This is a genomic window from Embleya scabrispora DSM 41855 (genome assembly GCF_000372745.1).
Lineage (GTDB): Bacteria > Actinomycetota > Actinomycetes > Streptomycetales > Streptomycetaceae > Embleya > Embleya scabrispora.
On the sequence record NZ_KB889681.1, the window covers coordinates 57,672 to 106,381 of the forward strand.

At 71.9% G+C, this 48,710-nt stretch carries 44 protein-coding genes and 1 pseudogene (1 of these 45 only partly in view); 34 read left to right on the forward strand and 11 right to left on the reverse strand.

What is annotated here, in order from left to right:
- The 11 genes from A3IC_RS57300 to aroC form a co-directional block, all read left to right on the forward strand.
- Positions 1-572: the final stretch of an aldehyde dehydrogenase family protein gene (locus tag A3IC_RS57300; protein WP_020553732.1), read on the forward strand. The gene continues 943 nt to the left of window position 1, outside the view; the window shows 572 of its 1,515 coding nt (coding positions 944-1,515); its start codon lies off the left edge, out of view; the stop codon is at positions 570-572.
- Between the two features lie 103 nt (positions 573-675).
- Positions 676-1,161 (forward strand): VOC family protein, encoded by a 486-nt coding sequence (locus A3IC_RS0129780; protein ID WP_026218896.1) that lies wholly within the window; start codon positions 676-678, stop codon positions 1,159-1,161.
- On the forward strand, positions 1,161-1,892 hold the full coding sequence (locus A3IC_RS57305) for a FadR/GntR family transcriptional regulator (RefSeq protein WP_020553734.1): 732 nt from the start codon (positions 1,161-1,163) through the stop codon (positions 1,890-1,892). Before A3IC_RS0129780 ends, A3IC_RS57305 begins: the two co-directional genes overlap by 1 nt.
- A 70-nt stretch (positions 1,893-1,962) precedes the next feature.
- On the forward strand, positions 1,963-2,328 hold the full coding sequence (locus A3IC_RS0129790) for a cupin domain-containing protein (RefSeq protein WP_020553735.1): 366 nt from the start codon (positions 1,963-1,965) through the stop codon (positions 2,326-2,328).
- Positions 2,329-2,639: 311 nt separating this feature from the next.
- Positions 2,640-3,719, forward strand: a complete 1,080-nt coding sequence (locus A3IC_RS0129795) for a BMP family ABC transporter substrate-binding protein (RefSeq protein WP_106669045.1) — start codon at positions 2,640-2,642, stop codon at positions 3,717-3,719.
- 7 nt (positions 3,720-3,726) lie between these two features.
- Positions 3,727-5,391: an ABC transporter ATP-binding protein gene (locus A3IC_RS0129800; protein WP_020553737.1), complete on the forward strand. Its 1,665-nt coding sequence runs from the start codon at positions 3,727-3,729 to the stop codon at positions 5,389-5,391.
- Entirely contained in the window at positions 5,388-6,512 is a 1,125-nt protein-coding gene (locus A3IC_RS0129805) for an ABC transporter permease (protein ID WP_020553738.1), read from the forward strand. Before A3IC_RS0129800 ends, A3IC_RS0129805 begins: the two co-directional genes overlap by 4 nt.
- Before the next feature lie 15 nt (positions 6,513-6,527).
- Positions 6,528-7,436, forward strand: coding sequence for an ABC transporter permease (locus A3IC_RS0129810; RefSeq protein WP_020553739.1), 909 nt, complete (start codon positions 6,528-6,530; stop codon positions 7,434-7,436).
- Positions 7,433-8,476, forward strand: coding sequence for a zinc-binding dehydrogenase (locus A3IC_RS0129815; protein WP_020553740.1), 1,044 nt, complete (start codon positions 7,433-7,435; stop codon positions 8,474-8,476). The genes A3IC_RS0129810 and A3IC_RS0129815 overlap by 4 nt, the downstream gene beginning before the upstream one ends.
- Entirely contained in the window at positions 8,473-9,243 is a 771-nt protein-coding gene (locus A3IC_RS0129820) for a sulfite exporter TauE/SafE family protein (protein ID WP_020553741.1), read from the forward strand. Before A3IC_RS0129815 ends, A3IC_RS0129820 begins: the two co-directional genes overlap by 4 nt.
- 754 nt (positions 9,244-9,997) lie before the next feature.
- On the forward strand, positions 9,998-11,230 hold the full coding sequence (gene aroC / locus A3IC_RS0129825; RefSeq protein WP_020553742.1) for a chorismate synthase: 1,233 nt from the start codon (positions 9,998-10,000) through the stop codon (positions 11,228-11,230).
- 72 nt (positions 11,231-11,302) lie between these two features.
- On the opposite strand, the gene A3IC_RS0129830 is transcribed toward aroC, so the two are convergent.
- Complete coding sequence (locus A3IC_RS0129830; protein ID WP_052173871.1) at positions 11,303-12,493, reverse strand: M20 family metallopeptidase; 1,191 nt, start codon at positions 12,491-12,493, stop codon at positions 11,303-11,305.
- Positions 12,494-12,586: 93 nt separating this feature from the next.
- On the opposite strand from A3IC_RS0129830, the gene A3IC_RS62835 reads away from it, so the two are divergent.
- The 4 genes from A3IC_RS62835 to A3IC_RS0129850 all read left to right on the forward strand — a co-directional run bounded on the left by A3IC_RS62835 (position 12,587) and on the right by A3IC_RS0129850 (position 16,653).
- Complete coding sequence (locus tag A3IC_RS62835) at positions 12,587-13,747, forward strand: PucR family transcriptional regulator (protein WP_020553744.1); 1,161 nt, start codon at positions 12,587-12,589, stop codon at positions 13,745-13,747.
- A 358-nt stretch (positions 13,748-14,105) separates the two neighbouring features.
- Complete coding sequence (locus A3IC_RS0129840; RefSeq protein ID WP_020553745.1) at positions 14,106-15,140, forward strand: methyltransferase; 1,035 nt, start codon at positions 14,106-14,108, stop codon at positions 15,138-15,140.
- 264 nt (positions 15,141-15,404) lie between these two features.
- On the forward strand, positions 15,405-15,836 hold the full coding sequence (locus tag A3IC_RS0129845; protein WP_040877371.1) for a hypothetical protein: 432 nt from the start codon (positions 15,405-15,407) through the stop codon (positions 15,834-15,836).
- A gap of 139 nt (positions 15,837-15,975) precedes the next feature.
- Positions 15,976-16,653 carry a class F sortase gene (locus A3IC_RS0129850; protein ID WP_020553747.1) on the forward strand — a complete coding sequence of 226 codons (678 nt, stop codon included), beginning with the start codon at positions 15,976-15,978 and terminating at the stop codon, positions 16,651-16,653.
- Positions 16,654-16,738: 85 nt separating this feature from the next.
- Here A3IC_RS0129850 and A3IC_RS0129855 read toward each other — a convergent pair whose 3' ends face one another.
- Entirely contained in the window at positions 16,739-18,424 is a 1,686-nt protein-coding gene (locus A3IC_RS0129855; protein ID WP_052173872.1) for an FAD-dependent oxidoreductase, read from the reverse strand.
- Between the two features lie 357 nt (positions 18,425-18,781).
- Here A3IC_RS0129855 and A3IC_RS0129860 point away from each other — a divergent pair, with 357 nt between their 5' ends.
- From A3IC_RS0129860 to A3IC_RS0129910, 11 genes are all read left to right on the forward strand, one after another.
- Positions 18,782-20,035, forward strand: a complete 1,254-nt coding sequence (locus tag A3IC_RS0129860) for a SchA/CurD-like domain-containing protein (RefSeq protein WP_020553749.1) — start codon at positions 18,782-18,784, stop codon at positions 20,033-20,035.
- A 53-nt stretch (positions 20,036-20,088) separates the two neighbouring features.
- The gene (locus A3IC_RS0129865; RefSeq protein ID WP_020553750.1) at positions 20,089-20,505 is read left to right on the forward strand and encodes a cupin domain-containing protein; all 417 of its coding nucleotides are present in this window, start codon (positions 20,089-20,091) and stop codon (positions 20,503-20,505) included.
- Positions 20,502-21,770: a beta-ketoacyl-[acyl-carrier-protein] synthase family protein gene (locus A3IC_RS0129870; RefSeq protein WP_026218898.1), complete on the forward strand. Its 1,269-nt coding sequence runs from the start codon at positions 20,502-20,504 to the stop codon at positions 21,768-21,770. The genes A3IC_RS0129865 and A3IC_RS0129870 overlap by 4 nt, the downstream gene beginning before the upstream one ends.
- On the forward strand, positions 21,767-23,014 hold the full coding sequence (locus tag A3IC_RS0129875) for a beta-ketoacyl synthase N-terminal-like domain-containing protein (RefSeq protein WP_020553752.1): 1,248 nt from the start codon (positions 21,767-21,769) through the stop codon (positions 23,012-23,014). The genes A3IC_RS0129870 and A3IC_RS0129875 overlap by 4 nt, the downstream gene beginning before the upstream one ends.
- Positions 23,015-23,063: 49 nt before the next feature.
- Positions 23,064-23,318: an acyl carrier protein gene (locus tag A3IC_RS0129880; protein ID WP_020553753.1), complete on the forward strand. Its 255-nt coding sequence runs from the start codon at positions 23,064-23,066 to the stop codon at positions 23,316-23,318.
- Between the two features lies 1 nt (position 23,319).
- A complete protein-coding gene (locus tag A3IC_RS0129885; RefSeq protein ID WP_020553754.1) occupies positions 23,320-23,802 on the forward strand; it encodes an SRPBCC family protein in 483 nt (160 codons plus the stop codon).
- A 106-nt stretch (positions 23,803-23,908) separates the two neighbouring features.
- Positions 23,909-24,241, forward strand: coding sequence for a TcmI family type II polyketide cyclase (locus tag A3IC_RS0129890; protein WP_020553755.1), 333 nt, complete (start codon positions 23,909-23,911; stop codon positions 24,239-24,241).
- 136 nt (positions 24,242-24,377) lie between these two features.
- The gene (locus tag A3IC_RS0129895) at positions 24,378-26,177 is read left to right on the forward strand and encodes an acetyl-CoA carboxylase carboxyl transferase subunit (protein ID WP_020553756.1); all 1,800 of its coding nucleotides are present in this window, start codon (positions 24,378-24,380) and stop codon (positions 26,175-26,177) included.
- Positions 26,174-26,851, forward strand: coding sequence for an acetyl-CoA carboxylase biotin carboxyl carrier protein (gene accB / locus A3IC_RS62840; protein ID WP_020553757.1), 678 nt, complete (start codon positions 26,174-26,176; stop codon positions 26,849-26,851). The genes A3IC_RS0129895 and accB overlap by 4 nt, the downstream gene beginning before the upstream one ends.
- Before the next feature lie 21 nt (positions 26,852-26,872).
- On the forward strand, positions 26,873-28,264 hold the full coding sequence (locus tag A3IC_RS57320; RefSeq protein WP_020553758.1) for an acetyl-CoA carboxylase biotin carboxylase subunit: 1,392 nt from the start codon (positions 26,873-26,875) through the stop codon (positions 28,262-28,264).
- A 58-nt stretch (positions 28,265-28,322) separates the two neighbouring features.
- A complete protein-coding gene (locus tag A3IC_RS0129910; RefSeq protein WP_020553759.1) occupies positions 28,323-29,360 on the forward strand; it encodes a right-handed parallel beta-helix repeat-containing protein in 1,038 nt (345 codons plus the stop codon).
- A gap of 45 nt (positions 29,361-29,405) precedes the next feature.
- On the opposite strand, the gene A3IC_RS0129915 is transcribed toward A3IC_RS0129910, so the two are convergent.
- A complete protein-coding gene (locus A3IC_RS0129915) occupies positions 29,406-30,875 on the reverse strand; it encodes a multicopper oxidase family protein (RefSeq protein WP_020553760.1) in 1,470 nt (489 codons plus the stop codon).
- Positions 30,876-31,117: 242 nt separating this feature from the next.
- Between A3IC_RS0129915 and A3IC_RS0129920 the strand changes: the two genes are divergently transcribed.
- A complete protein-coding gene (locus A3IC_RS0129920) occupies positions 31,118-31,489 on the forward strand; it encodes a chaplin (RefSeq protein ID WP_020553761.1) in 372 nt (123 codons plus the stop codon).
- Between the two features lie 149 nt (positions 31,490-31,638).
- On the opposite strand, the gene A3IC_RS0129925 is transcribed toward A3IC_RS0129920, so the two are convergent.
- Positions 31,639-32,412, reverse strand: coding sequence for an SAM-dependent methyltransferase (locus tag A3IC_RS0129925; protein ID WP_425387366.1), 774 nt, complete (start codon positions 32,410-32,412; stop codon positions 31,639-31,641).
- 595 nt (positions 32,413-33,007) lie between these two features.
- Between A3IC_RS0129925 and A3IC_RS0129935 the strand changes: the two are divergent.
- A pseudogene (locus A3IC_RS0129935) lies at positions 33,008-33,394 on the forward strand (DnaJ family domain-containing protein); the annotation flags it as partial.
- A gap of 290 nt (positions 33,395-33,684) precedes the next feature.
- Here the strand turns inward: A3IC_RS0129935 and A3IC_RS62845 are convergent.
- Positions 33,685-34,482, reverse strand: a complete 798-nt coding sequence (locus A3IC_RS62845; RefSeq protein ID WP_158696149.1) for a hypothetical protein — start codon at positions 34,480-34,482, stop codon at positions 33,685-33,687.
- Positions 34,483-35,125: 643 nt separating this feature from the next.
- Between A3IC_RS62845 and A3IC_RS0129950 the strand changes: the two genes are divergently transcribed.
- Genes A3IC_RS0129950 through A3IC_RS0129960 form a run of 3 tightly spaced genes read left to right on the forward strand, consistent with a single transcriptional unit; the run spans position 35,126 to position 37,199 of the window.
- Entirely contained in the window at positions 35,126-35,356 is a 231-nt protein-coding gene (locus A3IC_RS0129950; protein ID WP_040877372.1) for a hypothetical protein, read from the forward strand.
- On the forward strand, positions 35,353-36,336 hold the full coding sequence (locus A3IC_RS0129955) for a S66 peptidase family protein (RefSeq protein WP_020553766.1): 984 nt from the start codon (positions 35,353-35,355) through the stop codon (positions 36,334-36,336). Before A3IC_RS0129950 ends, A3IC_RS0129955 begins: the two co-directional genes overlap by 4 nt.
- On the forward strand, positions 36,333-37,199 hold the full coding sequence (locus A3IC_RS0129960; protein ID WP_063744898.1) for an aminodeoxychorismate lyase: 867 nt from the start codon (positions 36,333-36,335) through the stop codon (positions 37,197-37,199). Before A3IC_RS0129955 ends, A3IC_RS0129960 begins: the two co-directional genes overlap by 4 nt.
- Positions 37,200-37,326: 127 nt before the next feature.
- Here the strand turns inward: A3IC_RS0129960 and A3IC_RS0129965 are convergent, their stop codons facing one another.
- The gene (locus A3IC_RS0129965) at positions 37,327-38,730 is read right to left on the reverse strand and encodes a salicylate synthase (RefSeq protein WP_020553768.1); all 1,404 of its coding nucleotides are present in this window, start codon (positions 38,728-38,730) and stop codon (positions 37,327-37,329) included.
- Positions 38,731-39,035: 305 nt separating this feature from the next.
- Here A3IC_RS0129965 and A3IC_RS0129970 point away from each other — a divergent pair, with 305 nt between their 5' ends.
- Together A3IC_RS0129970 and A3IC_RS0129975 are read left to right on the forward strand one after the other, a co-directional pair.
- Positions 39,036-40,679 (forward strand): (2,3-dihydroxybenzoyl)adenylate synthase, encoded by a 1,644-nt coding sequence (locus A3IC_RS0129970; RefSeq protein ID WP_020553769.1) that lies wholly within the window; start codon positions 39,036-39,038, stop codon positions 40,677-40,679.
- Between the two features lie 155 nt (positions 40,680-40,834).
- Positions 40,835-41,620 (forward strand): VOC family protein, encoded by a 786-nt coding sequence (locus A3IC_RS0129975; RefSeq protein ID WP_020553770.1) that lies wholly within the window; start codon positions 40,835-40,837, stop codon positions 41,618-41,620.
- Between the two features lie 125 nt (positions 41,621-41,745).
- On the opposite strand, the gene A3IC_RS0129980 is transcribed toward A3IC_RS0129975, so the two are convergent.
- The 4 genes from A3IC_RS0129980 to A3IC_RS0129995 form a co-directional block, all read right to left on the reverse strand.
- Positions 41,746-44,091 (reverse strand): heavy metal translocating P-type ATPase, encoded by a 2,346-nt coding sequence (locus A3IC_RS0129980; protein ID WP_052173876.1) that lies wholly within the window; start codon positions 44,089-44,091, stop codon positions 41,746-41,748.
- Positions 44,092-44,212: 121 nt separating this feature from the next.
- Complete coding sequence (locus A3IC_RS0129985; RefSeq protein ID WP_020553772.1) at positions 44,213-45,202, reverse strand: hypothetical protein; 990 nt, start codon at positions 45,200-45,202, stop codon at positions 44,213-44,215.
- A gap of 81 nt (positions 45,203-45,283) precedes the next feature.
- The gene (locus A3IC_RS0129990; protein WP_020553773.1) at positions 45,284-45,550 is read right to left on the reverse strand and encodes a heavy-metal-associated domain-containing protein; all 267 of its coding nucleotides are present in this window, start codon (positions 45,548-45,550) and stop codon (positions 45,284-45,286) included.
- Positions 45,551-45,818: 268 nt separating this feature from the next.
- Positions 45,819-46,385, reverse strand: a complete 567-nt coding sequence (locus tag A3IC_RS0129995) for a DoxX family protein (RefSeq protein WP_020553774.1) — start codon at positions 46,383-46,385, stop codon at positions 45,819-45,821.
- 179 nt (positions 46,386-46,564) lie between these two features.
- Between A3IC_RS0129995 and A3IC_RS0130000 the strand changes: the two genes are divergently transcribed.
- A complete protein-coding gene (locus A3IC_RS0130000; RefSeq protein ID WP_020553775.1) occupies positions 46,565-47,032 on the forward strand; it encodes a MarR family winged helix-turn-helix transcriptional regulator in 468 nt (155 codons plus the stop codon).
- Between the two features lie 95 nt (positions 47,033-47,127).
- Here the strand turns inward: A3IC_RS0130000 and A3IC_RS0130005 are convergent.
- Positions 47,128-48,710: M28 family peptidase (locus A3IC_RS0130005; RefSeq protein ID WP_020553776.1), on the reverse strand; the 1,583-nt coding region annotated here is incomplete at its 5' end.

Sequence of the window (48,710 nt, forward strand, 5' to 3'; positions counted from 1 at the left end):
TGCTGGTCGAGGAGTCGGTGTACGACCAGGTGGTGGAGGCGGTCGCGGCCGCGGCGGCCACGCTGCCGGTGGGCGACGCGCTGCACCCGGACACCTTCATCGGGCCCTTGATCAACGAGCGGCACGCGGACCGGGTCCGCGGTTTCGTGAGCCGGGCACTGGACGCCGGTGACGCCTCCGTGGTGGGCAAACCGGGTCTTCCCGACGGACTCCTGCCGACCTACGTCGCGCCGACCGTGCTCGGCCGGGTGCGGCGCGGTTGCGAGGTGGAGCAGCAGGAGGTGTTCGGGCCGGTGCTGGCCGCGATGCCCTTCCGCGACGAGGCCGAGGCGCTCGCGTTGGCGAACGGGACGCAGTACGGCCTCAACGGTACGGTGTTCACCCGCGACATCGAGCGCGCCTTCCGCTTCTCGGACGCGCTGGACTGCGGCGAGGTCAACGTGAACTGCCATTTCGCGCCGGACATGAACGGCGGGCGCGGCGAGCCGCGTCGGGCCAGTGGGTTCGCCAGGACCGGCGTGGACGCGTACACCCGTACCAAGGCGGTGAACGTCCAGGTGCACAGCGGGTGAAGCGTGGGGTTGTGCTGGGGGACCAATGACCACACCTGACCGAGCTTCATACCTTCTGATTGTCAGACCAACAGCCTGACCCACACCCTGAGGAGGCCCGATCGTGGCCGTTACCGGGATGAACCACGCGGTGCTGTACGTGCGCGACGCACACCGGACCGCCCGGTTCTACAACGAGGTGCTGGACTTCATCACCGTCATCGACGGCCCGCCCGGCAGCTACGTCTTCATGCGGGCACCCGCGTCACAGAACCACCACGACATCGCGTTCTTCACGATCGGTGCCGAGGCGGGCGACTCGCAGGCCGGCCGACGCACCGTGGGCATGTACCACATCGCGTGGGAGGTGCCCACGCTCGACGCGCTGGCCGAGGCCCGCGAACGCCTGTCCGCGGCGGGCGCGTTGATCGGCGCGAGCGACCACGGCGCGAACAAGAGCCTGTACGCCAAGGATCCCGACGGCCTCGAGTTCGAGGTCATGTGGCTGGTCCCGGCCGCGTATTGGGGCGCCGAGGAACACGAGGCGATCATCCGGCCGCTGGACCTGGACGCGGAACGCGAGCGTTTCGCGTCCCTGGCGGACGCGTAGTGCCCCTGCGGGTACCGGGGGACCGGGTCCGGTTCGCCAAGGTCGCGCGCCGCACGATCTCCGAGGAGGTCCGCGACGCACTCCTGGCGAGCGTGCGCGAAGGCGAACTGCGCCCGGGCGCGCAACTTCCCCCGGAACGTACCCTGTGCGAGCAGTTCGGGGTGGCCCGCACCTCGGTGCGCGAGGCGATCCAGGGACTGGTCTCGATCGGTTGCCTGGTCAAGCGCGGCAACCGGTTCTATGTCGCCGAGCGACTGCCCGGGGTGTCCTTCGACGCGGACGACGGCCGCAAGCTGCGCGTCTCGGAACTGTTCGAGGTACGCCAGGTCACCGAGGTGGCCATCGCCCGCCTCGCCGCCATCCGCGCCGCGCCCGACGAGCGGGCCGAGATCGGCGAACTCGCGGCCGGCTTCGACCCGCAGATGACCCTGGAGGCGTTCCGCCGCCAGGACCGCCGCTTCCATGCGGCGCTGGCCCGCGCGTGTGGCAACACCACGCTGCGCGAGCTGTACGCGAAGGTGCTCGACGCGGTATTCGCGTCCGGCGACTTCGCCTCGCTCCTCGACGCCGAGGGCAACGCCGAGGCGGTCCGCCAGGTGATCGCCGAGTCCTGCCGCTCGCATCGCGGCATCGCCGAGGCGGTCGCGGCCGGCATCCCCGACGCCGCCGCGCGCGCCGCCGCCGACCATCTCGGCGAGGTGGAGCGGCAGATGACCGCCCGGATGTTCTAGCGCGGTCGGCGCGAAGGCCGGCCCGCCCGAGGAACCATTGCGCGAATCAACCGGAGAGGACGGCCGTGACATGAGCGACGTACAACGCGTGTGGGCCTTCGACGACAGCGAGTTCGTCGAGGTCAAGCCGGGATTCCGGCGCCGGGTCTACACCGGCGACGAAATGATGCTGACCCTGTGGCGGATCCGCGAGGGTTGCGGACCCACCCCCTACGACGACCATCCCGAGCACGAGCAGTACGGCATGGTGCTCAAGGGCAGGCTGGACTTCCGGATCGACTCGGACGAGCGGCAGGTGCTCGGCCCGGGCGACGTCTACTGGGCACCCAAGGGCTGCGACCACGGGGACAGCCTGTTCATCGGCGACCCCGAGCACGGCGAGACCTGGATCCTGGACATCTTCACCCCGCCACGCGACGAATACCGCAACGGCTGACGCTCAGCCCCGTCCCACGATTTCGCATCGTCGCGGGATCGCACTTCGGCAACTCCGCACCACCGCACCACCGCACCACTGTCGGACGGTCGCGCGCCGCAGGCGCCGCGCACCGACCCCCACCCGCTTCCGGGCCGGAAACCCCCGCGCAACCGGAACGGGTCCCTCCGCCGGACCGACATCCACCCCGGCCGCGGCACTCCACACCCGAACCCGGCACGCCCACCGTGCCCATCCGGGTCGCCGCGCATCCGTCGGTCCGTGTCGAACCAACGCGCCCTGATTCGTCTGGAGACCTTCCGATGAAGAACATGGTTCGAGTCATCGCAACCTCGGTCATCATACCGGGACTGCTGGTCACCGCCTGTGGCGGTGGCTCCTCCTCCTCTTCCGCCTCCGCCGGGGCGCCCGCCTCGGCCGGTGCGCCCGGCGCCGGCACCCTCCCCGCCAACGAGCCCGACGTCAACAAGGACAAGAAGGTCGTCATCGGGGTGATGAGCCCCGGCGACACCAAGGACAAGGGCTACTACCAGAGCTTCGTCGACGAGGCGAACGGCTATGCCGACGCCAACGGGTGGAAGCTCGTGGTGGTCGACAAGATCAACCCGGCGAACGCGGTCCAGCAGGCCCGCAACCTGTGTCGGCAGAAGGTCGACATGATCGCGATCGGCGCCAGCGAGCTCAAGGACGCGCTCAGCGCGGCCAAGGAACCGCAGTGCAAGGGCATCGCCTGGTACATCAGCGGCGGCCAGGGTGTCACCCAGACCCCCGAGTTCACCCAGTCCCTCGACTACATCAACGAATCGCTGTACGTGGCCGGTTACGCGGCCGGCCTGATCCTCAAGGAGAACGGCGGCAAGAAGGCCGGCTACATCACCGGCCCCGACCTCCAGTTCGCCCGGGACGTGGCCAAGGCATTCGAGGCCGGCATCAAGAAGGTCGTTCCGGACGCCGAGATGGTGCAGACCTTCACCGGCGACTTCAACGACTCCGGCAAGGCCAAGGAGGCCGCCCAGGCGCAGATCAGCCAGGGCGTCAAGGTGATCTACCCCTACCTCGGCGGCGCCACCGACGTGGTCACCCAACTCGCCAACGAGAAGGGCGTACCGGCGCTCACCCCCGGCACCGACCGCTGCTCGACGCCCGGCGCGCAGTACGCGGTGTCGGTGATCTTCAGCCCCGGCGCCTACTTCGCCGGCGCCCTGGAGGACTTCAAGAAGGGCACCCTGCGGATGGGCGTGGCCCGCGAATGGCACCTGGGCAAGGACCCGGTGCCCACGGTCAAGCTCTGCAAGCCCACCGGCGACCAGGAGCAGCAGCTCAAGGCACTGATCCAGGACATCGGCAGCGGGAAGGTGAAGGTCGATGAGGCCGTCGCCGCAGGCAAGTGACACCGCCGTGACCACACCCGACCCGCGACCCCGGGCCGGCGACGACCAGCCGACCGCGCCGTCCGTACTCTCCGCCCCCATCGTGCAACTGCTCGGCATCGGCAAGCGGTTCGGCGCGGTGCGTGCGTGTGAGGACGTCTCGCTGCGGGTGCAGGCCGGCGAGATCCACGGCCTGCTCGGCGAGAACGGCGCGGGCAAGAGCACCCTGATGAAGATCCTGCTCGGCCTGGTCGTCCCGGACACCGGACGGATCCTGCTGCGCGGCGAACCGGCCACGATCACCGACCCGTCGGCCGCTGCGGCACACGGAATCTCCATGGTGCACCAGCATTTCAGCCTGGTGGACCGGCTCAGCGTGTGGGAGAACGTGGTGCTCGGCGACCGGGGCCGGGTGGACCGGGACCGAGCCCGGACGCTGGTGCGCGAAGTCGGGCGACGCTACGGCCTGGAGGTGGACCCCGACGCCTGCGTCGAGGACCTGTCCACCGGCCAGCGCCAACGCGTCGAGATCGTCAAGTGCCTGCGCCGGGACCCGGGCGTGCTCATCCTCGACGAGCCGACCTCGGTGCTCACCCTGGAGGAGTCGCGCGAACTGTTCACCGTGCTGCGTCGGGTGGTCGCCGACGAGGGCAAGGCGGTGATCCTGATCAGCCACAAGCTGGACGAGATCGTGCACGCCACCGACCGGGTCACCATCATGCGCCAGGGGCGCGTGGTGGCCCGTCGGGCCACCGCCGACACCGATGTGCGTTCGCTGGCCCGGGAGATGGTCGGCCGCGAACTGTCCAAGTGGACCGCCGCATCGGCGGTCGGCGCACTGGACGCGCTGATCGAACCCGGTACCGGCGAGCCGACCGGCGGCACCGCGCTGCTGGACGTTCGCGAACCGGCCGCCGCGCCCGCCCCGGATCCCCGGCCGCCGGCCGGCGAGGTACGGCTGCGGATCAGCGACGCGCACGCGAGCACCACCGACCGGCGTCCGCTGCTGCGCGGACTGACCCTGGAGGTGCGCGCCGGCGAGATCCTGGGCCTGGCCGGCGTAGAGGGCAACGGCCAGGCGGCGCTGGGCGATCTGCTCTCCAGCCTGCTCCCGCTCAGCGCCGGCCGGGTGGAGGTGTGCGGCGCGCCCGTGGTCGCCGGCCGGCCCGGCGCGATGCACGCCGCCGGAGTCGGCATCGTGCCCGAGGACCGACACGTGTCCGGTTGCGTGCTGGACATGAGTGTCGCGGAGAACCTGGTCCTCGCGGACCTGTCCTCGGTGACCAGCAAAGGACTGCTCAGCCGGCGCCGGATGGCGGCCCGGGCCCGGCAGCTGATCGAAGAGTTCGAGATCGCCACCCCCTCGCCGGACACCCCGATGCGGCAACTGTCCGGCGGCAACCAGCAAAAGGTGGTGCTGGCCCGCGAACTGGCGGCCCAGCCGAAGGTGTTGGTCGCCGCCCAGCCGACCCGGGGACTGGACATCGGCGCGATCGAGTACATGACCGAGCGGCTGCACGCCGCGGCCCGATCCGGCATCGCGGTGTTGCTGCTGTCCACCGAACTGGGCGAGATCCTCACCCTCTCGCACCGCGTCGCGGTCATCCACCGAGGCGCCGTCGTCGGCGAGATGGACCGCGCCGACGTCGACACCGAGCGACTGGGCCTGTTGATGGGAGGTCAGGCGGCATGACCCCAACCCTGATATCCGAACGCGCACCGGCCGTCGCCGCGCCGCCGGCCGATCCGCGCCGCCGACCCCGGCTCGCCGACCTGGGCACCCCGCTGCTGTACGCGGCGTCGCTGTCCACCGCGCTCGTCCTGGCCGGCCTGCTCATCGCGCTGGTCGGCCAATCCCCCTGGGACGCCGCGAGCGCGATGTACGACGGCAGCCTGGCCGACGGCGCGGCCATCGGGCAGAGCATCGACCAGGCCGCACCACTGCTCCTGGTCGCGATCGGCTCGGTGATCGCCGCCCGCGCGGGCATCTTCAACATCGGCCAGGAGGGCCAACTCCTGGTCGGCGCGAGCGTGGGCGCCGCGATCGCCCTGTTCACTCCGGGCCCCGGCCCGCTGGTCCTGATCCTGGCCCTGCTCGGCGCCGCCGTCGGCGGCGCCCTGTGGGCGGCCATCGCGGCGCTGCTCTTCTACTGGCGCGGCGTCGCGGTGGTGATCAGCACCCTGCTCCTGATCTTCGTCGCCAATCAGGCCGTGTCATACGCGGTCAACTCGCCGTCGCTGCTGCGCGAGAAGGCGGTGGCCGGCCAGGTCACCACGTCGCAGACGGACATGCTGGCCGAGTCGGTGTGGCTGCCTCGAATCGGCGAGTACCCCGACTTCAACATCGGCGCGGGCATCTTCATCGCGCTCGTGCTCGCCGTGGGCACCTCGGTGGTACTGGTGCGCAGCAGGCTGGGCTTTCGGGTGCGGATGCTCGGACTCAACCCCAAGGCCGCACACCGGGCCGGCGTCGGCGCGGTGCTGATCGGCGGCGGCGCGCTGCTCGCCTCGGGCGCGTTCGCCGGCCTCGCGGGCGGCGTGATGCTCACCGGCAGCGGCCACCGCATGCAGGACGGCTTCGCCGACAACGTCGGCTTCGACGGCCTGTTGGTGGCGCTGGTGGCCCGGGACAAGCCGATGCTGGCCGTGCCCGTCGCGCTGTTCTTCGGGGCGCTGCGCGCGGGCGGCGGATTCCTGTCCGCGACCGGCGTACCGCGCTACATCGTCGCCGTGGTCACCGCGCTCCTGGTGCTGGCCACGGTCTTTCCCGCCGCCTACGCCGAGGTGCGCCGCCGGCGTACCGCAGGCGCCTGAGACCAGGAGGTTGACATGATCGACGACCTTGCCATGGTCCTGGCCAGTTCGGTCCGACTCACCGTGCCGCTGGCCTTCGCGGCCTGCGGCGAGTACATCGCCGAACGGGCCGGAACGATCAACATCTCGGTCGAGGCGATGATGCTCGGCGGCGCGTTCAACGCCGTGTGGGGCGCCTCGTTGACCGGATCCGCGTCCTTCGGCCTGGTCTTCGGCATGCTCGCCGGGCTGGTCATCGGGTTCGTGCACGCCCAGTTCAGCCACCGTCTGTCGGTCAACACCTACGTGGTCGGGCTGGCCCTGAACGCGCTCGTGCTCGGCCTGACCAGCTTCCTGCTCGACTCGGTCGACTTGACCGGACATCAGGTCGACGCGCTGAACATCCCCGTCCTGTCCGACCTTCCGCTGCTCGGCCCGGTGCTGTTCGCCCACCGCTGGCCCGCCTACCTGCTGGTGGGCGTGATCCCGCTGGTGTGGTGGCTGGTCCAGCGCAGCCGGTTCGGCCTGGAACTGCGCGCAGCCGGGGAGAACCCCCAGTCGGCCGACGTGACCGGGATCGACGTACGGCGCCGACGCCGGCAGAGCGTGCTCCTGTGCGGCGTGCTGGCCGGACTGGGCGGCGCCTACCTCGCGGTCGGCGAAGTCGGCGCGTTCAACCAGAACATGACCGCCGGCCGCGGCTTCGTGGTGATCGCCGCGGTGATCTTCGGCGGCTGGACGCTGCGCGGCACGATGGCCGGCTGCCTGGTGTTCGGCGCGGCCGATGCGATGCGCCTGGCGCTGCCCGCGCTGGGCGTACACCTGAACTCGCAACTGCTGATCGCCGCGCCCTATCTGTTGGCGCTGCTCACGATGATGTTCCTGGCCAAGACGCACCGCCAACCGGCCGCTCTGGGCGCACCTTTCGTACGGGGGATCGTGTGAGGGCCGTACTGCACCGGGGCCACGGCGGTCCGGAGATCCTGGAGCCGGTGTCGCTGCCCGATCCCGAACCGGGCCCCGGGGAGGTGCTGATCGCGGTGCGCGCCGCCGCGGTGAACCGGCTCGACCTGCTCCAGCGGCGCGGCCCCGGCCTGCTGCCGAACTTCACCCTCCCGCACGTGCCCGGCATGGACGTCGCGGGCGACGTGCTCGCCCTTGGCCCGGGGGTGTGCGAACGCCGGGTCGGCGACCGGGTGTTGGTCAACCCGGCGCTGCACTGCGGGCGGTGCGCCGCCTGCCGGTCGGGCGACGACGCGTGGTGCGGGGGGCTGCGCGTGGTCGGCGGCAACCGGCCCGGCGGGTATGCCGAGTTGATGGTGGTACCCGCCGACCGCACCCACCCGATCCCGGCCGGGCTGGACCACGTCGCCGCGGCGAGTCTGCCCACCGCGTACGGCATGGCCTGGCAGGGCCTGGTCGTGCGCGGCGGCCTGCGGGCCGGCGAGACGCTGATGGTGCACGGCGCGGGCAGCGGGATCAGCATCGCGGCGGTACAACTGGCCCGGGCGCTGGGCGCGCGGGTGGTGGTCACGTCCGGCTCGCGGGCCAAATTGGACCGGATGGCCGAGTTGGGCGCCGACGTGCTGATCGACACCGGCACCTCGGATCTGGTCACCCTGGCCCGGGCGGCGACCGGCGGGGCCGGCGTCGACCTGGTATTCGACCACGTCGGCCCGGCACTGTTCCAGGCGTCGCTGCACGCGCTGCGCCCGCGCGGCCGGCTGGTCTTCTGCGGCGACACCACCGGCACCGCGGCGACGTTCGACCTGCCGCACGCCTTTCACACCGGGATCACGCTGCTGGGCGCAGGCTCCTGCGGGGCGGCGGACTTCGCCACGATGGTCGACTTCTGCCTCGATCGTGCCCTGGTCCCGGTCCCGGACACGACCTACCCGCTCGCGGATGCGGCCGAGGCACACCGCCGGTTGGCGAGCGGCGCCGCGTTCGGCAAGGTCACCCTGCTGCCCGGCAGTTCGGCATGAATCCCGCCGAGGCCCTGCTCGTGCTCGTGGCGGGCCTCGGCGCGGGCACGGTCAACACCGTGGTGGGTTCCGGCTCGTTGCTGACCTTCCCCGTCCTGCTCGCGCTGGGCTATCCGCCGGTGGTGGCCAACGTGTCCAACACGATCGGACTCACCCCCGGCTCGATCAGCGGCGCGCTCGGATATCGGCTCGAACTGGCCGCGCAGTCCGCCCGGTTGCTCCCGCTGTCGATCGCCGCCGTGCTCGGCGGCGCGAGCGGCGGTCTGCTCCTGCTCGGCCTGCCGCCGGGCGCCTTCCGCGCGGTGGTGCCGGTCCTGGTGCTGCTCGCCGCGCTGCTGATGGCCGCGCAACCGTGGTTGTCGCGCCGGCTGCGCGTGCGTCGCGAGCGGCGCGCGGTACCCGGGCGCGGCACCGGCGTCGGCCCGACGCTGCTCGCGGCGGTGTTCACGGTCAGCGTGTACGGCGGCTACTTCGGCGCCGCGCAGGGCGTGCTTTTGCTCGCGCTGCTCGCCACCGTACTCGACGAGGACCTGAACCTGCTCAACGGGCTGAAGAACCTGCTCCAGGCACTGGTCAACCTGGTGGCGGCGGTGCTGTTCGCGCTCACCGCCGACGTGGCCTGGACACCGGTGCTGCTGCTCGCCCTCGGCTCGGTGGCGGGCGGCCGACTGGGCGCACTACTCGGCCGCCGAGTACCCGCACCGGTACTCCGCACGCTGGTCGTCCTCATCGGCACAACAGTCGGCATGGCCCTACTACTCACATGATCCGACCCCTTACCCACCCCGCGGCCCACCCTCCCACCGCCCGCCCGTCCCGTTCGCTCTCCCGCCCCACCCGCCCGCCGGACTCGCTCGCCCGCTCGCCTCACCCGACGACGTTCGTCCCGACCACTCGCCCGGAGCGCTCAACCCGCGCACTCGACCCGACCGCTCTCCCGCCGCGCTCGACCCACTCCATCCCGTCCGGCCGACCCCCTACCCGCTCTCCCACCCCGATCCGACCCGTCCCCTCTCCCGTCCCGCCTGTGCGTCCGCCCGCCCCCCGAAACGCTCGTCTCGGCGCGACCACGGCACGGGTCGGGTGCCGCGGTGGCGCTGCCGGCACACGGCCGCCGGAGCCGCTCGCCCGCTCGACTCGACCAATCCCTTGATTCCGGACGCACGCGCCGAGCCACCCGCCCGCACTCCCGACCCGCCCTCCCTCTCTCTCGCCCACGCACCCGACCGACCACCCGCCCGCCGGCCCGCTCGCGCCCGACCCGCACGTCCGCCCGTCCCGCCCGCCCGCTGTCCGGCCGGACCCGATCCCATCCCGCCCGTGCACCGTCCCGCCTGACCCCTTCGCCCCCGCTCACGCGCCCGACCCGCCCGCCCGCTCTCCCGTAACCCGACCCCGCCCATGCCCCGACCCCGTTCGACCACTCTCGTCCGACCCACTCGTCCGTCCGTCCGGCCCGCTCTGCTCGGCCGCCCCTGACGTCCCTGCCCGTCCCACCCCACGCCCGAAAGAAGGAGACCCATGTTGCGCTGGCTCACCGCAGGTGAATCGCATGGCCCCGCGCTCACCGCCGTCCTGGAGGGGCTGCCCGCCGGCGTGGAGGTCTCCTCCGCCGACCTGGCCCGGGCGCTGGCCCGGCGCCGGCTGGGCAACGGCCGGGGTGCGCGGATGCGCTTCGAACGCGACGAGGTCGAGTTCAACGGCGGGGTCCGCCACGGGCTCACTCAGGGCGGCCCGGTCGCGCTGCGGGTGGCCAACACCGAATGGGCGAAGTGGGCCGAGGTGATGGCCCCCGACCCCACCGATGCCGACGGCCGGCGCTACGACGAACCGGGCCGGCTCCCGGACCGCGGGCGCGGCGCCGCGCTGACCCGGCCCCGGCCCGGGCACGCCGACCTCGCGGGCATGCAGAAGTACGGCTTCGACGACATCCGCCCGGTGTTGGAGCGGGCCAGCGCGCGGGAGACGGCGGCACGGGTGGCCATCGGCGAGGTCGCGCGCGCGTTCCTGGCCCAGACGCTGGGCGTGGAGATCCTCAGCCACGTGGTCCGGATCGGCGCGGTCGCGCTGCCCGAGGCGCTGGTGCCCGAACCCGGCAGCGCGGACGCGATCGACGCCGACCCGGTGCGCTGCGTCGACCCGGACACCGCCGCCGCGATGAACGCCGAGATCGAGGCCGCGCACAAGGACGCCGACACGCTCGGCGGCGTGGTCGAGGTGGTGGTGTACGGACTGCCACCGGGCCTGGGCAGCCACGTGCACTGGGACCGGCGCCTGGACGCCCGCCTGGCCGCCGCGCTGATGGGCATCCAGGCGATCAAGGGGGTCGAGGTCGGCGACGGCTTCACCACCGCGACCCGGCGCGGCTCGGTCGCCCACGACGAGATCACCCCGGTCGCCCCCGGCCGGCCCGGCCCCGCCCGGGTGCGCCGCGAGACCGGTCGCGCGGGCGGTATCGAGGGCGGGATGACCTCGGGCGAACTCCTGCGGGTGCGTGCCGCGATGAAGCCGATCTCCACCCTGTCCCGGGCACTGGCCACGTTCGATGTGCGCACCGGCGATCCGGCCAAGGCGATCGCGCAGCGCAGCGACGTGTGCTCGGTGCCCGCGACCGGTGTGGTCGCCGAGGCGATGGTCGCGCTGGTGCTCGCGGACGCGGTGCTGGAGAAGTTCGGCGGGGACAGCGTGGCCGAGACCCGCCGCAACGCGCAGGCATACCTCGCGGCCCTGCCGGTGACCGTCGCCGACGCGTGAGCGCGGATGCCGAGCCGAAGCCGAACACGATCGATGGGCTCCGAGGCGCTCGCCCCGGAGCCCATCGGCAGGTCAGCCCCCGGCCGGCGCGCCCGCCAACAGCCGCTCGCGCAGACCCTGGTCCAGCGCCGCGTCCACACACGTCCACGCCATCGCCAGGCCACCGTCCAGCAGTGCCCGATCCGCGGCGGGCCGCACCGCGTACGCGGCGAACTCGGCCTGATGCAGCCCGGCGGCGCCCGAGTCGATCGACACCAGCGGCTGGATGGACGGGATGGCCAGCGACACGTTCGCCATGTCGGTGGAGCCCGCCTGTCGATCGTCGGCCGCGGTCACCGGCGGGAACTCGCGGCCCACGGTCAGCGCATTGCGCTCGTACGCGGCCAGCAGGTCGCCGTCGTGCCGGAACTCGGAGTACGCGGGAGAGGTCGAGGAGATGGTCAACCGCGACCGGGTGGCCACCGCGCCCGCCTGGAAACACTCGCGCACCCGCGTCTCCAACTCGGTCAGCCCGGCCAGCGTCGCGGCCCGTACGTAATAGGCGGCCTCGGTGTGCTCGGGGATCACATTCGGCACCTGCCCGCCGGTCGTGGTGATCCCGTGCACCCGCTGATCCGGCGTCATGTGCTGGCGCAGCAGCCCGATGGCCACCTGGGCCACGGTCAGCGCGTCGGCGGCGTTGACGCCGTCCTCCGGGCACGCGGAGGCGTGCGCGGCCCGGCCGTCGTACTCCACGTGCAGTTGCGCGCGGGCCAGACAGGTCGGGTCCAGGCGCTCGCGCGGCGAGGGGTGCACCATCATCGCCGCGTGCACCCCGGCGAACGCGCCGCGCTCCAGCATCAGCACCTTGCCGCCGCCGTTCTCCTCGGCGGGCGTGCCCAGGACGCGTACGGTGATGCCGAGGTCGTCGGCCAGCGCGCCGAGCGCGAGCGCGGCGGTGGTCGCGGCGGAGGCGATCACGTTGTGGCCGCACGCGTGCCCGATGCCCGGCAGCGCGTCGTACTCCGCGCAGATCCCGAGCACCAGCGGTCCGCTGCCGCGTTCGGCGACGAAGGCGGTCGGCAGATCGCAGACCCCGGAGGTGACGGTGAAACCGTGCTCGGTCAACTGCTCGCCCAGCCAACCGCAGGCCCGTTCCTCGGCGAAGCCGAGTTCGGGGTGGGCGTGCAGGCGGTGACTGAGTGCAACCAGATCCGGGGCGGCGGCGTGCACCGCCGCCTGGGCAGCGGCCTTTGCACCGGCCGCGAGGTCGAAGGCTCGCATGCGTCGCATCCTGCCCCACGAAAGACGTAACGGGAAGTGACCGATCGAAGTATCTGTTCCGCGTAACAACGACCGGCTAAGGTGCGGAAATCCATGATCGACAAGGTAGAAGTCACGGAACACCGGACCGTCGTGCCGGACCGGGCAGAGGCGTTCGAGCGGGAACTGAACGTGCTGGCCCTCTCCGGCGACGGCTGGCTCGCGATCCTGCGCGCCTTGGCCCAACGCACCGGTAGGACCGCCCGACTGGTGGGGGTGCACGGCGGAGTACTCGCCGCCACCGACGACGGCACCGAGTCGATGACCCCGGTGGCGGTCGCTCATGTGTTCGTCGAGGACAAGGTGGTCGAGGTCACCTGCGACGAGGGCTGGCGAGCCTCGGCCCTCGCGGTCCGGGTGGCGCAACGCCGGGTCGGGTTGCTGCTGTTGGGCGAACCGGACGGCGCCGACGACGACGAACCGCTGTTGCGGGCGGCGGTGACGGCAGTGGCGATCGAGGCGATCCGCCGGGACGCGGTGGCCACCGCGACCGCCGAGACGGCCGGCCGGCTGATCGACGAACTGCGCTACGGCGCGCTGCGCAACCTCGCCGACGTCACCCGCACCGCCGCACGGTTCGGGCTGCATCTGGATCGTCCGCACTCCGCCGTGGTATTCGCCTACACCGGACCCAACCAGCGCACCTGGACCACCGCGCTGTCCTGGCTGGAGATGCCGGTGCGCCAGGAGGGCGAACTGGGCCTCGCGGTGCTCTCGGGCAACGTCGAGCGGGAGATCAGTCGGATCCGGATCCGCCTCCAGGGCATGGTCGGCGACGTTCCGGTGCTGGCCGCAGCCGGGCCCACGGTCAGCGATCCGCGCGGGACCGCGCGCTCGTTCCACGACGCGGAGACGGTACTCGGGCTGCTGCGTCGGCGGCCGGGCGAGGTGCAGTTGATGTTCTCCTCGCTGGGTCTGGCCCAGCTGTTGTTCGGGGTGCCGCCGGCCCGGCTCCAGGCGTTCGTGGACCAGCACCTGGGTCCGATCCTGGAACGCGAGGAGTGGGTGGCCACACTCAGCGCGTGGCTGGCCACCAACGGCAGCCGCGCCGCGGTGGCCGAGATGTTGCACCTGCACCGCAACTCGGTCGGCTACCGGATCGGCCAGATCCGCGAGCTGCTGGGCGCCAACCCCCTCGACCCCGAGGTCACCCTCCAACTCCAGGCCGCGTTGACGGCCCGCGAACTGCTCCTGGCCCTCAAGGAAGTGCCGTAGCGGGGACGGGCCGCCCGCAGGGCAGCGCCGGGGCGGACGTGCCTCGAGCAAGGCGCGCCGTGGCGGACATGCCGCCGGCAGGGCAGCGCCGGGGTGGGAAGCGCCGCGGCAAGGGCCTGCCCCGCCCTGGCCGGGAGGCGCCGCAGCGCACGCCCGGGCCGACCGATCTGCGGCCATCCGGATGACTCCCGAGCGCGTCTTCGCCCGAATCCGGCCGCGCCTCGGCGGCGGGTCGACGACCGTGGGTCACAGTCGTTCCAGCCCCGGCGCGGACCGCCGGGACGTCGGTGCGCGGGTCGTTGCGGTCGAGTTCCGCCGGCCCGGGCCCGGATGGTCCACCGGTTGAGAGGCGATCAGCATGACCGATACCGATGTCACCACTACCCCGCAGGCGGCCACCCGACTGCGCGAACTCGCGTTCAGTGCGATGTCCGCCGCTGCGGTACGCGCCGCACTGCGTCTGGGACTCCCGGACGCGCTGGGCGAAGCCCCGGCGACCGTGGACGAGTTGGCGAGGGCGGTGTCCGCCCACCCCGGAGCGCTGCACCGGCTGCTGCGCGCGCTGGCCTGCCAGGGCATCTTCGCCGAGGAGCCGGACGGGCGGTACACGCACACCGAGGCGTCCCGACTGCTGCGCGTCGACGCTCCGCGCAGCATGCGCGACGTGGCGCTGTGGACCACCGAGCCGTGGACGTGGGAGGTGTGGCCGCGCCTGGACGAGGCGGTCCGCACCGGGCGAAGCGTCTTCCCGACCCTGCACGGCAAGCAGTTCTTCGACTATCTGCACGAGGACGCGCCGGAATCGGCCGCCGCCCTCGACCGGGCGATGACCCAGTCCAGTCGGCAGTCCGCGCAGGACGTCACCGCGGTGCTCGACCTGACCGACATCGACAGCGTCGCCGACATCGGCGGCGGCCAGGGACTGGTGCTGGCCACCCTGCTGGAGCGCAACCCGACGCTGCGCGGCACCTTGCTCGACCTGCCCGGCGTGGTCGCCGCGGCCGACCCCAGGCTCCGCGACGGCGGTGAACTCGCCGCCAGGGCCGCCCTGGTGGGCGGTGACTGCCGGGTGGACATCCCGGTCCGGGCCGACCTGTACATCGTCAAGAACATCCTGGAATGGGACGATGACAGCACCCTGCGCACGCTGCGCAACATCGTGGCGACGGCCGCGCCCGGCGCCCGGGTCGTGATCATCGAGAACCTGGTCGACGAGACCGCCTCGATGCGCTTCACCGCCGCGATGGACCTGTTGCTGCTGCTCAACGTCGGCGGTCGCAAGCACACCACGGACAGCCTGCTGACCCTGATCGAACAGGCGGGCCTGCGCGGCCGGGACGTACGCGCGGTGAACCCGTCCCTGCACATGTTCGAGTGCGTGGTCCCGGCTTAGCCGGCACCCCACGTGCTCCGCCCGCCCGCCATGAACGAAGTCACCGGCAGCGGCGACACCGTACGACCCGGGTCAAACATCGGACTGCTCCCGGCGAGTGAAGTGGGCCGCGATGTCCGCCCGGGAGGACCAGGGACGGCGCTCGAATGCAGTCACGCAAGTCGCGGGTCGGCCGGGGGCGTTCGAAGGTGGGTAAGGCGCCTGGTCGAACCCCGCATGTCGATGCCCGTCGGCAGTTCGCGAAGCGCCGGAAGGAATACCACGATGCGTCGTGTACGCGTTCTTGTCGCCGGAACCGCCCTCGGTTTTGCTGCTCTGACCCTGGCCGTTCCGTCCGCCTACGCCGACGAACCGTCCTCCGAGAACAACTCGGACAAGTCCTGGTCCGCAGATTCGAAGTGGACGCCCGATAAGAGTTCCGAGCACAGCGACAACAAGGGCAACGACAACAGGGGCAACGACAACAGGGGCAACGACAACAGGGGCAACGACAGCAAGGGCAACGACAGCTACTCGCACGATAAGTCCGGGAAGGACCACAAGAGCCCGCACGGTGGCGTGCACACCGGGATCGGCGGCGCCTTCCTCGACGACGGCGCGGCGCTCGGTACGGGTGCGGCCCTGATCGCCGGCGGCATCGGCATGGGCGCATACGCCCTGCGCCGTCGTTCCGGTGCGGCGGCGGCCCAGGCCTGATCGTCCTCGCCCTGGCAACGCACGTCGTGGCCACCGCCCTTAATGGGGCGGTGGCCACGCCGATGTCGTCGTCGGCACGGCGTCGCCCGGTCCGCCGGCACAGCAGAGAGGCATCGTCTTGTACGATCCGACACCGTCCATGGACACGTCCCAGACCCCGGCGCCCCGCCGGACCAGCGCCGGCAAGCTGATGCTGATAGCCGTGACGGCCATCCTGCTGGGCGCCCTGATGATCAAGCACGATCTGAGCACCGACTCCGGGCCACCGCCGCAACCGGTGCCCGCCGCCGCGCAGCCGAGCGCCCCGCCGACCGCCGCGTCCTCGGCTAGCCCGAGCTCCGACGGGGTGCCGGCGATGCGGCGTTCGCAGCCGGTGCGGATCAAGATCCCCAAGATCGAGGTGGACGCGCCGTTCATCGGGCTGCGCCTGAACGCCTCCGGCGTGCTGGCGGCCCCGCCCCCCGCGAACCGCAACCTGGCCGGCTGGTACGCGGACGGCGTCACCCCGGGCGCCCGGGGCAACGCGATCGTGCTCGGCCACGTCGACACGATGATGGGCCCGGCGGTCTTCTGGGCGCTCGGCAGCCTGCAGCCCGGCGACACGATCGAGATCGACCGCGCGGACGGCAGCGTGGCCCGGTTCGGTGTGGACTCCGTCGAGGTATTCCCCAAGGACGCCTTCCCCGACGAGCGGGTCTACGGCAAGACGACGGACGCCCAACTGCGCCTGATCACCTGCGGCGGCGTGTACGACAAGAAGGCCAAGGACTACCGGGACAACGTGGTGGTGTTCGCCCACCTGCTGCCACCGACGTAACTCCCTCACCCGCGTTCGTACGCACCACGGCCGGCCCCGGATACCACTCCGGGGCCGGCCTGTCGTTGCCGGCGATGTGCGCGGCCTACCGGCCGAGTCGGCCGCCCACCCGGGCGTCCGCCTCGGTCCGGCACGCCACCGCGCGCAGCACCGTGAGCATGGTCTCCTCCGAGTCCGACTCGGCGGCCGGCACCCGCCAGGCGACGAACCCGTCCGGACGGATCAGCACCGCCCCCTCGTCGGTGACCCCGTGCAGCTCCGCCCAGTCCACGTCCGCCTCGGTGACCAGGTCCACCGCCGCGGACTCCGCCTCGGTGCCCACCCGGTAGATCGCCAACGGCACCGCCAGCCGCCGACTCGCCTCCCGCGCGGCCCGCTGCCACAGCTCGCCCGCCGGACCGGCACCGACCAGCAGCACCGGCGAGGTCTCGTACAGGTCCAGGGTGGACAGCCGAACGCCGTCCCGGTGCAGCCACACGTGCGGGGCGCGGCTGCCGGGCTCACCGGAGGGCGGACGGAACCGCTCGGGCAGCACCGGGACTTCGGGGTCGGTGCCGAGCACCGCCGCGGACGCGTAGCGGTAGCCGAGCACCACACCCAGCACGCCGGGCTGCTTGCCGCCGCCCACCGGGGGAGCCGCGTATCCCGGGTGGCTGTGCTCGGCCGATCGCGAGGACGCGCGCGCGGCGGTGGCTCGGGCCACCGGTCGGCGCTCGGCCTCGTAGGTGTGCAACAGGTCGGCGCCCGCGTGCCCGTGCAGCACGGCGGCGAGTTTCCAGGCCAGGTTGTGCGCGTCCTGGATACCGGTGTTGGAGCCGAACGCTCCGGTGGGCGACATCTCGTGCGCGGAGTCGCCCGCCAGGAACACCCGGCCGACGTGGTAGCGCTCGGCGACCCGTTCGGCCGCATGCCATGGGGCCTTTCCGGTGATCTCCACGTCGAGATCCGGTACGCCCGCGGCGGCCCGGATGTGCTCGACGCAGCGCTCGTCGGTGAACGCCTCGATCGGCTCGCCCCGCTCGGGATGCCACGGCAGGTGGAAGACCCAGTGATCCCGGTTGTCCACCGGCAGCAACGCGCCCTCGCCCTGAGAGTTCGTCAGATAGCAGACGATGAACCGCCGTTCGCCGACGAACTCGGCCAACCTGCGGGAGGTGAAGGTGACGCTCACGTTGTGGAAGAGATCGCCCGGACCGGACACGGCGATGCCCAGCCGCTCGCGCACCGGGCTGCGGGGCCCGTCCGCGGCGACCAGGTAGTCCGCCCGCACGGTCTGCCGCCGCCCGTTCGCCCGGGTTTGCACGACCGCCGTGACGCCGTCCTCGTCCGGTTCGAAGGACACGAGTTCGGTGCCGAAGCGCAGGTCGCCGCCGAGTTCGCGGGCGTAGTCGGCCAGCACCGGCTCCAGATCGTTCTGGCTGCACAGGCACCACGAACTGGGACTGAATTTGGCCAGGCCGCCGCCGGGGTCGATCTCCTTGAACAGCCACTCCTGGCGGTCCCCGGCGATCGTGTCCGCCTGGAGGATGCCATGGTTTTCGGCCAGCACGGCGGACGCGGCGCGCACCCGGTCCTCGATCCCCGCGGTCCGGAACAACTCCATCGTGCGCACGTTGTTGCCGCGTCCGCGAGGGTGCCGCGAAGTGTCGGCGTGCCGCTCCACGAGCATGTGCGGCACGCCTAGCCGGCCCAGGAACACGGACGTGGACAGCCCGACCAGCGAGCCGCCCACGACCAGGACCGGTACCCGGTGTTCGATCTCGGGATTCATCATTTCTCCTGCGTTGGCGAGGACTGCGGACACACGACATCGCTGCGGGAGGCCGTGGACCGTCGGTGTCCTCCTGTTCCCGCTGAACCCGATGAGCGGTTCACCATGGCGCAATGTCACTCATATGCCCTCAAAAGATGCAGAGAGTGATGATTCGCCGCCACGCTCGAAGTCGAGGCCGGGTCCCCGACGGACGGATCGGTCGGTGTCAGGCGTGCGTCGCGCGGCAAGGCGCGACGCACACCGTCACACCTACGCATCCCCGTCCTTCGGTCGGCTTCGGCGCGGCCCGGTCCCCCGGGATCGCCCGCACCGGGCACCACCAGGCAGGCCGAATCCCAAGACCAAAGGAATGACATGGACACCCTCGTCCACTCCGCGGCGAACCCCACCACCGACACCTTGACCAAGCTCCGGGTACTGCTCATGCTGGAGCTGCACGAAGGGTCGGAGCAGCGCTTCCTCGAAGCCTACGAACGCATTCGGCACCAGGTCGCCGCCGTTCCGGGTCACGTGCGCGACCAACTGTGCCAGTCGATCGAGGACCCGACCCAGTGGCTGATCACCAGCGAGTGGGAGGGCAGCTCTCAATACCTGGCCTGGGTGGACAGCCCGGAGCACCAGATGATGGTGCAGCCGCTGCACGGATGTGTGCGCGGCACCCGGTCGTTGCGCTTCGCGGTGGTCCGGGAGACCGACCGCGTGGGCGGCTCGGTGATCACCAAGGGAGCCGCCGGCGCGAAGACGAAGGCGGCCATGCCCGGCAAGTCCAAAAACGGCGCAACCGACAGGGCCACGGCCGGGGCGAACGACAGGACCAGGGTCGGCGCGAGCGACAAGGCGCGGTCCGGGGCGAGTGACAAGGCGCGCGCCGCGGCCCCGGCGGTGCCCGGCGTGGTCCGCTGCGCGCTCACCTTCACCGTCAAGCCCGGCAGCGAGGCCGAGGTCGCCCGAATCCTGGCCGGCTACAAGTCGCCGAAGGCCCGGGTGAACGACACGACGTCGCTGCGCCGCACGACGGTGTTCATGCTCGGCAACCGTGTGGTGCGCGCGATCGAGGTGCAGGGCGACCTGCGGGCCGCACTACGGCACGTGGCCGAACAGCCGCAGGTGCGGGCCGCCGAGGAGTTGCTGCATCCGTACCTGGAGGAGACCCGCGACCTGAACGACTCGGAGGCCGGCCGGCTGTTCTTCATGCGCTCCTCGCTGGCCGAGGCGTACCACCTGGACGCGCCGGCCGGGAAGTCGGCGAAGGCCTCGACCACGCGCCGCGCGCTGCTGTACCCGGTCCGGCACGGTCGCGGTGAATCCGCCGCCACCGTGCTCCAGCGGCACGACGAACAGGTGATCGCGTCCGCGTCCGGTCCGATCGCGAGCAGTTCGGTGTTCGTGCGCGGCGACATCCTGATCCGAGTGCTCGACCTGCGCGGCGACCCGGACGACCCGGCGCTGCTGTTGGGCATCGACCGCAAGGAGTCCGCGGCCCGGCTGAGCCGGCTCCTGGACATCGGCGGTGACGACGCACTGGACACCGACGAGGGTCTGCGGCACCTGCTGGCCTCGGCCGAGACCACCCTCGTCACCGACCGTCGCGCCGACCGCGACGTCTGACCCCCCCGGGCGGCGCCCTCGCGGGCGCCGCCCGCCACTTGGAGGTGGCACACATGACCACGCAGACCGTACGCATCGTCAACGTCGACGAGATCGAGCCCAACCGACGTCGGGGCGGTGACCTGCGGGTCACGCTCGGCCCGACGACGGTGGGGTCCACCAGTGGCTTCATGGGCCTGGCCATCATCGAGCCCGGCGACATGATCGCCGAGCACTACCACCCGTACTCCGAGGAGTTCATCCACGTCGTCACCGGTGCGCTGGAAGTCGACCTGGACGGCATCACCTACGAACTCCGACCCGATCAGGGCCTGATGGTGCCCAAGAACATGCGGCACCGGTTCCGCAACGTCGGCCGGGTACAGGCGCGGATGGTCTTCCAACTCGCCCCGTTGGCGCCCCGACCGGAACTGGGGCACGTCGACACGGAGGGGATCGAGCCCGCCGAGACCGTGGGCGCCGACTCTTGAGGCGCCGGGTGGCGGTCACCGGCGTCGGCGTCGTGGCACCCGGCGGCGTGGGTGTCACCGCGTTCTGGGACATGCTGATGGCCGGCCGTACGGCGACCCGCGGCATCACCTTCTTCGATCCCACCGGCTTCCGCTCCCGGATCGCCGCCGAATGCGACTTCGACCCGGTCGCCTGCGGCGTCGACCGGGTCCGGGCCGAGCGCGCGGACCGCTACGTACAGTTCGCGCTCGCGGCGGCGGCCGAGGCGGTGGGAGACTGCGGCCTGGACCGGGAAGCGGAGGATCCCTGGCGGATCGGCGTCTCGCTCGGCACCGCCGTGGGTGGCACCACCCGGCTCGAACACGACTACGTCGCGGTCAGCGACTCGGGCCGCGACTGGGCGGTGGACTCCAAGCGGGCCGACCCGTTCCTGCACCGGGCGTTCTCCCCGAGCACCCTGGCCTCCGAGGTGGCCGAGGAATTCGACGCCCGCGGCCCGGTGCAGACCGTGTCCACCGGCTGTACGTCCGGCCTCGACGCGATCGGGTACGCCGCGCACGCGATCGAGGAGGGCCGGGCCGAGGTCTACCTGGCCGGCGCCTCGGACTCGCCGATCTCACCGATCACGGTCGCCTGCTTCGACGCGATCAAGGCGACCTCGACCCGCAACGACGACCCGGCCCACGCCTCCCGGCCGTTCGACGCGGATCGGGACGGCTTCGTCCTGGGCGAGGGCGCCGCCGTACTCGTGTTGGAGGAGCTCGAACACGCCCGGCGACGCGGCGCACACGTCTACTGCGAGGTGGGCGGGTTCGCCACCCGGGGCAACGCGCACCACATGACCGGCCTGACCCGCGAGGGCCTGGAGATGTCCGAGGCGATCGACCGCGCACTGGCGGACGCACAGGTCGACCCCACCGGGATCGACTACGTCAACGCGCACGGCTCGGGCACCAAGCAGAACGACCGCCACGAGACGGCGGCGGTCAAGCGCTCCCTGGGCGAGCACGCGTACCGGACCCCGATGAGTTCGATCAAGTCCATGGTGGGCCACTCGCTCGGTGCGATCGGTGCGATCGAACTGGCCGCGTGCGCCCTGGCGATGGAACACAAGGCGGTGCCCCCCACGGCGAACTACCAGACTCCGGACCCCGAGTGCGACCTCGACTACGTGCCGGGGACGGCCCGGCCGATGGCACTGCGCACGGTGTTGTCGGTGGGCAGCGGGTTCGGCGGCTTCCAGTCCGCCGTGGTGCTGGACCGCCGGGAAAGGAGACCCCGGTGAACACCTCCGTACCCAGACGCACCGTGGTGACGGGCGTCGGCGTCGTCGCGCCCAACGGCATCGGTGCCGACGTGTTCTGGAAGGCCACCCGCGAGGGCCTGTGCGTCCTGGATCGGATCAGCCGCGAAGGCTGCGGCGACCTCCCGTTGACGATCGCCGGCGAGGTGCGCGAATTCGACCCGGCCGCCGTGGTCGAGGAGCGCTTCCTGGTCCAGACCGACCGCTTCACGCACTTCGCCATGGTCGCCGCGGATCAGGCACTGGCCGACGCCGCGCTCGGCCCGATGCCCACCTTCGGCGTCGGGGTGACCACGGCGAGCTGCTCCGGCGGCGGCGAATTCGGCCAACGCGAGCTGCAGAACCTGTGGGGTCAGGGCCCCGGCTTCGTCGGTCCCTATCAGTCCATCGCCTGGTTCTACGCCGCCACGACCGGCCAGATCTCCATCCGCGGCGGCTTCAAGGGGCCGTGCGCGGTGCTGGCCAACGACGAGGCGGGCGGCCTGGACGCCCTCGCGCACGCGGCGCGCACCATCCGACGCGGCACGAACGCCGTCGTGGTCGGCGCCGCGGAGGCCCCGCTGGCGCCGTACTCGATGGTCTGCCAGCTCGGCTACGACTCGCTCAGCCTGGCTCGCGAACCCGGGCAGGCATACCTTCCGTTCACCTCGAACGCGTGCGGATTCGTCCCCGCCGAGGGCGGCGCGATGTTCGTCCTGGAGGAGACGGAGGCGGCGCATCGGCGCGGGGCCAGGATCCGGGCCGAAGTGGCGGGACACGGCGCTACGTTCACCGGCACCTCGGGCTGGGGACCCTCCCGCGACGGCCTCGCTCGGGCGATCGGCGACGCGCTGGCCGACGCCGGGTGCGCCCCGCAGGACATCGACGTGGTCTTCGCGGACGCCCTCGGGGTGCGCGAGGCCGACCACGCCGAAGTACTGGCCCTGTCCGACGCGTTGGGCGCGCACGCCGCCCAGGTGCCGGTGACCGCCCCCAAGGCGGGCATCGGCCGCGCGTACTGCGGCGCGCCCGTCCTGGACTGCGCCGCCGCGATCCTGGCGATGGAACACGGCGTGGTGCCGCCCACCCCGGGCGTCTTCGACGTCTGCCACGACCTGGATCTGGTCACCGGCCGGGCCCGAGCCGCCGAACTGCGCACCGCCCTGGTGCTCAGCCGCGGCCTGATGGGCCACAACGCGGCACTGGTGCTGCGCCGCGGCGACGGCCGGCCCGGTACGCCCATGTAGACCGCATAGCGGTCTCCCGCCAAGAAAGCACGGAAGAAGGAAGCCTGCGATGAACGGACCCTTCACCTACGAAGAACTCGCCGCGCTGATGAAGATCTGCGCAGGCGTCACCGCCGATCCGCAGCGGATGAGCCTGCCGGGGTCGACGTTCGAGGAATTCGGACTCGACTCGCTGGGCCTGCTCGGCATCGTCTCCGAACTGGAGCGGCGCTATCAGTTCCCGCTCGGCGCGGACGTGGACCAGTGCAAGACCCCGCGCGAGTTCCTGGAAACCACCAACTCCCAACTCACTTCCGGAGTGTGACATGACCGGCCATACCGACAACGACATCGTCATCGCGGCCCCGTTCGACCTGATCTGGGACATGACGAACGACGTGGAGCACTGGACGGACCTGTTCAGCGAATACGCGTCGGTGGAGATCCTCGCGCGCGAGGGCGCCAAGGTCACCTTCCGGCTGACCATGCACCCCGACAAGGACGGCAAGGTCTGGAGTTGGGTCTCCGAGCGCGAGGCGGACCGCGAGGCCCGCACCGTGTGGGCCCGCCGAGTGGAGACCGGGCCGTTCGCGCACATGCACATCCGCTGGGAGTACCACGAGGTCCCCGACGGCGTGCGGATGCGCTGGGTACAGGACTTCGCGATGAAGGAGACCGCTCCGGTCGACGACGCGTGGATGACGGACAACATCAACCGCAACTCGCGCGTGCAACTGGAGCTGATCCGGGACCGGATCCAGCAGCGCGCCCGGGACACGGGCGTCGCGCCCACCGTGCGCACCTGGTGACCCGCGCCGTCGCCGGCCCGACCGACGACGGCGCGCTTTCCCGGTGGGGCCGCAACCCCGCGGTCCCACCGGCCCTCCACCGACCGACCCGGAAGGACCACCGCACATGCACCGCACCCTGATCGTGGCCCGGATGAAGCCCGATTCGGCGCCCCGGATCGCGGACATCTTCGCCACCTCCGACACCGGCGAACTCCCGCACCTGGTGGGGGTCACCGGCCGCAGCCTGTTCCAGTTCGGCGACCTGTACCTGCATCTGATCGAGGCCGATCGGCCGCCGGGGCCCGCCGTCGCCAAGGTCGTCGGACACCCGGAGTTCCGCGACATCAGCGAGCGACTGGCCGTGCACGTGGGCGCGTACGACCCGCAGACCTGGCGGTCGCCGCAGGACGCGATGGCCCGGGAGTTCTACCGCTGGGAGCGGGACACGCAGGCATAGCGCACACCGCACCCGCCGCAAGGCGTCGTTACGACCTCCCCGGCTCGACCCCGTCCGGTCGCGGCTCCCGTTCGTCGAGCTCTCCGCGGCCAAGGCAACCCCGCCCAAGGCCCCTTCGTCCAAGGACCCTGAAGCCATGATCGAGACCGACCTCGGGCTCACCGTCCACGCCCGACCCGACTGGGTCAAGTGCGGACGCTGCGCCGAACTCGTATACGGCAAACGCTTCACCCGGGACCTGCAGGTGTGCCCCGACTGCGGTGATCACGCCCGACTCACCGCGCGACAGCGACTGGATCAACTCCTGGATCCCGGTTCGGAGACACCGCTGACCGCCGGCCCCACCCCCCACGACCCACTGGGCTTCGTGGACTCGCGCCCCTACCCGGAACGCCTGGCCGAGGCGCGCGCCGCGACCGGCATGGACGAGGCGGCGCTCGGCGCGCGGGGCACCATCCACGACCGGCCGGTCGTGGTGGCCGCGATGGACTTCCGCTTCCTGGGCGGCAGTCTGGGCTGCGCCGTGGGCGCGCTGGTCACCGAGGCCGCGAACGAGAGCCTGCGTACCCGTACTCCGCTGCTGCTGGTGACCGCCTCGGGCGGGGCCCGGATGCAGGAAGGCGTGCTCTCGCTCATGCAGATGGCCAAGACCGCGCACGCCCTGGCGGAGTTGGACGAGGCCGGCGTCCTGGTGTTGTCGCTGATCACCGACCCCACCTACGGCGGGGTGGCGGCCTCCTTCGCCACACTGGCCGACGTCATCCTGATCGAGCCCGGCGCCCGGCTGGGCTTCGCCGGCCCCCGGGTGATCGAGCACACCATCGGCGAACGCCTGCCCACCGGCTTCCAGACCGCCGAATTCCTGCTCGAACACGGGATGGTCGACGCGATCGCACCTCGACCGGCGCTGCGCGCGACCATTCGACACTTCCTCGCTCTGGAGGAACCGCGCGAGGCGCGTCCCGAGGAGGCGCGGGCCGACCCGGCCGCGGCCATGCCCGCCGCGCCGGCGCCGGCCGCCAACGGGTCCGCCGCCAACGGGTCCGCCGCCCACGGGACCACAGTGAACGGGACCGCGGTCAACGGGCGCGCGGTGGACGGGCGCTCCGACGGGGACGACCCGTGGGAGGCGGTTCGGCTGGCCCGGCACCCCGCGCGACCCACCACCCTCGACTACGCGGGCCGACTCTTGGACGACTTCCACGAGTTGCACGGCGACCGGATCGGCGCGGACTGCCCCGCGGTGGTCGGCGGCATCGGCCGGCTCGACGGCCTGCCGGTGATGTTGATCGGCCATCAGAAGGGCGGCGACAACCTCGCCGAACGACAACACCGCAAGTTCGGGATGGCCACCCCGGCAGGCTTTCGCAAGGCCGCCCGGTTGATGCGGCTCGCCGCCAAACTGGGCCTGCCGGTGATCACCCTGGTGGACACGCCCGGCGCCAACCCCGGACCGGACGCCGAACGGAACGGCCAGGCCGTCGCCATCGCGGAGAACCTGCGCCTGATGGCCCGACTGCCCACCCCGATCGTCACCGTGATCACCGGCGAGGGCGGCAGCGGCGGCGCGCTCGCGCTCGCGGTCGCCGATCGGGTCCTGATCGGCGAGCACGGCGTCTATTCGGTGATCAGCCCCGAAGGCTGCGCGGCCATCTTGTGGAAGGACTCCGCGGCGGCGCCCGCGGCGGCCGCGGCGCTGCGCATGCGACCACGGGAGCTGCTGCGCCTGGGCGTGGTCGACCGGATCGTGCCGGAGCCGCCCGGCGGCGCGCACACCGACCCGGGCAGGGCCGCCGCACTGCTGCGCGCCGCGCTGATCCCGGTCGTGGACGAGTTGCGCGCGCTGGACAAGACCCGGCTCCTGCGCGAACGCGGGGACCGATTCCGAAGCTTCGGCGTCGTGCCGGACGCTCGTGCCCAAGGAAGTGCGTCATGACTCCACACAACGGAACCCCCGAACACCACGGAACCCCCGAAGCGCGTGAGGCGCACGCCGACGACCACCTCAACCACCACTCCGGCTACGCGGACGAGCGGTGGGTCAAACCGCTGAACCCCGCACACGCCGCGCAGCCGCACCCACAGTCACCCGCGCAACCTGCCGACGAGTCGCCACAGGCGCGCACCGCGCCGGTTCCGCCGCGCTGGATCCGGCTGCGCTGCGGCGACACCAGCGTCGAGATCGAGTGGCCCGAACCCCCCGCGACCGGCCCGGCACCCGTCGCCTCCGGTACACCCGCCGCCGCGCCGCGGGTCGAGCAGTCGGTCGCGCCGGAGGGCACTCGCCGGTTCGTCTGCGCCCCGATGGTCGGCACCTTCTATCACGCGCCCGAGGTCGGCGCGAAGCCCTTCGTCAGCGTCGGCGACACCGTCCGATCCGGCCAGACGGTGGGGATCCTGGAAATCATGAAGATGATGAACACCATCACCGCCGACGTGTCCGGGCAGGTGGTGGAGGTGCTGGTGCCGGATGCGCAACCGGTGGAATACCAGGAGCCGTTGATCGCGATCGAGCCGCGCGCGGCGGGCCGGGATGCGAGCGCCGAGCAGGACGGCGGGCCCGACGAGCGTCCCGGCACGGGCCGTGGCGGCCCGCACACCCGGCAGTGACAACAACCGTAGGGGGTCCAGGTGTTCTCCACCGTGCTCATCGCCAACCGAGGGGAAATCGCCCTGCGGGTGGCCCGCAGCTGCCGCGAACTCGGCATCCGCACCGTGGCCGTGTACTCGACCGCGGACCGGGATTCCGCCGTGGTGCGCTTCGCCGACGAGGCGGTGCACATCGGCCCGCCTCCCGCCAGATCCAGCTATCTCAACATGCCGGCGATCATCGAGGCGGCCCGGCGCACCGGTGCGCAGGCGATCCACCCCGGTTACGGATTCCTGTCCGAGGATCCGGACTTCGCGGAGATCTGCGAGGCGCATGGGATCACCTTCATCGGGCCGCCGCCGCACGTGATGCAGCGGCTGGGCGACAAGAGCGAGGCGCGCGCGGTGATGGCCGCCGCCGGGCTCCCCGTCCTGCCGGGCAGCGAAGGCGCGTTGGCCTCACCGGTCGAGGCGGCCGAGATCGCCGCCCGGATCGGCTATCCGGTGATCCTCAAGGCGGTCGCCGGCGGCGGCGGTCGCGGCATGAGCGTGGTGCGCGATCCGGACGAGTTGGCCTGGGCGTACCAGGACACCCGGGCCCGCGCCCGCGCGGTGTTCGGGGACGAACGTCTCTACCTGGAGCGCTACATCGACGACGCGCGGCACGTCGAGGTCCAGGTGTTGTGCGACCGGCACGGCGGCGCGGTCCACCTGGGCGAGCGGGACTGCTCGGCGCAGCGCCGGCACCAGAAGCTGGTCGAGGAGTCCCCGGCCCCGCACCTGCCGACCGAGGTACGCGACGCGATGTGCGCGGCGGCGCTGCGCGGTGCGTCCGCCGTCGGCTACGTGGGGGCGGGCACTTTCGAGTTCGTGGTCACCCCGGAGCACCGGTTCCACCTGTTGGAAATCAACTGCCGCATCCAGGTGGAGCATCCGGTGACCGAGATGGTCACCGGCGTCGACATCGTGCGCGAACAACTCGCCATCGCCGCCGGCGCGCCGCTGGCGTTCGGTCAGGACGACGTGGTGCCGCGGGGGGTGGCGATCGAGTGCCGGATCAACGCGGAGGACCCGGAGCGGGGCTTCGCGCCGACGCCCGGTCGGCTCACCGAGTTCGTGCCGCCGGGCGGGCCGTGGGTACGGATCGACACACACGCCCACGAGGGGTGGACCGTGGGCCCCGACTACGACTCGCTGCTCGCCAAGGCGATCGTCTGGGCGCCCGACCGGGACCAGGCCATCGCACGCGCCGAGCGGGCGCTCAGCGAGTTCCGGGTGGCCGGCGGCGGCGTGCACACCACCCTGGGCTTCCTGCGCCGGTTGCTTGCCGACCCGGTGTTCCGCGCCGGAAAGCACTCCACCGGCCTGGTCGACACGATGACCTCGGACAGCGCCGAGGTCGCCCCACTCGCTCTACCCGAGCCGGTTTCCTGAACCGAACTCTCGGATTTCCCTTCTCTCCTCCCTCTCTCATGAAGGCAGAACATTGCTCATGCACGTACAACGGCTGCTTCCCCTTGCCTGCGCCACCGTCCTGACCGCGCTGGGCTCGGTCCTGGCACCGGCCGCACACGCCGACACCCGGCACGTGGTCCATCCCGGCGAATCGATCCAGAGGGCCGTGGACGCGGCCGCGCCCGGCGACATCATCGATGTACTGCCCGGCAGTTACCCCGGCAGCGTGCTGATCGGCACGGACCGCGTAACCATCCGCGGGGCAGGCGAGGGCACCGTGATCACCCCGGGCGCGGCGGGCGCGGCGAACGCGTGCGCGGCGGCCGGTCACGGCATCTGCGTGTTCGGCACCGCGAAGCACCCGGTGTCCGACGTACGGATCCAATCGCTGGCGGTCACCGGCTTCGCCAAGACCGGGGTGATGGGCAGCGCCACCGAACACATGCGGGTGCGGCACGTGTCCGCGCACGACAACGGTGAGCACGGGATCGGCCAGGAGCAGTCCACGCGGGCCGAGTTCACCGACAACATCACCGACGACAACGCCCAGGCGGGTCTGTTCCTGGCCGACACCGCCGATGCGATGGGTGCGAGCATCGCCCGCAATCACGCCTCGGGCAACCGGTTGGGCGTGTTGATCCGGCGCGGGCGCGCGTTGACGATCGAATACAACGAGCTGACCGGGAACTGCGCCGGCGTATTCATCGTGGGCGACGAAACCAAGCCGGTGGCCGGGGCATTGGCGATCCGCCGTAATCGCATCGACGAGAACAACAAGTATTGCGAGGCCAATCCGCGACTGGCCTTCATCCAGGGCTCGGGCATCGTGCTCACCGGCGCCCAGGAGACGCAGGTGAGCGGCAACAGGATCCGGGACAACCGGGGCGAGTCGCCGATGTCGGGTGGCATCGTGATGGTGCCCAGCTTCTCCGGCGAGCCGACCGCGAACAACGTGGTTCGGGACAACATCGTGCAGCGCAACGAGCCGGCGGATCTGGCGAACCGGGACGCCGCGGCGGTCAACACGTTCACGGCGAACACATGCGGCCGATCGGAGCCGGCCGGCCACTGCTGACCGACTCCGATCACCCGGAGGCCACGCGTTCGACGGCCGCCCGGGTCAGCGCGGCCCCGACATGCCCGGCATGTCGGGGCCGGTGGGCGGGGTGTCGCCGTAGCCCAGGGTCGCCATCATGCCCAGCTCGCTGTGATAGAGGTTGTGGCAGTGCAGCATCCACTCGCCGGGGTTCTCCGCGAGCACGTCCACGGTGACGCTCTCCCGCGGACGCACCACCACGGTGTCCTTGCGCGGCCCCCGGCCCGCGGCGCGCTGCACCTGGAAGGTGTGCCCGTGCAGGTGGATCGGATGCCACATGCGTGTCGTGTTGGTGAAGGACAGTCGGACCCGCTCGCCGACGGCCACCGGCACCCGCAGCGGCGTGTCGAAATCGCCGGCGCTGCCCAGAGTCCACACGGTTCCCTTGGTCCCGTGGCTCAGCACGAGATCCACGCCACGCGCCGGCGCGTTGCCCAGGTCGACCGACGGGTCGGCGATCAGGTCGCTCAGCCTGGGCAGTCGGCCGTGCAATTCGGCCACGTCGACCGAAGCCGGCGGCGCCTCGCCCGCCGAGGTGCGCACCACGGCGAACGCCCGGGCGCCCTTGCCCTCGGCGGCCGCCACCAGCGGGAACACCCCGTCGCCCAGCGTGACCAGCACGTCGTAGCGCTCGCCCATTGCGATCAGCACCGTGTCCACGGTGACCGGCACCACCGGGTATCCGTCGGTGTGGGTGACCGTCAACTCGTGACCACCAAGCGCGACCCGGAACGCGGTGTCCGCCCCGGCGTTGATCAACCGCAGCCGGATGCGGCGTCCGGGAGCGGCGGTGAACTCCTCGGGGGCCTGCGGGGTGCGGCCGTTGACGAGGTAGTGCGGGTAGGCGATGTGGCCGGCGATGCCGCCCAGCAGGGTGCTGTGCATGGGGTTCGGCCCGGGATCGCGGACGCGCTCCAACGCCTCGTCCGGGTCGGTGCCGATGCCGTCGAGCCAGTCGTCGAGGATGACGGTCCACTCCGCGTCGTAGCCGAGCGGCTCGTCCGGGTCCTCCACCACGAGCGCTCCGTAGGCTCCGCGGTCGAGTTGGGTGCCCACGTGCGAGTGGTAGAAGTACGTGCCCGGATCCGGCGCGGTGAAGTGGTAGTCGAAGACGCCGCCCGGCGCCACCGGGACCTGGCTGAGCCAGGGGGCACCGTCCATCGCGGAAGCGACCCGCACGCCGTGCCAGTGCACCGTGGTGTCCTGCGGCAGGTTGTTGCGCAGCCGCGCGGACACGGTGCCGCCGGCGGTGACTCGGATCTCCGGGCCGGGCACCCGGTCGCCGTAGCCCCACGTGGTCACGGTTTGCGAACCCAGGTCGACCGTCACCGGCGCCGCGTCGAGCAACACGGCGGTGTCCGCGACGGGGAGCGCGGGTCGCGGCGCGGCGGCCCCGGTGCCGAGCAGTGTCCGTGGGCCGCCGGCGAGCAGCACGGCGGCGCCGGCCGTACCGAACAGCAGGGCACGGCGGGTCGGGTGGGAGGGGACAGGCATGCGGCCCTGCTTCCTGGTGTCGACTTGTGATCGCCTTCGCTCGCCGGGTGGCGGACGGCGCGGTTCGGCGGCGAGTACCCCGCGCCGACGTGCCGAACACGCCCTATCGACCTGCCATCGCCTCCGCTTCGGCAGGTGCCGCCACCTGGGTGAACACCTCGAATCACCAGTTGCCTGCCGGGTTTGGGGTCGTTGCACCGGGCGGTCGCGCCAACCGCGGCGCCATCCGAAACGGAGATCACATGAACACGTTCAAGAAGACCGCGGCCCTGGGCGTCGGCGTCGCCGCGCTCGTCATGACGGGTGCGGGCGTCGCCAACGCCGGTTCCGAGGCACAGGGTGCGGCGGTCGGCTCGCCCGGCGTGCTGTCGGGCAACAACATCCAGGTCCCGATCCACGTGCCGATCAACATCTGCGGCAACAGCCTCAACCTCGTCGGCCTGTTCAACCCGACGATCGGCAACGTGTGCGCGAACATCGACGGCGACCACGACAGGCGCGAGCACAACCAGGGCGAGCACAACCAGGGCGGGCACAACAAGGGCGAGCACGACAAGGGCGAGCACAACATGGGCGAGTCCCCGGAGCACCACGGTGGCGGCTACCAGGGCTGATCCCTCGGCGCCGCCAGTCCTCCGGCGATAGCGCCCGACACCGCTGTACCGGCGGCCCCTCCGATGCGGACGGATCCGAGGGGCCGCCATGCCGGGCCGAACGGCGTCTTCGGCGGTCCGGCGCGTGCCACCGGCACTGCCCGCGGCGGTTACGGCTTGCGTCCCACCGCGCCGTACATGGCCACGTCCGGCGTCTTGTCGCCGGCCTCGGGACGCCAGCGGGAACACGAGACGACGCCGGGTTCGAGCAGTTCCAAGCCGTCGAAGAAACGCTCGATGCCCTCGGGCGAGCGCTGCTTGAGCTTGGGCGTGCCGTGCGCGTTCCAGAACGCCACGGCGTCGTCCACGTCCGGCGGCGCCGGGGGGCTGGTCACCGTGTGGGACAGCGCCAGGTGACTGCCGGAGGGGAGCGCGTCCAGCAGTCGGCCGACCGTTCCGTACGCCTCGTCGTCGTCGTTGACGAAGATGATCACGCCGAGCAGGACCAGCGCGACGGGTTGCTCGAAGTCCAGCGTCTTGGCCGCGCGGGTCAAGATCTCGTCGACGTCGCGCAGGTCGGCGTCGATGTAGCGGGTCGCCCCCTCCGCACTGCCGGTCAGCAGGGCCCGGGCGTGCACGAGTACCAGGGGATCGTTGTCGACATACACGATCCGCGATTCCGGGGCCACGCCCTGGGCGATCTCGTGGGTGTTGCCCGCGGTCGGCAGTCCCGTGCCGATGTCGAGGAACTGACGGATACCCAGGTCGTGGGCGAGATGGCGGATCGCTCGGCCCAGGAACTGCCGGTCGGCGAGCGCGTAGTCGCGTGTTCCCGGATGGATCGCGGCGATCCGATCGCCGGTCTCGCGGTCCACGGGGTAGTTGTCCTTGCCGCCCAGCCAGTAGTTCCACACGCGGGCGGTATGCGCCACCTCCGTGTCGATCTTCCGCTCTGGTAACGCCGACTCTGCGTCGAGTATGGACTCGGCCACGAACTCTCATCTCCGGATGCCGTGTGGGGTGGTCCAGGCCAATCTAGGCGCCCGACACACCCGGCCGACAGGCGTCTCGGTGAACGTTCCATCACGTTCGGCGAACATCCGCGGCGTCGGAGACCGGTCGGTGCGCACCACCGGACCGGCGGATCACTGGACCGGCGGATCACCGAGCCGGCGGCATCCGTCCGGGTGAAGTTCAGGTTGCGGAACCGGGGTTGCCCCTTCGGGGAGATTCCGACCGGTGCGGGCGCCGGACCCGGCGATGCACGCGGGTCGGGTCGTCGCGGTTCGGGCGCGTTCGCGGACGAGGCCGGCAGCGGCGCGGGGCGGCGTCGCTGTCCGTGATGAGCAGGTCGGGCTCCACCGGTTCCAGTTCCATCACGAGGGGCGATCCGTCGTCGGCGAGGGCCACGTCCACGCGGGCGTACAGCGGCGTCTTCCCGGCGCGCCACGCGCAGGCGAGCACCGTGCCGGCACGGTCGGGTGGCCGATGGGGCATGCTGGAAAGTGAGCCGTAGTCGCCGTACGGAGGAGGAAGGCCGTGACCGAGCGCAAGCCGCCCGAGGTCCCGTTCGACTCGTGGGTGGACCGACAGATCGACGCCGCGGCGGCGCGTGGGGCGTTCGACGATCTGCCCGGAGCCGGGAAGCCGGTGGCCGCGATCGACGCACCGCACGACGAACTGTGGTGGGTGCGTGGCAAGTTGCAGAGCGAGGGCATCGCCGTCCTGCCACCGACCCTGGCCCTGCGCAAGGAGGCCGAGGACGCGGTGGCGGCGGCGGAGCGGGCTCGTTCCGAGCGCGAGGTCCGACGGATCGTCGCGGAGATCAACGAGAAGATCGCCGCCGCGCTGCGGATGCCACCGCCCGGCCCGCTGCTGCGCCTACAGCCGTTCGACGCCGACGAACTCGTCGCCCGGTGGCGGGCCGCCCACCCGGACCGGGTCGCTCCACTGCCCCCGGCCGGCCCGGCCGATACTCGGCGGACGTCGCCGGGGTGGCGACCCTGGCGACGCCGGGGCCGGTAGTTCCCCGGCTCGCGCGGGCGCGCATCGGCACGTGCGGCCGGCGCGGTGGCCCGGTGTGAGAGCGCGGGTGTCGGTCGGGCCGGCCGGAGCGGGCCGGCCCGGTCGACGACGACACCGCCGGCTCGGGGCAGCCGCGAGGCGTACCGTCGAGCCGGCGGTGGCCGGTGTATCCGGGCGTACCCGGGGGTGGTTCAGGCGCCGGGGCCGGTGAACAGGCCGCGGCCGGCCTTGATCGCGCGCCCGGCCTTGACCAGGCCCTCCGTGGAGGTGCGCACGCTTTCCATCCTGCTCTTGGTGGCGGTTTCGCCCAGGGCCTCGGTGAGTTGACGGACGTTCATGGGTTCGCCGGTGCCTTCCAACAACGCGGCGATCTCGTCGCGCAGGTGGGAACGGACCGGGCGAGCGGCCGCCGGTTCGGGCGCGACCGGCTCGACGGGAGCCGCCTGCGCGCGGGTGGTCTTCTTCTTGGCGGTGGACTTGGCCGCGGACTTGGTCGCGGGCTTCGCGGCGGGCTTGGTCGCGGGCTTGGCGGCGGCGGGCTTGGCCGCCGGAGCCTTGCGCGTCGATGCGGCCTGTATCCGCGTCTTCTCCTTCGTGGCCGCAACCGCCTTCCGCTTCCGGCTCGGGGCCGGGGCGGCGACGACCTCTTCGATCGGTGCGGCCTCGATGGGTGCTTCCTCGACCGCGGTCTCCTCGACCACGGCCTCCTCGGCCGGCGCCTCCTCCGCCGGCGCTACCTCGACCGGTGCCTCGACGACGGGCTCGGCCTCGACCGGCGCGACCTCGACCGGTGCGACGGCTTCGCCCTCGACGCGCGGCAGCGGCACCAGCGGACGGATCAGCGCGAGGTGCTCCACCGCGCTGAGCCGAGCCGCCAACTGCCTTTCCACGTCCACGAGTTCCTCGCGCAGCCGGTCTCGCTGCGCGGCCAGTTCGGTAGCCTCCTTCTCCAACGAAATCCGCAGTTCGTCCACAGACGATGCGACCATCCGGCGACTCCTTCTCTTGCCACTGGGACAGTGGAAGGGCGAACGCAACCCACTGACGGGCAGACGATTCCCCTTCCGGCGAGCAGGGACATCCCACCCGCGCTGCGCCCATGATCCACCGAAACCGGTTTCCGCGGGGCGGCGGTACCCAAGTGTGATGAACGGAAGCACCCGATGGTGTAGGGAAGACGACATCGGTGATGGGTTTTTCGGGGGTTGGCTCGGCGGGCGGCGATCGTTTCGGGAACCATTCGGGCTCGAGCACCGTTGTCGGGGAATGGCCGCGCGATGCTCATCTACCGGTTCGGGCCGGGTGGGCGTCCTGGGCCCGGAGGGGAACGAGTTCGAGTTTCGCGGTGATGCCGAGTGTGCGTGGTCGAGCGAATGGGGTGCCGTCGGTCGCCCGGTGCGCGTGCCGACAGTCGGTGACGGTGACGGCGAGGGGTCGGGTGGTGGGGTCGTGGAGGCGGGCGCGGGTCGATGGACGCGCCGGGTGGGCGGCACGTACGGAGCAGGGAGCCGGCGGTGTTCGGCTCGGTGTTCCGGCTCATTGCCGGCGAGGGCGTTCACGCTCGCCTGATCGTTCACCCGATGAGGTGAACGTGGGCTGTCTCTCCCGGTTGCCCTGGGCATGATGCGAGGCATGAAGGCTGAACGCACGACCGACCACCGGAACCGGCGCCGAGGGCGCCGACTCGTCGCGCGGCCCTGGGCGACGGCGCCCGGTCGGCTCCGTTTTCCGTTGCACGGGTTCGGCCGGCCCGCGTTCGCCCACGACCGGGACCCGGTGCGGTTGTTCGTGGCGATCGCGGAGGCGCGGGGTGCGGTGTCGGGGTTCGACGCCGACGACACCGCCGAACGGAGCCCTCGGTGACGGCCTTGTTCGAGCCCGACCCGGGTCCGCTGCCGGGCGGGGCACGCGGGTTGCGCCGACCCCGCCGGCTGCGACCGGGCGACCGGGTCGCGGTGGTGTGCCCCGGCAGTCCGGTCGATCCGGGCCGGCTGCACGCCGGTTGCGCGGTGTTGTCCGATCTCGGCCTCGAGGTGGTGTTGGGCGCGCACGTCCTGGACAGGCAGGAGTCGGGGTATCTCGCCGGGACCGACCGCGGCCGCGCGCGCGACCTGGAGGACGCCTGGTGTGATCCCGCGATCGCCGCGATCGTGTGTGCGCGCGGCGGTTACGGCGCGGCGCGGGTACTGGACCTGCTGTCGTGGGAGGCGATGGCGGCGGCGGAGCCGAAGGTGCTCCTGGGGGCGAGTGACGTCACCGCGTTGCACGCGGCGTTCGCCGCCCGACTGGGCGTGGTCACCCTGTTCGGGCCGATGCCCGCCACCGCCGGGTTCGGTGCGGCGGCCGGGAAAGCACCCGACCCGGGCACCCTCGCCCAACTGCGGGCGACCCTGTTCGCCCCGGAGGACGCGGTGGAGTTGGCGTCGCCGGACGTCCATGCGCTGGTGGCCGGCCGAGCCCGCGGCGTGACCACCGGTGGCACGCTGAGTCTGGTGGCCGGCTCGATCGGATGTCCCGAGTCGTCGCCCGCGACCGGTGCGATCGCGTTGTTCGAGGACATCGGCGAGCAGCCGTACCGGATCGATCGACTGCTCACCCAACTGCTGCGCTCGGGCTGGTTCGCGGGCGTGGCGGGGGTGGTGACCGGGACCTGGACGGACTGTGGACCGGTCGAGCGGGTCGAGGCGGTGCTGCGCGATCGGCTGTCGCCGCTGGGTGTCCCGGTACTGGCCGGGTTGAGCTTCGGCCACGGCCCGCGTCAACTCACGGTGCCGCTGGGCGTCGAGGCCGACCTGGACGCGGACGCGGGTACGCTGACGCTGACCGCGGCGGCGCTGCGGTGAGCGACTCGTCCGCGTCGAGGGCACCCGTTCCCGGGACGCTGGTGCACCTGGACGGAACCGTCGCCGACCGTGCCCGGCCCGCGCTGCGTGCCGACGACCTCGGGGTGCTGCGCGGGGACGGCGTCTTCGAGGCACTGCTGATCGTCGACGGGCGACCCCGCCACCTGGACGAGCACCTGGCCCGATTGGCCCGGTCGGCCGCCGCTCTCGGGCTGTCCGCGCCGGACGCCGAGGCGTGGCGGCGCTGCCTGGCCGTGGCGATCGACGGGCACGGCGTCGTCGGTGAGTCGTACGCCCGGCTGGTGCTGACCCGAGGGCCCGAGAGTGGTGGCCCGGAAACCGGCTACGTGCTGGTCGACCCGGTTCCGGCGAGCACGCGGCGGGCCCGGGCCGAGGGGGTGCGTACGGTGACGGTGACCCGCGGCGTGCTCCCCGCCCCGGCCGACCGGGCGCCGTGGCTGCTGAGCGGGGCCAAGACGCTGTCGTACGCGGTCAACATGGCCGCCCAGCGGTGGGCCCGTGCGCACGGTGCGGACGATGCGATCTTCCTGGCCGAGGACGGCACGGTCCTGGAGGCGCCGACGGCCGCCGTGGTGGTGGCGAGCGCCCGCACATTGCGGACCCCGCCGCTCGATCCGGGCATCCTGGAGAGCATCGCGCAGCGGCGGCTGTTCGACGCGGCGGCCGGGGCCGGTTGGAAGTGCGGCCACGCGCGACTGTCGGTCGCCGATTTGCGCGCCGCGGACGGTGTTTGGCTGGTCTCCAGCGTCCGGCTCGCCGCACGGGTGACATCCATCGACGCGGTGCCGTGTGCACAGAGCCCGCGGCACGACGAGATCCTCGAACTCATGCGAGCCGATTGAACACACCGGCGCGGAATCGGTGGACGGCGGCGGGCAGGCACGGGAGCGGGGGAGCCGCGGTCCGGGTGGGGCGCCGGGGTACTGTTCCGGCCCGCCCGGCCCCGGTCGAGGCGGGCCGGAACGGTGGTCAGGTCGCGGTCAGTACGGCGGGCTGCGGGTCCTCGGTGTCGCCGGTCGGGTCGACGCGTTCGGGCACGAGGAAGCGCGAGACGCTGTACAACTTCTCGCGGGTCTCCTCGAGTTCGCGCTCGGGCGTGGAGTGGGCGACGACGCCCGCGCCGGCCCGCAGCCACGTGCGCTCACCGTGTCGGAAGACGCTGCGCAGGACCAAAGCGGCGTCCACGGTGCCGTCGGCGTCGACGGTGAGCACCGATCCGCTGTACAGGCCCCGGGGTTCGGCCTCCAGGCGGTGGATCAATGCGCATGCCTGGGACTTGGGGATGCCGGAGGCGGTGACGGCGGGGAAGAGCGCGGCGACCGCGTCCCAGGCGGTGCGGCCCTCGGACAGTCGGCCGGACAGCCGCGAGGCCAGGTGCTGCACGCTGCCGCGCTCCTTCACGGCCATGAAGTCGTCGATGCGCCCGCTGCCTTCGGTGCAGACCGTGGCCAACTCCGCACAGGCCAGGCGCACGGATATGGCGTGCTCGAAGACCTCCTTGGCGTCGCGGTACAACTCCTCGCGACGGGTCCGGTCGGCCGTACGATCACCGGCCAACGCGCGGGTGCCCGCCAGCGGTTGGGTGGTCACGGTGCCGTCGCGGGTGACCCGGGCGACGATCTCCGGACTGAAGCCGGCCACCTGCCACCCGCCCAGTCGCAGCAGGAACGATCGTGCCGGGTCGTTGCCCCGACGGCCGGCGAGGTAGGTGGCGGGCAGGTCGATCGGCTCGGGAACGGGCACCGGGCGGGAGACGATGACCTTGTCCAACTGCCCGGTCGAGATCGCGGCGATCGAGGCGGCCACGGCCGCGCGATAGTCGTCCGCACCGTGATCGTGCACGTCGGCCCGGATCCGGTCCTCGCGCGCGGGCGCGTCGGCCGCCGACACGGCGGCGGCGAGGCGCACTTCGAGGTGGTCGAGGTCGTCCGGCGCCAGGGCGCGCAGCAGTGCCTCACCCTCGGTCAGTCGGATCTCCCGGCGCGGGACCGCGACTTGGGCGATCGGTGGATCGTCCGTGCGTACGCCGACGCCGGATGCCGGGCCGGTGCCGTGCAGTACGTGGCTCAGCTCGAAGGCCAGCCAGCCGTACGCCCGCCACCCGGTGACCTCGACGTCCGCCAGGGCCCGGGCCACCGCGTCCAGCGGGCGTGGTCCGGTGGCGACGGTGCGCGTTGTGCCTTCCACGGTCAGCGTGGTCGCGCCGACACCCGTGGACACGAGTGCGTACGGCGATTCCCCCCAACCGACTTCGCCTTCGTTCTCGTAGACGACGAACTCGTCCGTGGTGGAGGCGGCGAGAGCGGCGGCGACGGCGATGGGGTCGGCGGCACAGGCTATGCGCCGCTCGTGGAAGACCGAGGGGGAGGTCACAGCTCTTCTCGCTTTCAAGAAGGGGCCACAAGCGTTCAAGAGACCGAGCCAGGCAAAACTTAGGTTAGCCTAACCTGAATTGCGACCCCGGTCGATGCCGAACGGGCAACTTCGGGGTGCGGAAGTGCGGTTGCGCCGGTGTGCGTTTGCGTCGTCGACTCCGGGGGTGCGAGCCGCTGCGGAAATGGCGGACGTGGCACCGGACATGACGATTCCCGAGGGGCGGGGACACGGCGGGATATTCAGGTTAGCCTAACCAAAGTCCCGCGTGCCGAACAGTCATCGTCCCGGAGGTCGACAACCCGATGAGCCAAGCCAACTCGCCGGTGCCGCCACGTGCTTCGGGCCTGACGCCGTGGCCGGAGGAGACGGTCGCCGAATACCGCGCGGCCGGCTACTGGGACGGCCGCACGCTGGGCAGGCTGTTGCGCGACTGGACCGCCGAGTACGGCGACGGCCTCGCGGTCGTGGCCGGCGAACAGCGCCTGACGTACCGTCAACTCCAGGCGCGGGCCGATCGGATGGCTGGCGGGCTCGCCGACCTCGGCATCCGTGCCGGCGACCGGGTGGTGGTGCAACTGCCCAACACTGTCGCGTTCCCGGTGCTGTTCTTCGCTCTGGTCCGACTCGGCGCGATCCCGGTGCTGACGCTGCCCGCGCACCGGATCACCGAGATCGCCCACCTGGCCCGGCTGAGCGAGGCCGTCGCCTATGTGGTGGCCGACGAGGTGGCCGGCTTCGACTACCGCGACCTGGCCACCCGGGTGCTCGCCGAGGTGCCCTCGGTGCGGCACGTCCTGGTCGCCGGCGACCCCGGACCGCATCGGGCCCTGGACACCGTGGACGGCGAACCCCGCCCGCACGCCGAGCCCGACCCGGGCGACGTGGCACTGCTGTTGGTCTCCGGCGGCACCACCGGCGTGCCCAAACTCATCCCGCGCACCCACGACGACTACGGGTACAACGCCCGCGCCAGCGCGCAAGCCTGCGACCTCGACGCGGACACGGTCTACCTCGCCTGCCTGCCGGTCGCGCACAACTTCCCGCTGGCCTGCCCGGGCCTGCTCGGTACGCTCTCCGTGGGCGGCACCGTGGTGCTCTCCCCGTCCCCGGCGCCCGATGCCGCCTTCCCGCTGATCCAGGCCGAGGGCGTCACCCATACCGCGCTGGTCCCGCCGCTGATCCCGCTGTGGCTGGACACCGCCGAATGGGACGACAGTGACCTGTCGAGCCTGCGACTGCTCCAGGCCGGCGGCTCGAAGTTGTCCGCCGAGGTGGCCCGCATCGTGCCCGAGGGGCTGGGCTGCGCCGTACAACAGGTCTTCGGCATGGCCGAGGGACTGCTCAACTACACCCGCGCCGGCGACGACGACGAGATCGTGACCCGCACCCAGGGCCGCCCGCTGTGCCCCGACGACGAACTCCGCATCGTGGACTCGCAAGGACGCGACGTCGCCCCCGGCGAGGTCGGCGAACTCCTGGTCCGGGGGCCGTACACGCTGCGCGGCTACTACCGCGCACCCGAGGTCAACGCGACGGCCTTCACCGCCGACGGGTTCTACTGCTCCGGCGACCTGGTTCGGCGCCTGCCGTCCGGATACCTCGTGGTCGAGGGACGGGTGAAGGACACCATCGACCGCAACGGCGAGAGCGTTTCCGCCGAGGAGGTCGAGACTCACGTCCGAGCCCACCCGAACATCGCTCTGTGCGCGGCGATCGGGCTGTCCGACGCCGACCGCGGCGAACAGATCTGCGCCGTGGTGATCCCGGCCGGCGGAGCCGACGCGCCCACGTCCGCGCAGTTGCGCGCCTTCCTGATCGAGCGCGGCGTCGCGGCGTTCAAGCTGCCGGATCGTGTCGCCGTCGTCACCGAGTTCCCGCTCACCGCGATCGGCAAGATCGACAAGCGTGCGTTGGTCGACGCGTTGTCGGAGTCCGCGACGCGCTGATCGACGGAGAGGCTGCGGAGCCGGGGATGCGCGGCGAATCGCGGCGCCGGGGTCCGCTCGCGCATCGCACGTCGACCGGTGGCGGGTGGTGGCTCGGGCGCCGACGATGAGGAGAACGGGGTCGTTCTTCGTCTCCTTCTCCGGAGGTTCTCGTCATGCCCGTGGTCACCAACCCCTACGTGCCCGGCACACCCTGTTGGGTCGATCTGATGGTTCCCGACCAGCAGGCCGCTCTCGACTTCTACCGCGACCTGTTCGGCTGGCAGGGCGAGGTGGGGCCGGCGGAGACCGGCGGTTACGCCGTTTGCTCGCTGAACGGGAAGGCCGTCGCGGGCATCATGACCGCGATGTCCCCGGATGGCGGGCCGACGCCGCCGACCGCGTGGACCACCTATCTGGCCACCGCCGACGCGGACGCCACCCAGCAGGCGATCAAGAAGGCCGGCGGCACGGTGCTCATGCCGGTGATGGATGTGATGACGCTCGGCCGGATGGGCGTGGTCGCCGATCCCACCGGCGCGGTGTTCGGACTGTGGCAGGCCCGGGACTTCGGTGGCTCGGAGGTGGTCAACGAGCCCGGCGCGGTGATCTGGAACGAGCTGAACACCGGCGACACCGCCGCCGCGTCGGCGTTCTGCTCGGCCGCGCTGGGCCTGGAGGCCGCGCCGATGGAGGGTGCCGAGGGCTACTACTCGCTGAGTGCGGCCGGCCGTGTGGTCGGCGGGATGCAGGGCCTGGACCAGTTGCCGCCCGGTACGCCCGCGCACTGGCTGACGTACTTCTCCGTGGACGACACCGACAGCACCGTCGATGCGCTGGTCCGGGCCGGCGGCAACGTGCTCAAGCCTCCGTTCGACATGATGGCGGGTCGGATGGCGGTGGTTCAGGACCCGCAGGGCGGCGCGTTCGCCGTGATCCAGGCGGTGGGCCCGACGCCCTGATCCCGACCGGGCCCGACCCGGCGAGCCGGTGCCGGGGCGGTGCGTGGATCGGCCGAAGCCCGCTCGATGCGGTGGCATCGAGCGGGCTTCGGCGGTCGTGCTCGCGTGCGGCGGTCAGGCGGCGGTCAGGCGGCGATCGGAGTGGGCTCGGTCGTGTCGGTCGTCTCGGTCGGGGTCGGGTGGGTTTCGTCGGCGAGTGCCTTGAAGCCGCGCAGGCGCAGGCTGTTGCTGATCACGAAGACCGAACTGAAGGCCATCGCGGCGCCGGCGAGCATCGGGTTGAGCAGCCCGGCCGCGGCGAGCGGCAGGGCGGCGACGTTGTAGGCGAAGGCCCAGAACAGGTTGGACTTGATGGTGCCCAGCGTCCTGCGGGCCAGCCGGATCGCGTCGGCGGCGGCGCGCAGGTCACCGCGGACCAGGGTCAGGTCGGATGCCTCGATCGCGACGTCGGTGCCGGTGCCCATGGCCAAGCCGAGATCGGCGGTGGCCAGAGCCGCCGCGTCGTTGACGCCGTCGCCGACCATGGCCACGATCCGGCCCTCGGCCTGGAGCCGGGTGACCACGTCCACCTTGTCCTTGGGCATCACCTCGGCGTGCACGTGCCCCGGGTCGATGCCCACCTGCGCGGCGACGGTGTGCGCCACGGTGGTGTTGTCGCCGGTGAGCAGGATCGGGGTGAGTCCGAGTTCGCGGAAGCGCCGGATGGCCTCGGCGGAGGTGGGCTTGACCGCGTCGGCGACCACCAGGACGGCGCGGGCCCTGCCGTCCCACGCCACCGCGACGGCGGTGCGACCGAGTGCCTCGGCGTCGGCCATCGCCCGTTCGAGCTCGACCGGCAGGTCCAGGGCCCATTCGGTGAGCAGCCGGGTGCGTCCGACCAGGACGGCGTGGCCCTCGACGATGCCCTGCACGCCGAGCCCTTCGACGTTGGCGAAGTCCTCGGGGTCGGGCAGGTCGCCGACGCGCTCGGTCGCGCCGGTGGCGATGGCCTGGGCGATGGGGTGTTCGGAGGCGTTCTCCAGGGCACCCGCGAGACGCAGCACCTCGTCGAGCTGCTCGCCATCGGCGAGGTGGGTGTCGAGGAGGGTCATCCGGCCGGTGGTGACGGTGCCGGTCTTGTCCAGGACGATCGTGTCGACGCGGCGGGTGGATTCCAGGACCTCGGGGCCCTTGATCAAAATGCCCAGTTGTGCGCCGCGCCCGGTGCCGACCATGAGGGCGGTGGGAGTGGCCAGGCCCAGGGCGCAGGGGCAGGCGATGATCAGGACCGCGACGGCGGCGGTGAACGCGCCGGCGATGCCCTGTCCGGTGCCCCACCAGAAGCCGAGGGTGGCGGCGGCCAGCGCGATGACGGTGGGGACGAAGATGCCGGAGACCTTGTCGGCCAGGCGCTGCACCTGGGCCTTGCCGTTCTGGGCGTCCTCGACCAGACGGGCCATCCGGGCGAGCTGGGTGTCGGCGCCGATTCGGCCGGCCCGCACGACCAGTCGGCCGCCGGCGTTGACGGTCGCGCCGGTGACGGTGTCGCCGGGGCGGACCTCGACGGGCACCGATTCGCCGGTGAGCATCGAGGCGTCCACGGCGGAGGTGCCCTGCTCGATGACCCCGTCGGTGGCGATCTTCTCGCCGGGGCGGACCACGAACAGGTCGCCGACGGCCAACTGCTCGACCGCGATGCGCTCCTCGCGGCCGTCGCGCAGAACCGCCACGTCGCGGGCGCCGAGTTCGAGCAGGGCCTTGAGGGCGGCGCCGGAGCGGCGCTTGGCCCGGGCCTCGAAGTAGCGGCCGGCGAGGATGAAGGTGGTCACGCCGGCGGCGGCTTCGAGATAGATGTTGCCCGCTCCGTCGCCGCGTTCGATGGCGAAGGAGAACGCGTGGGTCATGCCGGGCTCGCCGGCGGAGCCCCAGAACAGGGCGTACACGGACCAGGCGAGCGCGGCGAGGGTGCCCATCGACACGAGCGTGTCCATGGTCGAGGTCCCGTGCCGCAGGTTGGTCCACGCCGCCTTGTGGAACGGCCACGCGCCGTACGCGACGACCGGCCAGGCCAGGGCGAGGGAGAGCCACTGCCAGTTGGTGAACTGCAGGGCCGGCACCATCGCCATCGCGATCACCGGCACGGTCAGCACGGCCGAGATCAGCAGCCGGTCGCGCAGGGCGCGGACCCGACCCCCGTCCGGGTCCGCGCCCTGCGCCGATTCGCCGGCGGAACCGGCGGTCTCGGGCGGGGCGGGAAGCTCGGCGGTGTAGCCCGCGGCCTCGACCTGGGCGACCAGGTCGGTCGGGGCGATGTCGGCGGAGTAGGTGACCTTGGCCTTCTCGGTGGCGTAGTTGACCGTCGCGGTCACGCCGTCGAGTTTGTTGAGCCGCTTCTCGATGCGCATCGCGCACGAGGCGCAGGTCATGCCGCCGATCGACAGTTCGATCTCCCCGCTGTCCGGTCGCGCCGAGGTCTCGGTGGTCGAACCCATCGCCTGCTCCTTCGCATCTCGCTCGTGCTGGTGTGGCCGTCCCACGATCACATGCCGACTATACCCTAGGGGGGTATCGATCGCACAGGAGTCGGCCTTGGTTTCGATCTCGACGGTGTTCCTAGTGGGCGTGCTCGCCGTGTTCCGGTGCGGTGGCGGGCGGTGCGGCGGGTGTCGTCGCGGGTGCGCTCGGGGCGCCGACGGTGACGGTGAACTCCGCGGTGCGGACCGTGCCCTCGTGTCGGAAATCCAGGTACAGGCGGTAGCTGCCGGTGCTGGGTGCCTGGGCGTGGAAGGCGATGCCTGGGCCGGCGGGGGTCTTGCCGTCGTCGGGTGCGCCCTGTGGGTGGACGTGCAGGTAGCCGAGGTCGCCCTGGCGGAGTGCGACCAGGTGGCCGTACGCGCCGAGGTAGGGCTGGAGGTCGGTGACCGGCCGGCCGTCCTTGCTCACGTTCAGGGTGAGCAGGCCGGACTCGGTCGCGGACAGGTCGCCGGCCAGGGTCACGGTGTAGCCGTCGACGGTCGCGGTGCGGGACGGGGCCGGCAGGGCGGCCGGTTGGTAGGCGCCGGCGACGATGACGTCGGCGCCGAGGGTGAGCGGGCCGGTCGGGTCGCCGGCGGGGGAGAAGTCGGCGAACACGCGGTACGTGCCGGCGCTCGCGAAGGTCAGCGGCACACTCCACGTCCCGTCCGCGCCGAGTACGGGGTGCACGTGCTGAAAGCCGGACAGGTCGCGGCGGGCCACGATCAGATGCAGGTCCTTGTCGTGGGCGCGGTCGTAGCGGGTCCACGGCTGCCCGTTCGGGCCGAGTACGCGGAAGCGGAAGTCGGTCCCGGTGCCCACCGGCAGCGGTTCGGCGGGCGGTACCAGGGTGTAGCCGCGCTCGGAGACCTGTAGGCCGCCGGGCATCTCGGCGACGGCGGGCAGGGCGCCGGTCGGGCCGGGGGCGCGTGTGCCGGTCGGCGCGCCGGCGGTATCGCCGCCGTGCCTGCCGTGCGCGGGGGCCGGGTCGGAGCCGACCGGGCCGACCGCGTGGCCCACGCCGAACGCGGCGCCGAAGGCCAGGACGATGCCGGCGCCGAACGCGCCGACCTTGACTGCCGTGATCATGGTCTCTCCCTGGTGATCCGTCGGGGTCGGGGCCGTCGATGGAGCCGTCGGGAGGGCGGCGCCGCCGCCCTCCCGAGCCGGTCAGTGGCAGCTGCCGCAGCAGCTCGCGCCCGCGGCCGGTGTCTCGGTCGGGACGAGCCCGTAGCCGGCCTCGTCGATCGCCGCCGCGACGGCCGCCTCCTCCAGCGCGGCATCGGCGGTCACGGTGACCCGGCCGCTCGCGAGGTCGACCGCGACGTCGGTGACGCCGTCGAGCCGGCCGAGCTCGGCCTCGACCGACGAGACGCAGTGGCCACAGGTCATGCCGGTGACGGTGTAGGTGGCGACGGCGGAAGTGGACGTGCCCATGGCGAAACCTCCTGCTGCTCGGATCCGCCGCACCGGACGTGGCCCGGTCGGCGAGTACGGTTACAACATACCCCCCCTAGGTATGTAGTCAAGCCGCCTGGGCCGATCGAGAGTGGCAACAACGAACCGCGGCCGGGGTGCACATGAGTGCACCCCGGCCGCGCCGTTCGCCGATCAGGTGATCGGACCCGGCGGTGTCGGATCGGGACGACGCTCCGTGGCCGCGGCGGTGGCCGCCCGAGCCCGAGCGATCGTCGGTGGGGCGGTGTCAGTCGCGCAGCACCAGGATGACGCCGGCGGTGACCACTCCGATCGCGACGGCGGCGATGCCGTAGGCGAGGCGGTGGGCGCGCAGGACCGGGAGGAAGCGGTCCACGGCCAGTCGGCCGGGGCCGGTCAGGGCGAGCGCGGCGGCGGCCGAGGTCAGCAGCAGCTCGTACTCCACGCCGTTCGGCGCGAAGAAGCCGCCGTCCCACTTGACCGCGATGGCGTTGATCATGGTGCCCACGATCGCGGCGGCGGCGAGCGGGGTGCACAGGCCGATCACCAGGGCCAGGCCGCCGAAGGTCTCGGTGAGGCCGGCCACGGTCGCCATCGCCTTGCCGGAGGGGTAGCCGCTCATGGTGAAGAACTGGCCGGTGCCGTCCAGGCCGGCACCGTCGAACCAGCCGAACAACTTCTGGCTGCCGTGCGCGGCCATGGTCAGGCCGACCACCACCCGCAGCAGGACCAGCCCCAGGTCGTAGCCGTGCAGGGACGGGCCGGGCGCGGTCGGCGACGCGGGGCCGGTGGGCCGGTCGAGGCCGCGAAGGGTCGTCTCGGCGGGGGAGGCCATGTGGGTGTCTCCTGTCGATGCGAGGTCGTCGGACGATCGTCGGGTCGGATCCCGGGACGGGCCCTTGACTCGGGCCCGTGGTTCGGGTGTGGGTCCGATCGGGACGGGCAGTTCAAATTTGAACTGCTTCGACGCTACAGGCCGACTCGGGCTTCGACAAGCTCAGTAGGCTGGGGCGCATGAGCGAACCGCGTTGGCTGGACGACCTCGAGATGGCTGCCTGGCAGGGCTTCGTCGAGGCCGGCCACCGCGTGGACCGGGCACTGGAGCGTCAGCTCAAGGACGAGGCCGGTCTCTCACACCCGCAGTACGAGATCCTCGTGCACCTCTCCGGGGCGCCCGACGGCGAACTGCGGATGGCCGAACTGGCCGAGAAGCTGATCACTTCCAAGAGCGGGATCACCTACCAGGTGGCCCAACTGGAGAAGCTGGGACTGGTCCGCCGACGCGCGTGCCCCGATCAGCCGCGCGGCGTCTTCGCGGTGCTGACCGAGCAGGGCGCGATACGGTTGCGCGGCGCCGCTCCGGCGCACGTCGAGCGGGTTCGCGAAGTGCTGATCGACGTCTTGGATAGAGAGCAACTCGCAGTCCTGGCCGAGGCGTTGGGTATGGTCGGCCGCCGGCTGCGGGCGCACGACCGGGCCTGATCGACGCCCTTGCCGGACCTGAACGACCAGGCGCCCCGCTCCCGGATGACGCGTGGGGGCGGGGCGCCGATCGTCGGATGAACGATCGGGACGGGTCAGGAGATGCTGACGTCGTCCACGTAGAAGGTGGTCGTGGCGGATTCGTCCTCACTGCCGGCGAACTGGAGAGTGATCGTCTGGCCCGCGTAGGCGCTCAGGTCGACGCTCTTCTGGACGTAGGCGCCGGTGGCGCCGACGTTGGAGTAGGTGGCCAGGGTCGTGCCGTTGACCTGGACCTTGAGCGTGTCGTAGACCGTGGAGCCGACTTCCTGGGTGGTGGTCTTGATCCACACGCGGAGCGTGCCGTTGGCCGGGACGGAGATGTTGGACTGGCTCAGGGTTTCGGTGGCCGTGCTGCCGTAACCCATCATCCAGGCGTACCAGGAACCGCTGTGCGGGGTGGCCTGGCTGCTGTTGGTGATGTCGTTGGCGCTCTGCGTCCAGTTGGCGGTGCCCTGCTCGAAGCCGCCGTTCTGGAGCGCGTTGCCCGGGTTGCTGTTGCCGACGGTCAGCGTGTACGTGGCCGTGTGGGTGACCGAGCCGGTGCCGGTGATGGTGATCGGGTAGGTGCCGGGAGTGGTGCCGGCCGCGACCGTGATGGTGGCGGTCGAGGACGCTCCGGACTGCACGGACGTCGGGTTGAAGGTCACGCTGACGCCGCTCGGGGCGCCGCCGGCGCTCAGCGCCACGGTCTGCGCGGGGGCGGTCACGGTGCTGGTGCTCACCGTCGTGGAGACGGTGCCGCCGCCGGACGGGACGGTGCCCGCGCCGGGTGCGACCGAGATCGAGAAGTCGGGGCCGGGAGTCGGGCCGCCGACCGCGGTCTTCCAGATGGTGTAGGCGACACCGTCGGCGCTGCGGTCGAGGACGGTGGCGTTGATGTTGGAGGTGGTGTCACACGCGGAGTGGTAGCAGGAGTCGTAGGAGGCGTTCGCCTGGCCGCCCCACTTCGTCGCCTGGGCGGAGGTCTTCACCGCGTCGGCGCCGGCCGCGTAGCCGGAGGTGGGGATGCCGCCCTGCTGGAAGGAGTAGTCGTCGGAGCGGCCCTGGCCCTCGACGTTCTCCTCGGGACGCAGGTTCAGNNTGTCCCAGTACGCCTTCANCGGNGCNGCNGTGGNGGAGTTGANGTTGTTGATGAAGTAGCCNNCGTTNNGCGAGCCGACCATGTCGAAGTTGTAGTAGCCCTTGATCGCGCCGCGCTGGGTGGAGTTGAGCTGGCTCACGTAGAACTGGGAGCCCTGGAGGCCCTGTTCCTCGCCGGCCCACCAGCCGAACCGCACGTGCTTGGTGAGGGTGGGGTTGGCCTGGGCGAGGGCGAGTGCGTTCTCCAGGAGGGTGGCCGAGCCGGAGCCGTTGTCGTTGATGCCGGGGCCGGCCGAGACGCTGTCGAGGTGGGCGCCGAACATGACGACGGAGTCGGCGGGGCCGCCGGGCCAGTCGGCGATCAGGTTGTTGGAGCGGTAGGTGCACGAGGTGCAGGTCTGCTCGGTGACGGTGNAGCCGGCCGCCTGGAGCTTGCCCTTCACGTACGCCACCGAGGCGGTGTAACCCGCGCTGCCCGCGCGGCGGTTGCCGCCGTTCTGCGACGCGATCGTGTTGAGCTGGGACAGGTGCGCCTGGACGTTGGCCACGCTGATGT

Bases quoted from the DNA above. Each gene is read 5' to 3' on its own strand.
- A3IC_RS0129845 (WP_040877371.1), top strand. From the start codon at position 15,405: ATGCGTCGTGTACGCGTTCTTGTCGCCGGAACCGCCCTCGGTTTTGCT.
- A3IC_RS0129950 (WP_040877372.1), top strand. From the start codon at position 35,126: ATGAAGGCTGAACGCACGACCGACCACCGGAACCGGCGCCGAGGGCGC.
- accB (WP_020553757.1), top strand. From the start codon at position 26,174: ATGACTCCACACAACGGAACCCCCGAACACCACGGAACCCCCGAAGCG.
- A3IC_RS0129855 (WP_052173872.1), bottom strand. From the start codon at position 18,424: ATGAATCCCGAGATCGAACACCGGGTACCGGTCCTGGTCGTGGGCGGC.
- A3IC_RS0129840 (WP_020553745.1), top strand. From the start codon at position 14,106: ATGACCGATACCGATGTCACCACTACCCCGCAGGCGGCCACCCGACTG.
- A3IC_RS62835 (WP_020553744.1), top strand. From the start codon at position 12,587: ATGATCGACAAGGTAGAAGTCACGGAACACCGGACCGTCGTGCCGGAC.
- A3IC_RS0129970 (WP_020553769.1), top strand. From the start codon at position 39,036: ATGAGCCAAGCCAACTCGCCGGTGCCGCCACGTGCTTCGGGCCTGACG.
- A3IC_RS62845 (WP_158696149.1), bottom strand. From the start codon at position 34,482: ATGGTCGCATCGTCTGTGGACGAACTGCGGATTTCGTTGGAGAAGGAG.
- A3IC_RS0129890 (WP_020553755.1), top strand. From the start codon at position 23,909: ATGCACCGCACCCTGATCGTGGCCCGGATGAAGCCCGATTCGGCGCCC.
- A3IC_RS0129865 (WP_020553750.1), top strand. From the start codon at position 20,089: ATGACCACGCAGACCGTACGCATCGTCAACGTCGACGAGATCGAGCCC.
- aroC (WP_020553742.1), top strand. From the start codon at position 9,998: ATGTTGCGCTGGCTCACCGCAGGTGAATCGCATGGCCCCGCGCTCACC.
- A3IC_RS0129980 (WP_052173876.1), bottom strand. From the start codon at position 44,091: ATGGGTTCGACCACCGAGACCTCGGCGCGACCGGACAGCGGGGAGATC.
- A3IC_RS0129860 (WP_020553749.1), top strand. From the start codon at position 18,782: ATGGACACCCTCGTCCACTCCGCGGCGAACCCCACCACCGACACCTTG.
- A3IC_RS0129995 (WP_020553774.1), bottom strand. From the start codon at position 46,385: ATGGCCTCCCCCGCCGAGACGACCCTTCGCGGCCTCGACCGGCCCACC.
- A3IC_RS0129810 (WP_020553739.1), top strand. From the start codon at position 6,528: ATGATCGACGACCTTGCCATGGTCCTGGCCAGTTCGGTCCGACTCACC.
- A3IC_RS0129910 (WP_020553759.1), top strand. From the start codon at position 28,323: ATGCACGTACAACGGCTGCTTCCCCTTGCCTGCGCCACCGTCCTGACC.
- A3IC_RS0129975 (WP_020553770.1), top strand. From the start codon at position 40,835: ATGCCCGTGGTCACCAACCCCTACGTGCCCGGCACACCCTGTTGGGTC.
- A3IC_RS0129885 (WP_020553754.1), top strand. From the start codon at position 23,320: ATGACCGGCCATACCGACAACGACATCGTCATCGCGGCCCCGTTCGAC.
- A3IC_RS0130000 (WP_020553775.1), top strand. From the start codon at position 46,565: ATGAGCGAACCGCGTTGGCTGGACGACCTCGAGATGGCTGCCTGGCAG.
- A3IC_RS0129880 (WP_020553753.1), top strand. From the start codon at position 23,064: ATGAACGGACCCTTCACCTACGAAGAACTCGCCGCGCTGATGAAGATC.
- A3IC_RS0129990 (WP_020553773.1), bottom strand. From the start codon at position 45,550: ATGGGCACGTCCACTTCCGCCGTCGCCACCTACACCGTCACCGGCATG.
- A3IC_RS0129830 (WP_052173871.1), bottom strand. From the start codon at position 12,493: ATGCGAGCCTTCGACCTCGCGGCCGGTGCAAAGGCCGCTGCCCAGGCG.
- A3IC_RS0129820 (WP_020553741.1), top strand. From the start codon at position 8,473: ATGAATCCCGCCGAGGCCCTGCTCGTGCTCGTGGCGGGCCTCGGCGCG.
- A3IC_RS0129805 (WP_020553738.1), top strand. From the start codon at position 5,388: ATGACCCCAACCCTGATATCCGAACGCGCACCGGCCGTCGCCGCGCCG.
- A3IC_RS0129920 (WP_020553761.1), top strand. From the start codon at position 31,118: ATGAACACGTTCAAGAAGACCGCGGCCCTGGGCGTCGGCGTCGCCGCG.
- A3IC_RS0129850 (WP_020553747.1), top strand. From the start codon at position 15,976: ATGGACACGTCCCAGACCCCGGCGCCCCGCCGGACCAGCGCCGGCAAG.
- A3IC_RS0129985 (WP_020553772.1), bottom strand. From the start codon at position 45,202: ATGATCACGGCAGTCAAGGTCGGCGCGTTCGGCGCCGGCATCGTCCTG.
- A3IC_RS0129915 (WP_020553760.1), bottom strand. From the start codon at position 30,875: ATGCCTGTCCCCTCCCACCCGACCCGCCGTGCCCTGCTGTTCGGTACG.
- A3IC_RS0129790 (WP_020553735.1), top strand. From the start codon at position 1,963: ATGAGCGACGTACAACGCGTGTGGGCCTTCGACGACAGCGAGTTCGTC.
- A3IC_RS0129895 (WP_020553756.1), top strand. From the start codon at position 24,378: ATGATCGAGACCGACCTCGGGCTCACCGTCCACGCCCGACCCGACTGG.
- A3IC_RS0129795 (WP_106669045.1), top strand. From the start codon at position 2,640: ATGGTTCGAGTCATCGCAACCTCGGTCATCATACCGGGACTGCTGGTC.